The 41556-nt window shown below is 44.9% G+C and carries 32 protein-coding genes and 1 tRNA gene; 17 read left to right on the plus strand and 16 right to left on the minus strand.

Annotated features, from left to right (window positions below; translation table 11 throughout):
- Window positions 1-394: 394 nt before the first annotated feature.
- From cdaA to HQ39_RS08515, 3 genes are all read right to left on the minus strand, one after another.
- A complete protein-coding gene (gene cdaA, locus HQ39_RS08505) occupies window positions 395-1159 on the minus strand; it encodes a diadenylate cyclase CdaA (RefSeq protein ID WP_036790775.1) in 765 nt (254 codons plus the stop codon).
- Window positions 1160-1162: 3 nt separating this feature from the next.
- Window positions 1163-2032, minus strand: a complete 870-nt coding sequence (gene folP, locus HQ39_RS08510; protein ID WP_036865451.1) for a dihydropteroate synthase — start codon at window positions 2030-2032, stop codon at window positions 1163-1165.
- Window positions 2033-2202: 170 nt separating this feature from the next.
- Entirely contained in the window at window positions 2203-4539 is a 2337-nt protein-coding gene (locus HQ39_RS08515; RefSeq protein WP_036865453.1) for a carboxypeptidase regulatory-like domain-containing protein, read from the minus strand.
- Window positions 4540-5063: 524 nt separating this feature from the next.
- Here HQ39_RS08515 and HQ39_RS09630 point away from each other — a divergent pair.
- Window positions 5064-5240: a hypothetical protein gene (locus HQ39_RS09630; protein ID WP_160216122.1), complete on the plus strand. Its 177-nt coding sequence runs from the start codon at window positions 5064-5066 to the stop codon at window positions 5238-5240.
- A 63-nt stretch (window positions 5241-5303) separates the two neighbouring features.
- Here the strand turns inward: HQ39_RS09630 and HQ39_RS08520 are convergent, their stop codons facing one another.
- The 6 genes from HQ39_RS08520 to HQ39_RS08545 form a co-directional block, all read right to left on the minus strand.
- Window positions 5304-6563 (minus strand): phosphoglycerate kinase, encoded by a 1260-nt coding sequence (locus HQ39_RS08520; RefSeq protein ID WP_036849327.1) that lies wholly within the window; start codon window positions 6561-6563, stop codon window positions 5304-5306.
- A 144-nt stretch (window positions 6564-6707) separates the two neighbouring features.
- On the minus strand, window positions 6708-8900 hold the full coding sequence (locus tag HQ39_RS08525; RefSeq protein WP_036865455.1) for a RelA/SpoT family protein: 2193 nt from the start codon (window positions 8898-8900) through the stop codon (window positions 6708-6710).
- A gap of 6 nt (window positions 8901-8906) precedes the next feature.
- On the minus strand, window positions 8907-10670 hold the full coding sequence (locus tag HQ39_RS08530; RefSeq protein WP_036865457.1) for a bifunctional metallophosphatase/5'-nucleotidase: 1764 nt from the start codon (window positions 10668-10670) through the stop codon (window positions 8907-8909).
- A gap of 111 nt (window positions 10671-10781) precedes the next feature.
- Window positions 10782-12911 carry a S46 family peptidase gene (locus HQ39_RS08535; RefSeq protein WP_036865458.1) on the minus strand — a complete coding sequence of 710 codons (2130 nt, stop codon included), beginning with the start codon at window positions 12909-12911 and terminating at the stop codon, window positions 10782-10784.
- Window positions 12908-13453 (minus strand): CYTH domain-containing protein, encoded by a 546-nt coding sequence (locus HQ39_RS08540; RefSeq protein WP_052079565.1) that lies wholly within the window; start codon window positions 13451-13453, stop codon window positions 12908-12910. Before HQ39_RS08540 ends, HQ39_RS08535 begins: the two co-directional genes overlap by 4 nt.
- A gap of 1 nt (window position 13454) precedes the next feature.
- Window positions 13455-14531 (minus strand): DUF2027 domain-containing protein, encoded by a 1077-nt coding sequence (locus tag HQ39_RS08545; RefSeq protein WP_036790795.1) that lies wholly within the window; start codon window positions 14529-14531, stop codon window positions 13455-13457.
- Between the two features lie 66 nt (window positions 14532-14597).
- Between HQ39_RS08545 and HQ39_RS08550 the strand changes: the two genes are divergently transcribed.
- From HQ39_RS08550 to ybaK, 6 genes are all read left to right on the plus strand, one after another.
- Entirely contained in the window at window positions 14598-15836 is a 1239-nt protein-coding gene (locus HQ39_RS08550) for an S-adenosylmethionine:tRNA ribosyltransferase-isomerase (protein ID WP_036865460.1), read from the plus strand.
- Window positions 15799-17148, plus strand: a complete 1350-nt coding sequence (locus HQ39_RS08555) for an MATE family efflux transporter (protein ID WP_036865461.1) — start codon at window positions 15799-15801, stop codon at window positions 17146-17148. Before HQ39_RS08550 ends, HQ39_RS08555 begins: the two co-directional genes overlap by 38 nt.
- A 12-nt stretch (window positions 17149-17160) precedes the next feature.
- The gene (locus HQ39_RS08560) at window positions 17161-17583 is read left to right on the plus strand and encodes a 2-amino-4-hydroxy-6-hydroxymethyldihydropteridine diphosphokinase (protein ID WP_036865462.1); all 423 of its coding nucleotides are present in this window, start codon (window positions 17161-17163) and stop codon (window positions 17581-17583) included.
- 169 nt (window positions 17584-17752) lie between these two features.
- Window positions 17753-18145, plus strand: coding sequence for a hypothetical protein (locus HQ39_RS08565; RefSeq protein ID WP_036865464.1), 393 nt, complete (start codon window positions 17753-17755; stop codon window positions 18143-18145).
- 1322 nt (window positions 18146-19467) lie between these two features.
- The gene (metK, locus tag HQ39_RS08570) at window positions 19468-20760 is read left to right on the plus strand and encodes a methionine adenosyltransferase (protein ID WP_036865466.1); all 1293 of its coding nucleotides are present in this window, start codon (window positions 19468-19470) and stop codon (window positions 20758-20760) included.
- 22 nt (window positions 20761-20782) lie between these two features.
- The gene (ybaK, locus tag HQ39_RS08575) at window positions 20783-21274 is read left to right on the plus strand and encodes a Cys-tRNA(Pro) deacylase (protein WP_036865467.1); all 492 of its coding nucleotides are present in this window, start codon (window positions 20783-20785) and stop codon (window positions 21272-21274) included.
- Here ybaK and ispD read toward each other — a convergent pair.
- The 5 genes from ispD to menB are packed head-to-tail and all read right to left on the minus strand — an operon-like array spanning window position 21265 to window position 25469.
- Window positions 21265-21963, minus strand: coding sequence for a 2-C-methyl-D-erythritol 4-phosphate cytidylyltransferase (gene ispD, locus HQ39_RS08580; RefSeq protein WP_036865468.1), 699 nt, complete (start codon window positions 21961-21963; stop codon window positions 21265-21267). The genes ybaK and ispD overlap by 10 nt on opposite strands.
- Window positions 21960-22520: an RNA methyltransferase gene (locus HQ39_RS08585; protein WP_036865470.1), complete on the minus strand. Its 561-nt coding sequence runs from the start codon at window positions 22518-22520 to the stop codon at window positions 21960-21962. The genes ispD and HQ39_RS08585 overlap by 4 nt, the downstream gene beginning before the upstream one ends.
- Window positions 22513-23604: an AMP-binding protein gene (locus tag HQ39_RS08590; RefSeq protein WP_160216123.1), complete on the minus strand. Its 1092-nt coding sequence runs from the start codon at window positions 23602-23604 to the stop codon at window positions 22513-22515. The genes HQ39_RS08585 and HQ39_RS08590 overlap by 8 nt, the downstream gene beginning before the upstream one ends.
- A gap of 11 nt (window positions 23605-23615) precedes the next feature.
- Window positions 23616-24629 (minus strand): o-succinylbenzoate synthase, encoded by a 1014-nt coding sequence (locus HQ39_RS08595; RefSeq protein WP_036865472.1) that lies wholly within the window; start codon window positions 24627-24629, stop codon window positions 23616-23618.
- Window positions 24630-24644: 15 nt separating this feature from the next.
- Window positions 24645-25469, minus strand: a complete 825-nt coding sequence (menB, locus tag HQ39_RS08600) for a 1,4-dihydroxy-2-naphthoyl-CoA synthase (protein WP_036790822.1) — start codon at window positions 25467-25469, stop codon at window positions 24645-24647.
- 149 nt (window positions 25470-25618) lie between these two features.
- Here menB and HQ39_RS08605 point away from each other — a divergent pair.
- The 10 genes from HQ39_RS08605 to deoC all read left to right on the plus strand — a co-directional run bounded on the left by HQ39_RS08605 (window position 25619) and on the right by deoC (window position 37473).
- Window positions 25619-25689, plus strand: a tRNA-Gln gene (locus tag HQ39_RS08605).
- Between the two features lie 105 nt (window positions 25690-25794).
- Window positions 25795-26193: a hypothetical protein gene (locus tag HQ39_RS09310; protein ID WP_052079567.1), complete on the plus strand. Its 399-nt coding sequence runs from the start codon at window positions 25795-25797 to the stop codon at window positions 26191-26193.
- A gap of 7 nt (window positions 26194-26200) precedes the next feature.
- Complete coding sequence (locus HQ39_RS08615) at window positions 26201-28237, plus strand: Ig-like domain-containing protein (protein WP_052079568.1); 2037 nt, start codon at window positions 26201-26203, stop codon at window positions 28235-28237.
- Window positions 28238-28255: 18 nt separating this feature from the next.
- Complete coding sequence (locus tag HQ39_RS09315; RefSeq protein WP_052079569.1) at window positions 28256-29383, plus strand: phosphatase PAP2 family protein; 1128 nt, start codon at window positions 28256-28258, stop codon at window positions 29381-29383.
- A gap of 39 nt (window positions 29384-29422) precedes the next feature.
- Complete coding sequence (gene mutS / locus HQ39_RS08625; RefSeq protein WP_036865474.1) at window positions 29423-32053, plus strand: DNA mismatch repair protein MutS; 2631 nt, start codon at window positions 29423-29425, stop codon at window positions 32051-32053.
- The gene (gene mnmG, locus HQ39_RS08630) at window positions 32050-33942 is read left to right on the plus strand and encodes a tRNA uridine-5-carboxymethylaminomethyl(34) synthesis enzyme MnmG (protein WP_036865476.1); all 1893 of its coding nucleotides are present in this window, start codon (window positions 32050-32052) and stop codon (window positions 33940-33942) included. The genes mutS and mnmG overlap by 4 nt, the downstream gene beginning before the upstream one ends.
- A gap of 38 nt (window positions 33943-33980) precedes the next feature.
- Window positions 33981-35798, plus strand: coding sequence for an excinuclease ABC subunit UvrC (gene uvrC, locus HQ39_RS08635; RefSeq protein WP_036865478.1), 1818 nt, complete (start codon window positions 33981-33983; stop codon window positions 35796-35798).
- Between the two features lie 9 nt (window positions 35799-35807).
- Window positions 35808-36257 (plus strand): D-aminoacyl-tRNA deacylase, encoded by a 450-nt coding sequence (dtd, locus tag HQ39_RS08640; RefSeq protein WP_036865480.1) that lies wholly within the window; start codon window positions 35808-35810, stop codon window positions 36255-36257.
- Window positions 36258-36260: 3 nt separating this feature from the next.
- The gene (locus HQ39_RS08645) at window positions 36261-36614 is read left to right on the plus strand and encodes a nucleotide pyrophosphohydrolase (protein ID WP_036849290.1); all 354 of its coding nucleotides are present in this window, start codon (window positions 36261-36263) and stop codon (window positions 36612-36614) included.
- Window positions 36601-37473 carry a deoxyribose-phosphate aldolase gene (deoC, locus tag HQ39_RS08650; protein ID WP_036865481.1) on the plus strand — a complete coding sequence of 291 codons (873 nt, stop codon included), beginning with the start codon at window positions 36601-36603 and terminating at the stop codon, window positions 37471-37473. Before HQ39_RS08645 ends, deoC begins: the two co-directional genes overlap by 14 nt.
- 981 nt (window positions 37474-38454) lie before the next feature.
- Here the strand turns inward: deoC and HQ39_RS09755 are convergent.
- Window positions 38455-39468 carry a hypothetical protein gene (locus HQ39_RS09755; RefSeq protein ID WP_152565550.1) on the minus strand — a complete coding sequence of 338 codons (1014 nt, stop codon included), beginning with the start codon at window positions 39466-39468 and terminating at the stop codon, window positions 38455-38457.
- A gap of 990 nt (window positions 39469-40458) precedes the next feature.
- Window positions 40459-41556, minus strand: a 1098-nt coding sequence (locus HQ39_RS08665) for an Ig-like domain-containing protein (protein WP_200879173.1), incomplete at its 5' end; no start/stop codon positions are given.

The raw sequence follows: 41556 nt of genomic DNA on the forward strand, positions 1-41556 counted from the left end.
TCAAACTCTTCTTTGTCATTTTGTTTCTATTTATTCCTATGCTCAGTATCCTTACTCTATTTCCCAGGTAATAGTTGACGGGTAATGTCCTCTACTTAACATAGAGATATTTCCCTTGTACTACTTGTTGAAAATCTTGTATCCAATATATCTATGATCTCAGTTCAAAGACTCTCCTACATAAGGGAGTCCGGAGAGCAAAGTTACAACAACTTTTCTTATCTCAAAAATTTTTCTCAAAAATTTTTCTAACTCTCATTTCAACGAACGGACATCGCTGTCACCACAGCCTCTCATTCGTTTTGGGGATGCAAAGGTACAATATCTTTTTTAATAGCCAAACAAAAAGAGAAAAATATTTTTACTCTCTCAAAACTATTATTGAGAACAGCGCCTATTTCTGCTGTAAAAACTTCTGAAGATCTTCCGTAGAAATATTAGGAGTGAGCACTCCTTTGTGAGCAATGGATATCTTACCTCTCTCTTCAGAAATGATAATCACCTTGGCATCGGTAGCCGTTGCCATGCCGAGACCGGAGCGGTGTCTCAGTCCCATCTCCTTGGGTATTTCAGAAGAATGAGATACCGGAAGGATAGAGCCGGCAGATACAATTCTCTTACCGCTAATGATCATCGCCCCGTCATGCAGGGGACTGTTCTTGAAGAAAATATTTTCGATCAGACGGGCATTAACGGCTGCATCTATACGCTCACCCGTATGTTCATATTGCTCAAGACCATCTTTTTGTTTGATTACGATGAGCGCTCCGCTCTTTTTCCTACTCATATTGAGACAGGCGAGAGTGATGGCAGCGATCTCTGCAGTAACTTGCGTATTATTATCTGCCCCTTTAAGAAACACCTTAAACAGATGCGACCAGCGACCACGAGAGCCAAGCAGAGTCAGAAATCTCTTTATATCATCTTGAAAAAGAATTACGACAAGCACAACTCCTCCCGTTGAGACAAAATCCAAAATAGAGCCGAGAAGACGCATCTTAAGGAAAGAGACAACCATTGAGATCACTAAAAATGCCAGCAATCCGTAGAAAAGAGTCTTAGATCCGGAGGATCGCAGAGACTTTTGTACCTGATACATCAGGATCGTAACCAGAAGGATGTCAATAAAATCCTTTATGCCAAATTGAAACCAACTCATATATTATAGTCGTGATGTTAGGTTCGTAGGATCAACTATTGCTTGCACTATTCTCACCACCTCTTTAGCCGCTCTCACATCATGGACTCGGAGAATATGCGCACCATTGAGAAGAGCTGCGGTATTAAGTATGGTAGTACCATTAAGAGCATCTTCCGGAGAGATCTCAAGCAGTTCCCATATCATCTTTTTCCTTGATATTCCTACGAGTAAAGGAGCATTAAACACCTCAAACCATCTAAGATTGTGAAGCATCTCATAGTTTTGTGCAATATTCTTGCTGAATCCGAAACCGGGATCCATTATGATATCGGCTTGAAAACCGAGAGAGCGAAGCTGATGCCTTTTAGCCTCCAGATCTCTTATAACATCGAGAGTAACATCTTCGTATTGAGCAAGCGAAGACATCGTTGATGGAGTTCCTCTCATGTGCATCAAGATATAAGGCACTTGAAGTTTTGCCATCGTGTCGAACATATCATCATCCAATGTTCCACCCGAAACATCATTGATAATGGCTGCTCCATACTTTTCCACAGCCCTTCGAGCCACACCGGCTCTAAATGTATCCACAGACAGCGGAAGGGTCGGATACTCCCTTTCCAAAGCTTTCAGTGCCGGTTCTACACGCTTCCACTCTTCCTCTTCCGATATGGGAGAGGCTCCGGGACGGGTAGAGTAGCCTCCGATATCGAGAATCGAAGCCCCTTCTAAAATCATCTGTTCCGCTTTGGCAAGAATACTCTCTTCCCTTAAAGCTGTACGACTTCCCGAGTAGAAAGAGTCGGGAGTCGTGTTCATAATACCCATTACGATGGGCTCACTTGTCAGATTATAAAGTTTTCCCTTTAGATTCAGGGTTATTGGTATCATTTATATTACGGAGTGTTCGTTTCAACAAAGATAGTTGATATTTCTGATACCTTTTTACAGAATGTTATATATACCGGATTAACACATCTTTCGCTCGTTTTTGAGGTGTTCTTTCACTTCGGCACACCTGCTTAAAAAGCGGCTTTGAAGTTGTTTATATCTGATTTTATTTAGAATTCACCCCTGTCGAGATCTTCATTTTCAAGGGACTTACCACCTCTATACTCCTTACCGATAGAGAAATAATAAGTCAGTGCAATGCTTCCTTTCCAAAAGTTGTCTCTCTTTATGGAGCGTGTGGTCTCTTGTAAACGGAGAAAGGAGTGGTTTTCAGTGACAGAGAGTTCGGGGACAAACAGATTTTCCAATGCCAACCGGACATTCCATGAACCTTTTCTCCAGAAACCGGACAGCGAGCTATAAAAACCGGAAGATGAAATAAAGTAGCTGTACAGCCTCTTATAAGGCAGATCCAAATCTCCCTGCACTCCCCAACGATCTTTTTGATAGAGAAGACTAATGCCGGAAGGGATGGAGAAGAAAGAGAGTTGTTGATCTTTGGAAACAGAATAGTGCTGATATCGAGGCTGAGCATATAGACGTATTTGCAGCTGCTCATTGCCAAATGGCTTGATAGAAACCGATGTGCGTAAAGCTAAAGATTCGGAGTAGAGAGCATTGATCCGTTGTTGAACAACAGCCTCCTTACCATTGATCCTCTCTTTCAAAAATGTCGTAATCCAATCTCCGGAGGTGTGATTATAGACCAGCCGACCGGACAGATCCACATAGTCATTACCCCAATCGTAATAGAGACGCCCCGTTGAGAGATAACTGTTTTGGAGAAGAGGGTTATTTCTCACAAAAAATCCCTCTCGAACCTGCCGCGTTACTTCGGTTGTACTACCCAAATCCGGGATAAGATTGGCTGTTTCAACCTCCAATCTCAACCGATGACCATGAGGCAGATTATAGCCTGCTAAGGCTCTCGGATTGAAGTAAAAGCGAAGCCGATCCTCTTCAAGCCCTCTGTGGGCTGAAGCATAGTGCATCGAGACGGCAGGGACAATACGGTAAAAGAAACGCTTTCTGTTGCCCTCCCATGTCAGATAAAGTTGATCTCGGAACTGACGTTGCAGATCCACGCTCTCTCCCGTGCTTGTTCCCTTTATGGCAAAGGAGGCTTGGGAGTACATCATTTGAGTTCCGATGTACAATCTGCTGTTCTTAAACGGATGAGCATATTCCACCTGCCCTATCACGGAATGCTTGGAAGTGCCCCCTTCTATCCGTTCACGCAAAGCATCTGCATGGTTCGTTTCGTTCCGCTCACTCAGATCATAATCGGAGTGGAGCGTATTGTAGGTATATACGACATTGGAAAAGAGTCTGCGTCCTCCCGTCAATGTCCGGTCGTAATAGAGATCAATGACCGGCGTGAACACTTTGCCCAAGCTGTTGGTATATCCTTTACGCAACACCTCCTGCGCTCCTTTTCGGCTGTATGCATCATACTCCCGGTTGTCGCCCACCTTCTCCAGAGAAGAAGAGAGAGCAATCTCCAGATAGTGTTTATTGGGTTGGTTCAGAGAATAAGCCGTTTTGAACAGATAGTTTTCGAGACGTTTGTGTGAGATACCCTCTGTTCGGAAAGAGTATGGCTGATCTGCTTCGTACCGCGTGCTCTGTTCATCCTTCTCTCCCAATCTTGTATTCCTGTACAGTCCCTTGAGAAAGAGTTTAAGTCTGTGCATCCCTCTATTGTAGCTATAATAGCCGTTTGCAATGACATCCGTATATAGAGGAGAGGTCATCCCTTCTACTCCGGCTTGATGACCGTCATCAAGAGGTTTGGTAACAACATCTATCACACTTCCTCTCGTGTTGTATCTCTCAGGCGCTATGTCGAAATAGTCTATGCGGATTATCTTACCGGGAGGTATGGAGCGCAGCTCTTCGTGAGTGGCATGCCGACCATTGATAAGAACAACAGGTGCAACATCACCGGAAGCAGAGACAATTTCTCCCGTTCGGGCACTTGCTTTCACCTGAGGCAGCGTTAAAGCCAAATCCAACAGATTTTGTGCCAAAGCTATCTGATTAGGCTTGAAATAGTAGCTCTTCTTATCTATTCCCTCCTTAGCCTTTCCCAGCACGACCACTTCTCCCACTTCTCCCTCCGGAGATCCCAGCTCAAAATCTTGACGCAACAGGGGCGACTCCGGTTTTATCTGTATCTCTTTCCTCTCTTTTTTGTACCCCACATAGCGTGCCTCCACAATATATTTGTCAGAAGAGGGTATTGCCATCGAGTAGTAGCCTCTTTTATCGGTATAAGTGAACCGAAGAGGCTGTGAGGCATTCGGCGCATAAAGTGCAACCAAAGCAAATTCAAGCGGTTCTTTGGGTGTGAGTCGGACAAAACCCTCTACACGTAAAGATTGAGCCGTAGCCGAGATAAAAAAAAGAGTGCACAAGATAGCAAACAGGAGCTTGGTTCGTTTCATTTTAGCCGAGATTTAGAATAGTCCGGATTCATGACCTTATCAAAAGCATCAAACACCGGATTTCGGGGAGATAAAAGTCAGTAATCGGCTTGGTTCTGCTCCTTTCAAAGAGGTGAGTCGGATGCTTTCGGAGATCTGATATTTATTGGAGGCAAAGTTAAAAAAAGTGCCTAATTATACAAAACCATCCTTTATAAATCTCGGCAGCAACTCTATTGTGTCATCTGTCTGCTCTGTCCGGCAATCAAGATCACAGTATTTAGAATCTTCTCTTTTCTCCTTCGGAATGCCTGTAAAAGTTATAAGTTTTCAGTTTATATACGTTTGTAAATCTGCCTGATCGGGTTTAAGATTGGAAATCGTGGGTTGAAGTGAGGAAATCAAGGTTTGACTTTGAGAAGTCGGGGCTTGGTTTTTAGAAATCAAGCGTTGATGTACGAGAAGCAAGGTTTGGTTTGCAGATTCGGACAGGTTCGGAGAAAGATATGAACAGGTATAGAGAAAGATATTAAAGTGTTTGGGGAATGATGCGAAAAAGGGAGAGTCTTTTTCCATACGGAGCTGCACGCAAAAAGAGGGGAGTGGGTTGGTGCTCTCTACTTGCTCCGGGAGATCTTCGAGAGAGCAAAAGCGATGCCGGAGGGGTGTTCCGTCTGCTTACCAAGGGATTGAAAACGAGCAGTAGAAACGTGTCTCTGTGAATGGGACAATAAAAAAGCCTCCATCCATCAGGATAGAGGCTTTTTATCGTTGTACAAAGAGATTTACTTATTGATAGCCGCAATACCCGGAAGCTCTATTCCTTCGATTGCTTCCAAAAGAGCACCACCTCCGGTAGATACGTACGAGACTTGGTCTGCAAGGTCGAACTTATTGACGCAAGCCACAGAGTCTCCTCCGCCTATCAGTGAGAAAGCTCCTTTCTTGGTGGCTTCCACGATGGAGAGAGCCACTTCTCGTGATCCTTCTGCAAAGGTATCCATCTCGAAGACACCGCAAGGACCGTTCCAAAGAATGGTTTTGGACTCTTCGATAACCTTTCCGAACATTTTTCTTGTCTCGGGACCGATGTCCATTCCTTCCCAACCGGCAGGGATCTCATTGCTCTTTACGACCTGATGTTTAGCATCGTTGCTAAAATCGTCTGCCACGACAGAGTCCACAGGTAAAAGAAGATTCACACCCTTTGCTTTGGCTTTTTCCAAAATGGCAAGAGCTACATCGAGCTTGTCCAACTCTACTATGGAGTTGCCTATCTCGCCTCCTCTTGCTTTGGTAAAGGTGTTGGTCATACCACCGCATACGATAAGGTTGTCCACTTTATCGAGAAGATTTTCGATGATACCTATCTTGGAAGATACCTTGCTGCCTCCCATGATGGCTGTGAACGGGCGTTTAATGTTATCCAACACATTGCGAACGGCTTCTACTTCTTTTCCCATGAGGAAGCCGAACATCTTGTGATCTTTATCGAAGTGGTCTGCCATGAGTGCCGTAGAGGCATGTGCTCTGTGAGCAGTACCGAAAGCATCGTTGACATAAACGTCGGCAAGGTCGGCAAGAGCCTTTGCAAACTCTTTTTGCTTCGCCTTGATCTCTTTCTTAGCCGCGGCTTTCTCCTCATCGGTAGCATCTTCTTTCAGTCCGCGAGGCTTTCCCTCTTCTTCCGCATAGAAGCGAAGGTTTTCGAGCAACAGGATCTCTCCCTCTTTGAGTGCTTCCACTTCTGCCTCTACCGCCGAACCGACAGAGTCTTTGACAAACTTCACGGGGCGACCCAACAGCTTCGACAGATGCTCTACGATATGAGAAAGCGAGAGTGCATCGGATACACCTTTCGGGCGTCCAAGATGGGAGCCCACGATGAGTCTTCCTCCGTCGTTCAAGATTTTGTTCAGAGTGGGGAGGGCGGCACGCATACGAGTGTCGTCTGTAATGTTGAAGTGTTCGTCGAGAGGAACATTGAAGTCCACACGAACAAAGGTCTTCTTCCCTTTGAAGTTGAAGTTTTCTATTATTGCCATGCTTGTCTATTATAATAATTTACGGAACATACTTGTCCTGCAAAGTTACACAAAAGAAATGTCTTTGTATCCGAAAGATTATCAAGAGGTAAAGATTTTGATCCGTACTCGTTGTTTCTCTTTCTGCCTCCTTTAGGAGTAGGGCTATATGCGTTCAACGGACTTTACACCCTTGACCGCCATGACCCTTTTGGTAAGAGAGGTAAGGGCATTATAGTCTTTCAGATAGACCACAAACGTACCCACAAAGAGACCGTCATGCGACTCTATGTTGAAGCTGCGCAGGGTTACCTGTTCTATCTTGGATATATTCCCGGTGATGTTGGAGACTATGGATATATCGTCATTGCCCACCACACGGAGAGTAACCTCGTATCCGGCATTTCCTGCCCCTGCCCATTGGGCTTGAAGGATGCGGTATCCGAAGCGTTGGAAAAGATCGGGAGCGTTGGGGCAGTCCATACGATGCACCTTGATACCGTTGGTGGAGACATAGGCAAAGACTTTATCCCCGAAGATCGGCTTGCAACACTTCGCCAGATGGTACTCTATGCCGGTAAGGTTTTTGTCTATGACGAGGACATCCTGACCCTGTGCGATCTCTTCCGGAAGAGTGGTACGGACAAATGTTTCCGCACTGCGTTGGGTGCGGCTCTCTGCCGGGATGCTCTTTTCATCTATGATCTGCTTGTACTCGTCCACTACCTGATTGAGACTTATACTGCCTTCTGCAAGTGCAAGATAGAAGTCTGTAACGGTGCGGAAGCCTTTCTTTTTGATAAAACGGAAGAGTTCGGCATCGTCCAGCTCCACTTTTCTGTTCTTGAATCGACGTGCCAGCTCCTCCTTGGTAAACTCTATGGACTTTGCCGACTTCTCTCTAAGACTCTGCTTGATCTTGCTCCGCGCTTTGGCTGTCTGTACAAACTTGAGCCAGTCCGGCTTAGCCTCCTGCGTTCCGGAAGTGAGAATGCGGACACTGTCTCCGTTATTGAGTACATACTTAATGGTAACATTCTTGCCATTGACGTTACCTCCGACACATCTCAACCCCAGACCGGAGTGGATGGCAAAGGCAAAGTCGAGCACGGTGGCACCTTTGGGAAGATTGATAAGCTCGCCTTTGGGAGTAAAGACATAGATCTCCTTGTCGTAGATGTCCATCTTAAACTCTTTGATAAGGTCGGCACTCTGATGCTCTTTATCTTCTAAAAGCTGGCGAACACCTTTCATGAACTCATCCAAAGAGTCTTCCGACTTGATGCCTTTGTACCTCCAGTGGGCGGCAAGACCTTTTTCGGCAATCTCGTCCATACGTTCGGTACGGATCTGTACCTCGACCCATCTGTTCTCCGGACCCATCACGGTTATGTGCAGACTCTCGTAGCCGTTGCTCTTGGGCGCGGAAATCCAGTCTTTGAGCCTCTGCGGATTGGGTCTGTACATGTCCGTTACAACCGAGTAGGCTTGCCAACAGAGCGACTTTTCTCTCTGCACCGGAGCATCTATCACAATGCGTATGGCAAACAAATCGTAAATGTTCTCGAACTCGATCTGTTGCTTTTTGAGCTTATTCCGAATGGAGGATATGGATTTGGTTCTCCCTTTTATCTGGAATCGCAGTCCCTCTTTTTGCAGTCGCTCCTTGATAGGAGCTATAAATCTTGCAATGTAGGCGTCTCTATCTCTTTTCGTCTCGTTGAGCTTCTTTTTGATGAAGTCGAAAGTCTCTCTGTCCGTATATTTCAAGCAGAGATCCTCCATCTCGCTCTTGATAACATACAAGCCGAGCCTGTGTGCAAGAGGAGCATAAAGGAAAGAGACCTCCATGGCAAGAGCAATGCGAAAAGAGTCGTCCGGTATCTTGTTCACAAGACGAAGGAGTACCATACGATCGGCAAGCATGATGAGGATGACTCTGATATCTTCGGCAAAAGAGAGCAGAAGGTTGCGGAAGTTCTCGGAGTTTATTGCCGTGTTTCTGGCATAAAGCTCCGATGTCTTGAGCAACAGGGCTATCATGTGCGCTACCTTTTCTCCCACATTTTTGGAGATCTCTTGAAGCGAAAGTCCTCCCTTGTGTGCCGAACGATACAAGAGTATGGCAACGGCACAGTCTGCCCCAAGACCGATCTCTTCAAGAGCGAAAATAGCAGTGCGGAGATGCCTGTGAAGCCCCGATATACCGTTCTTGTCTCTATCGAGATGTCCCTCTTCGACACTTCTCTTTATGGTATCGAGGATCCATTTTCGACTGGGATGCCCGGAGATTTCCTTGTGAGAAAGAAGCTCTCTGGCAAGGGTGATGAGTTGCGCTTGTTCGTTCGACGTAAACATGGTGTGTTATGATTCCGGAGTGAAAAGTAAAAGACTGTCTTTTGCAGCCGCAGTGCGTGCCATATTTTCCGGGACAAACTTCCATGTGGAAGAGGGTCGGGGCGTCAAAGGATTGTGCGTCTGCAAATATTGCATCAGGAGATAGCGAAGATCTTTTTCGGATGTTCTCAGGATGCGACCATTGAGCTGCTCTTTGCTTAAAGAGATACCCTTTGTGAGCATACCGCCTCCACCGCTTCCACGATAGGAGTTGACAACGACTTTGTACTGATTATCCATCTTGAACGGTGTGCCGTCTTCGAGAGAAAGTATCGTTACACGCTCTCCTACCGGCTTGGTAATGTCCACCGTGTAGCGTATGCCGTGAGCGGAGTCGAAGTTGTAGTACGGCTCTTGGAGCTTGGTCATCTTGTGCCCTGTCTCTTTCTGCTTAAAGAGCAAAAAGCTCTCTTCTCCCGGCTTGGCGGTACGAATCCAGGAAGCGTAGGAGTATTCGAGCGCAGATCTGACCTCTTCTCCCGAAAGAGAAAGGAGGTAGGTGGTGTTCTCATACTTGTACAGCTTGAAAAGATCTCGCATCAAAATCTCTCCCTGTCTGACCTCTGTGTTCATGGTAAGGGGTGAAGAGAAAGAGATATCCGCATCTTCAAACTGAGAGAGCTGTACCCGATGGATGAGATCCACGAAGGCACTCGGTCCGAAGAATGCCGGTCGGGAAGAGATCGGTTCGGTAGTGAAACCGACCGGAGAAGAGATAAACTTCTTCACGGCATCGTATTCACTCTTGAACTTTTCTATAAACTCTTCGGACGGCTTGGTATTATCAAGAGGAACGAGAGATGGCGCTATCCGAATGCCGTTAGGGGTAAACGTTACTTTGGTTTGTGAGATAAAAGATCCTCCGGCAGCAGGATTGATGACATAAGTATGCTTTTGGTGCTGAGGATGTGCCACGGAATCTATATAGGAAGCGTGATCGTGCCCACAGCATACAAGGTCTATCTCCGGCACGAGAGTGGCGAGAGCATAGCCTGCATCCTCTAACAGAGGTTCCTCAAGATTGGATTTTTTCCCTCTTCCTGCGTGCAGCAGTGCAACTATCATATCCGGAGACTCCTTTTCTTTTATCTCTCGGATGTATGTTTGAGCCGTTGTTACAACATCTTCAAAGCGCATACCTTTCCACAGAGACTCGGGAAGAAAGTTCGGTACAGATGGTGTAGTGAGACCGAGTATAACTATCCTTTTGCCATCTTTCTCTATTGTGGTATAGGGGCGGAAGTAAGGGTTTCCTGTGGCTGTATCCGTAACATTGGCAGCCAAAAACGGCATCTTCAAATCCTTTTCGAATCTGTCATAGACGGGATGCCCTGTCTCTATGTCGTGATTTCCCACTGTTACGGCATCGTATTTCAGATAGTTGAGCACGTCTGCCATAAGATGAGAAGAGAGCGTATCTATAAAGTTATAGTAGTAAGCCGTTGGTTGACCTTGGAGAATGTCTCCGGCATCAAGAAGAATCATGTTCTTGTCTGCCTTCCTGACGGAATCTACATAAGTGGATATACGGGAGTAGCTCCCTTTCATCGGCTCATCCTGAATGAAGTTGTACGGAAAAACATTGCCATGCAGGTCGGTAGTGTGCAGGATGGTCAGGGTTACATCCTCTTTCTTCGTGCTATCGCACCGAGAGAAGAGAGGTAAAGTAAAAAGGAGAAGAAGAGTACCCAAGACTCTCTTCCAGTCATAGAATTGTTTTTTGTTTTGCATCTTGTATTTGTTGTTTCGGAACAGAAAAAGACTACTCTTGTACTCACCCAGGAGACAAGATGTAGTCTTTTCGTAAATAGTCTGTTAAAAGCAGGTTGTGTACGAGTACCGTTACCTTCTTATCTTCATCTCCTTGATGAGTCTGTCTGCTCCAAGGTAATCATTTAGGATAAAAAGGACATAATCCACATCGCAAATGATGCTTCTCTGATAGTTGGGCAGATATTGTATATCCCCTCCAACGCCTTCCCAGTTTCTATCAAAGTTAAGACCGATAAGTCTTCCATAAGCATCTATAACGGGACTTCCGGAATTTCCTCCCGTAGTATGCGTTGTAGCACAGAAGTTCACACGCTTCTTTCTATTCTCAGGCTTTTCTGCCAGAGCCTTTATATCGGGAAGAAGAGCGTACTCGGGGTTATTGGGATCATATTTTTCCAGCACACCTTCCATTGTTGTAGAGTGTCCGTAAAACACATTATCCTTCGGAGAGTAACCCTCTACTTTACCAAAAGTATATCTAAGAGTGGAGTTGGCATCGGGCCAAAGATTCAGCTCTCCCTCCATTTCCAACAATCCTTTGACATATATCTTTCTTGCTTCTGCAAAAGACTTGTCTTCCTGAGCAAGTGCTTCTTTCAGTCCGTTGTATCTGTTGCGCACAGAAGTAACAAGACGCACCAAAGGATCTTTCAGGTAAACCTCAGGAGAGAAGTTGAATAAAAACTCGCGATAACTCTCTCTGCTGCGATAGATGGTAGTGTTCCACAGATCCTCCACATACTTCTCTACATTTTTTACATCCTTTAAAGCACCCGGAAGATCGTTTACATCTGTTTCTACCATGTAAGCTCTGATCATCGCTTTCATGACTTTAACGTCCAGCATTCTGCTGTAATCTTTGTTGAAGAAATCGTCATAAGCTTTCAGAGCTTTCTCTACATTCGGCTTGGTTATCTCCTCTTTGGGAATGATCGGAACGGATATAGCCTCCACAGCTCTCAGCAACGCTTCGTCTATCAACCACATCTGCTTGCGGACATGTGCTCTGTTCTTGACCATTCTTTCTATGGTTGCCACTGCGGCTTTGTACTCCGGCTTATTGTTCTTTTCGGCATATCGGATAAGTTTGTCGGTCTGTGCCTGTTTCACTTTCTCCAGCTGCATCTTATTTATAGCCCAATTACTTCCTATGGCATTCTTATAAGCATTGGTGCTGTACGCATACTTGGAAGCATACATGATATTCAGAGCTTCATCCTTGCGCATCTCTTCAAGGAGATTGTTCTGTCTTATCTCACGCATTCTTATGCGTATGTCATTATCTATGTCTCTTCTTTCTACCACTTCGCTTGTAGTGTAGAAATGATTGGTGCGTCCCGGGAATCCTATAACCATTGCAAACTCTCCTTTTGCCACGGGCTTACTTGCAACTTGAAGATATCTCCTTGGTTTCAAAGGAATATTGTCGGGATCGTACTTTGCCGGATTGCCATTCTTGTCGGTATAAACACGGAAAACGCTGAAGTCGCCGGAGTGTCTCGGCCAAACCCAATTGTCTGTATCTTCACCATATTTACCTACACAAGAAGGCGGAGCCGCGACAAGACGTATATCGTGATACACTTTCTGTACAAAGAGATAGTGTTTGTTCCCTTCATAGAACGGACGAAGAGAAACCTGTGTACCGAACGGCATTTCTCCGCCAATGATCTCCTTGTACCATGTTTCCCCTATCAGCTTGAGTGTTTCCGCTTCCGTTGCTTTAGGAGAAAGGTTCTTGTGTTTATCAAAAAAGGTATCGACATACTTTGTAACATCTTCTATACGTTCCGTAAATGTTACTGTGGTTCCCGGATTTGGAAGCTCATCCTTCATGCTGTTAGCATAAAAACCATCTCTCAAATAGTTTTGATCCACGGTGGAATGCGCACGTATCTGATCGTATCCGCAGTGATGATTGGTGAATACAAGTCCTTTGTCCGACACAATACTGCCTGTACAACCTCTGTCGAAGATCACTATCGCATCCTTTATGGATGTTCCATTGGGGTTGTATATATCGGTAGCTCTGAGCTTCAATCCCTTTTTTACCATCTTATTGTAGTTCTGTTTACTCATAAGAGGTAATAGCCACATACCCTCGTCGGCTCGAACAGAAGTATAACCACCGGAACAAACCAGCAATATTACCGCTGCAATCAATCCTTTCAGACCTTTTGAGATCATCGTTTTCTTCATTTTTCCTTTATAGTATTATGTTGTTCTTGAATGCTTGTATAGTGGGACTTTCTTTTACTGTCCCATTGTTTGAACGGAAGACGAGAGAGAGCACTGTTATAATATCTTCCTTTTCCCGTAACCTCGGCACATATCCATTCCGGCAGATTTACGGGAGGATCCTGTCCCGGAGACAGCTCTACCTCTGCCGTGATAAGTCCTTCATTCTCTCCCAGAAATCTGTCTACTTCAAAGGTGTATCCTTCCCAGGGTATCCAGTATCTTATCTTATGTATTGGCGGATAGAGAGACATTTTAAGCATCTCCTTTGCATCCGTTAGCGGAATCTCGTATTCGTATTCGTTTCTGGAAGCAAGATCTTCCTCCAACGGCATACCTTTTATGGTCAGATAGGCTTTATCTCCTGCCACACGAACACGAAGAGTGAGATTTAATCCTTGATGATGCGAGCATAGATAACCCTGAATCATCTCCTGTTTCCTTATGGCTAAAGGTTCAAATCCTTCTTTCGCAATGTATTTCAGCTCTTTCTCTATCGCCATTTTACTTCTGCTTGCGCTGTTCTTTCCTTATGGTGATTTGAGTGGCACCGAATCCGTATTCCTGAAAAGAGGCATCCTGCATGGAGCAGAAGTCATACCTGCTCTTCATGATCTTCTCTACCTCTTTTCTCAATACGCCATCCCCTTTCCCGTGAATAAAGATGATCTTTTTACCCGGAAACTTAAGATTGGCTTCCATAGTCTCTATCACGGTTCGTTTTTGATACTCCAGTATATCTTTAGGTTCCATCCCCACAGTGGTATCGAGCAGTTCATGATGATGCAGATCCACTACCAGCGGAGCATTGGGGTCTATCACCGGCTTGGCTTTTGCTTTTATCTTCTGATCCTGCCTGATCTTTTCGTCCATCTTACTCTGTATATCTTCCGAACGGATCTCAAATCGAGGAGCCTCCTTATCATCATTCATCAAAACGAATGTAATGGCACCCTCATCAAAGTAAGGATTGGGAGCAAAAGCATGACGCTTGAAAAATCTTTGCGGCTCCAGCTTTACCACTGCATCTATACAGGGTTTGGCTCCATATTTGGTATCGCTTTTATAAGGAATGATCTGGCATGCAATGCGTCTTCTATCCGAAAGATCTTCCACGGCAAAAGACTCTATGTACTCGACCGAATCGTATGGAATATTACCGCTGAAGAGCATTTTTCTCTCTCCCGTATCTCTATCCTCGGTGCTGTAAATGAGATAAAGGTCATAGTTGCTCTCGTTTACGATGTACGCCTCATAGCCACACTTTCCGAGTTCATTTATTTCATCGGGCAGATATGCCAGTACAATATTGAGTTTTTCTCCTGCTTTTGAAGTGGGTCTTGGGTGAACAGGTTTTGGTTTATGCTCCACCCGAACCTCCTCTTTAACCGGAAGTTTCAACTCTGCTTTAGGAACCAACGTGCTGCCGGGCGTTATCACTACCACCTCGTTTTCGTAAACGGGAACGTCGAAACCATCTTCGGTCTCTACCATAACCACATTTCCGGAGCAGAAAGCCTTAACGACTCCTCCTCCTACACTGTCTAAAAATCTTACTGTATCTCCTATTTTTATTTTCATTCACGTCTCTATTTTTTCACTCTTTCAAAGTTCACTATTTTTGCCTACAAATACAAATAATAGGGTATGCAACGACAGCAGATAGAGTCAATAGAGATAAAATCTTTCAACTACGATTTACCTGAAGAGAGGATAGCCAAATATCCCTTGAAAGAGAGGGATAGTTCCAAACTGCTTCTGTTTAATGAAAACAGAGAGATGGAGGACAGATCTTTTTATCAACTGCCCGAACTCCTTCCGGAAAACTCTCTTTTGGTTTTCAACAACACGAAAGTAATCCATGCTCGGCTCCATTTCCGGAAAGAGACAGGGGCTCAAATAGAGATTTTCTGCCTTGAACCGCTTTATCCCGAATCTTATGAGATCAACCTCTCCACACAGCAAGAAGTAACATGGATATGCCTGGTCGGAAATGCCAAAAAGTGGAAACCGGGCACCTCCGTCTCTCTTACCCTGAAAGATGAAAAAGGAAAAGAGATAACGGTATATGCCAGATACACTCCATCCACCACTCCGGACAGCAGGAATGTTACTTTTACATGGGATGCCCCGGTATCTTTTTCGGAAATACTGGAGTTGGCAGGCGAACTTCCCATACCGCCTTATCTCAACAGAAAGACAGAAGAGTGCGACTCCGAAACCTACCAAACCGTCTACGCCAAATGGGATGGAAGTGTAGCTGCACCAACGGCAGGACTCCACTTTACACCCGATGTATTGGAAGCCATAAGGCAAAAAGGGATAAAAACAACCCCCGTGACGCTTCACGTCGGAGCAGGAACATTCAAACCGGTAAAGAGTGAACTGATCTCTCAACACGAAATGCACAGAGAGATGATAGTGGTACAGAGAGCCACCATCGACTCTCTGCTTGCTCATTTGGGCAGTATAACGGCAGTGGGAACCACTTCCACACGCACACTCGAAAGCCTTTATTACATCGGTGTTCATCTGATAGAAAACAGCTCCGAACCTCTTTTCGTGGCGCAGTTCGAGCCTTATCAAAAGCTCTATTCTCACACTGTGCAAGCTGCTTTGGAAGCTATCTTGAAATATATGGATGCCAACGGCTTGGATCAGATAGAAGGACACACCGAAATCATGATAGCTCCCGGTTTTGAGTTCAGGCTTATAGACCGGTTGATCACCAACTTTCACCAGCCGCAAAGCACTCTTCTTCTGCTTATCTCTGCCTTTATAGGAGGTGGAGACGAATGGTGTAAAATCTATGACCATGCCCTAAAAAACGACTACAGATTTCTCAGTTATGGAGACAGCTCGCTACTCTACCGCAGCCGCTCATAAATGGATACTGAAACTTGCCATTCCCAATATCCTCAGCAATATCACCGTACCGCTGCTGGGGATATTCGATCTCGGCATGTCCGGAAGACTCCAATACGTTCACGAGATAGGTGCCGTGGCTCTTGCCGCTACGCTTTTCAATATGCTGTACTGGACTTTCGGCTTTCTCCGTATGGGTACTACCGGACTCACTGCTCAGGCTTGCGGAAAAGGAGATAAGAGAGAGATGGGAAGAATACTCCAACAATCTCTTCTCATAGGTGGTCTCATAGGACTTCTGCTTCTTATTTTTGGAAAACAGCTGGCAGATTTTCTACTCGATTTCGTAACGTTTGAGTCCCAAAACAACGGCGAACTGATAGGCACCACAACAGACTATTTCCTCATAGTGATATGGGGTGCTCCGGCAGTGTTATGCAATTTTGCTCTCAACGGATGGATTATAGGCATGCAGAACAGCTGGTATCCGATGGCTATCGCTATCTTCACAAACACTACCAATATCCTGCTCTCTGCTCTGTTTACATTCCAAATGGATATGGGCATAACAGGCATAGCACTTGGAACAGCCATAGCTCATTGGTTGGGTCTTATCCTTCTTCTCTTTGGCGTTTGGTGGCTGTTCATACGAGGAAAAAAGGTCTCTTTCTCATGGAAAACAGATGAACTTAAACAGGGAATAGGAAAGTTTTTTCATACCAATCTCTTTATCTTCCTGCGTACCTTGCTATTGGTCATCACCAACACCTATTTTACTTATTACGGAGCATCGGAAGGTGAAATAGCTCTATCTGCCAATGCCATACTATTGCAGTTTCTATCCCTGTTTTCCTACTTTATAGATGGTTTTGCTTATGCCGCAGAGGCTATCATAGGACACCTTTTTGGAGCAGAGAGAAGAGTGGAGATACAAAAATTCATCTACCGTCTGCTGGGATATGGACTATTATTGTCCCTTATCGCTTCCGGCATATACTTCTTATCCGGAGAGCATATACTCCGACTCTTCACGGACAAAACGGAAGTGCTGGAATACGCCGATCATTACCTTGTATGGATTTGGATTGTTCCCATTGCCGGATTTACTGCTTTTGTTTGGGACGGTGTATTCATAGGATTGACCCTCACAAAAGATATGTTCATATCGATGCTCGTAGCGGTCTCCATCTATTTTACGATTATATATATCGAACCATCCCAAGATCCCAACTCCACTCTCTGGATAGCGATGCTGCTCTATCTTGCCATAAGAGGAGTAATGCTCAATCTTATATACAGCAAAAGAAAGCATACTCTGCTTCTTCACGCTTAGAACCATTGTTTTATGACACACATCTATTACATATACGTAGGATCTACCACACGCTCTCCGGAGGAGATGCAAGAAGTTACGAAAGAGATCCGAAACACCTACTTCCCAAATCTTATATCCTCCTCTTTTTTTCTCTCTCCCGGATACGGATCAGGAACCGGTAAGGTCTACACCAATGGAGTTTACAAGATAGAGATCTCTTTAGACCTTGATGCGCTTTCTCTTCTTCTGAAAACAATAGAAACGATATTCGGAAGAGATAAAAAAAAGAGTAATGGAGAGATAGCTCTTGACCTGGATATAGTGGAAACAGATAACGTGGTAGTAAGAGAAAAAGAGCTCAATCAGTATCCTTACAAACAGGGAAAAAATGAACTTGACGAGATAACCAAAACAAATAAAACATCTGTTTTTTCTTCGTTCCGCAAGACTTAAACAAACATTTGATAGATAATATTTCCTCTCCTAATTTTTTATGTATCAAAATATTAGTTATATTTCTACCACAACGAAGCAACTATTTTTCCAAACCAAAATCTAAAATCGGTTGAAGTACTTAAAGAGAAATTAGTAAGATTATATCTACCCAAAAAGGATCAAATTCATGAAAAGTTCAGTAAGTACGATCTATAAGATTTTCCTTATATCTGCTTTTGTCATTTTGATGTCCGGTATTAAATGTGAACCTGAAGCACGTCCCTTAAAATTCAAGGAAGTATTCAGAACAAACGAAAGTGAGATTTACATGATTAGATTTAGTTCTAATTTTAAAGACCACAAGAAAGTAATTTACTTTAAAAACGAAAGTCTACACCAAAGATTAAATTCTCTAAGATATATTTATTATCTTTCCAAAGAGCAAGTAATACATGACTTGGAAAAAATTCCTCCTTTTGGTATTGAGATTGATTCAGTAGGAGTTTACAGTAAGACAAGTGATGAAGTATTGGCAATGTTTTACTCCAAGAAGTTCCAAGATAAAGGTAAAGTATATTGAGCCATTTGGAAACTCGCTTATCCGAAAATCCACTCCTTCTCCCTTGTATTTTTATATAAAAATGAACCCCTGACTTTCTACTCCTATAACCTTAAATCCAACCTGTCAAATTAGAGAATAATAGAAGTATATCATTATAAATATCTTATATTCAATTTGATATGAAAAATATCAAATTCGCGAAAAAATTTTTCTCAGTCCATTTCATGGGGCTTTTTCGCGTTAATTGGTGTGAATTTTAATACTCTTCTCTGTAAACGTTTCCTAATAAAGAAATTTGCCTTTTCAAGAGCATTTTAGGGCAAAAACAGGTAGATAATTGATTATTAACATTTTAGCTATTTTGGCTAAACACTTTAATCGAATCCGGTAAACGTATTAAATGAAATGGGTAAACGTGTTCATTGAAAAATTAAACACGTTAAGCCGAAACAATATGCTCGTTTACCGTTTTTGCTTAACAGGTATCGAAATTTGTGTTAATAAAACAGGCTGATTTAACAAATCCGGTACCCCTCTGAAAACGATCCCTCCGATCAAAATAGAATGAGAAAAAATGACCCGGATTTTAGCCGTTCACACCTGTATGGAATATATAAAAATGGTCTTCTGAAATTGTGGATAACTCTGTTCAAAAGCTGTTGAAAACTTTAGAGAAACTATTGGGCTTAAAATTTGGATTTCTAATAGATCATCCTGTATATAATAGTAAACAATATATCCAAACAGAAGAGAGAAAAGTTTCTAAAAAGTTTCACAGGGGTTTTCAACACAAAAAGTTTTCAACATAGAGCCATGTAAGATATTCACACTGTCTTGATAACCCTATTTTCCATACTGATATATAGCATTTTATAAAGAAACCGGATTGTTGATAAAATGTTGATAACTGTTGGTAACTAAAATGCTTCAAAGTTCTCCACAATACCAACAGGCATTATTATCATAGTATATGAGAGTATGTTTTTATCTTCTTTATTTCTTTTCTTCAACTTCAATTCTATCAATACAACAGATGTATATGAAGAGTGTTGAAAATGTGGAAAACTAAAGAAGAGAGGCAAAAGCCGCCTCCCTAAAAGAGGGTATATATAAGGGTAAATTTTCTTTATTGAAAGAATATATCTACCTTTGTGGAACAATAAAACAGAGCGGTGGATAGATTTGATTGCTTGCAACCACCTACAAAAAAATGCTAAAACATAGGCTTATCTCATAAGGTAAGATTTTATAGGTTCTATTTTGTAGGTCTGTCCCTGTGTAATGTTTTACAGAGACGGACTTATTTTTTATACCATAACAACATCAAAAACAGATATAATATGAACTATTTATTTACATCGGAGTCTGTATCGGAAGGGCATCCCGATAAGGTGGCAGATCAGATATCGGATGCCATTTTGGATCACTTCTTATCGCAAGATTCTTCTTCCAAGGTAGCATGTGAGACACTCGTTACTACCGGACAGGTGGTAGTGGCAGGAGAGGTAAGCTCGGATGCTTATGTGGATGTTCAAGAAGTGGTGCGCGAAGTGATAGCAGAGATAGGATACACGAAGAGCGAGTATAGATTTGAAAGCGAATCTTGCGGCGTACTCTCTGCCATACATGAACAGAGTTCGGATATCAACAGAGGCGTCGTAAGAGAGCAGGTAGAAGATCAGGGAGCAGGGGATCAGGGTATGATGTTTGGCTATGCAAGCAATGAGACCGCCATGTATATGCCTATCTCTCTTGAGTTTTCCCATGCACTTCTGAAAGAGCTTGCCCATATAAGAAAAGAGGAGCTGCATTTGATGCCTTACCTCAGACCGGACTCCAAAAGTCAGGTTACCGTAGAGTATGGTCAGGATAGAAAACCTGTTCGTATCCATACGATAGTGGTGAGTACACAGCACGATGAGTTTATACAACCGGAAGAGAATACTCCCGAAGCTCATCTTGAGGCAGACTTAAAGATGCAGAAGAAGATAGAGGAAGATGTCAGAAACATACTCATACCACGTACAAAGGCACTTTTTCCCGAGTCGGTACAAGCGTTGTTGGACGATAACTATATTCTTCATGTCAATCCTACGGGTAAGTTTGTCATAGGCGGTCCTCACGGAGATACCGGTCTTACCGGACGAAAGATAATAGTGGATACCTACGGCGGAAGGGCTTCTCACGGTGGTGGAGCATTTAGCGGTAAAGATCCGAGCAAGGTAGACCGTTCGGCTGCTTATGCTTGCAGACACATCGCTAAGAATCTTGTGGCAGCCGGTGTGGCGGATGAAGTGCTTGTTCAAGTATCTTACGCCATAGGAGTGGCGCGTCCTACAAGTATCTATGTCAATACTTATGGCAGAAGTAAAGTAAGTCTGTCAGATGCGGAGATCGCACAAAAGATAGAGAAGATATTCGATATGCGTCCTTATGCAATAGAGAATCGTCTTCAGCTTCGTCATCCTATATACAGCGAAACAGCAAGGTATGGACACATGGGACGTACACCTAAAAAGGTAATCAAACACTTCCATTCCAGATACAATGGCACCATCTCCAAAGAGGTAGAGCTGTTCACATGGGAGAAGTTGGACTATGTGGATAAGGTAAAAGCCGAGTTCGGTCTCTGATAAGTGCTTCTATTACTCTCGCATGGGTAGCAAAAACAGAGATTGTAAGACCAATGTTTCGCGACTTTTGGATAGCGGAAAAGTTTCCTATACGCTTCATACGTATGAAGTAGATGAAGAGAATCTTTCCGCTATTCATCTGGCAGAAACGCTGGGTATAGATCCCGGAAAGATTTATAAGACTATTGTACTGGAGACTTCGGAGAGGAGTTTTGTGGTGGCAATGGTTTCGGCAGGAAGCGAAATAGATTTGAAGAAAGTGGCTTCCGCTCATGGTGTGAAGTCTGTAAAGCCTCTTCCCATGAAAGATCTTCTTGCCGTTACAGGATATATACGCGGAGGTTGCTCTCCCATAGGTCTCAAAAAGGCTTTTCCAGTCTATATCGACTCGGATGTACTGCTTTGCGATACCATCCTTATCAGTGCCGGAAAACGCGGTGTACAGGTGGAACTTTCGCCCAAAGACCTTATCTCTTATGTGGGAGCCGTGGTTGCAGATATCTCTCAGGATTGAGAGAGAAGTTTTGAAATCAGTTCTATATCTATCGGCCTTGTTATCTTGATATTCTCACTCTCTCCTTCCACAAGAAGGGGAGACTTTTTGTAGTACCATTGAAACAGGGATGCGTCATCTGTGAAAGGCAGATCGCTTTTGAGGGCTTTATTGTAAGCCCTTTTTATTTGATCTGCCTGGAAGAGTTGTGGAGTCTGTACCTCTATAATGGTAGAACGGTCTACGGGCAGGGTTTCTCCCTTTTCGGAAATGATTTGTCTAAGGGAATTGGTGCTTTCCACTACCGGAATGACGCAGGCATTACTGTTTTGTTCTGATGTTGTGAAAAGTCTGTCCAGCAGTTTTGGAGATATATTCGGTCTTACACCATCATGTATCGCCACTATCGTATCTTCTTTTTGCGGTATGGATAGAAGTCCGGACATGACACTCTGCGTGCGTGTGGCTCCTCCATTGACCAAAGTAACGGGTATATCGAAGCGGTATTTTTCGGTTAAAGAGAGAAAAGTATTTCGATGTGCTTCGGGTATGACCACCACTATATCAATAGCAGGATCGTAAGTGTGAAACGCTTTTATGGTATGAAAGATGACAGGTGAGCCGTTCACCTCCATAAACTGTTTTGGAAGAGTATTCTGCATCCGCTGTCCGGAACCTCCTGCCACTATTACCGCTATTCTCTTTTTCATACGCTCCTGTTCATATAATATTTGGCTATTTCCCAGATACTCATTCCGGCGGCTACACTTACGTTGAGAGAGTGTTTCGTTCCGAACTGAGGTATCTCTATGGCTCCATCGCACATATTTACTATTTCCTGATCCACGCCTTTCACTTCGTGTCCGATAACGAGGGCAAGAGGCTGCTCTTTCAGCTCTTTCAGTTTTTTCTCTATCTCCTGAAGAGGAATGCTGTTTTGGGTCTGTTCGAGAGCAAGAAGATGGTAACCCTGCTCTTTAAGATGGGCGACAGCATCCGATGTGGACTCGAAGTAGTGCCACAGAACACTGTCTTCCGCTCCGAGTGCCGTCTTTCTTATATCCCGATGAGGGGGTGTGGCTGTGATGCCACACAGGTATAGAGCATCGACCAAAAAGGCATCGGCAGTGCGGAACACGGAACCGATGTTGTTCATGCTCCTTACATTATCCAGCACTATAACCAAGGGAATCTTCTTTTGCTGCTTGAACTCCTCCTGTGTCAGGCGGTTCATCTCTACGACGGATAGTTTAATATTGTCATTCATAACTCAAAGGAGTAAGTGCAGAGAGGTCTTCGCAAGCTCTTCTTACTACTTTTCCACTCTCTGTTTTGGGTAGGGAAGATACAAGCTGAAAGTATTTGGGTCTCTCTTTGGTTTCAAGTCTTTTGGCGATGTTACGGCTTAGAACATCGGGTGTTATCTCTCTTTCAAGAAGGATGACAAGAGCTTCGCCCCAGAGAGGATGCGAGACGGATGTCAGAAGAAAAGGAACAGGTATGACAGGAGAAAGCTTCTGTTCGAGCTCTTCGGGTTGAAGTTTGATGCCGGCACTGTTGATAACATTGTCGAGTCTTCCCAATATCCGAAAAGTACCATCCGGAAAAAGTACTCCTTTATCGTTCGTGATTATCGGAGTATCGCAAAGATGAGGAGCGTTTATCGTGATGGCATCATTTGCCGAGAGAGATATGGAGATATTTTTGAGGGGGGTAAACGAGAGAGAACGCTCTGTACCATTGATTCTCCGGATGGCTATATGAGAAAATGTCTCTGTCATTCCGTATGTGGCATAGATCCTGCCGGGGAGTTGCATGAGCTGCTCTTCAAGCTCGGAATAGATGCTTGCACCTCCTATGATAAGGGTTTTGATATTAGAAAGTCGCTCTTTTTCCAAACGGTTTTCCATACTTTTTTCTACCTGCAGAGGTACCATTGCCGCAAAATCCATATCGGGAAGAGCATCCATTGCAAGCGGATGTGCGGAGGCGGGGGAGAGAATAAGTTTGAGAGATCCCTCTATGGCTCTTAAAACCATCATCTTGGCTGCTATGTAAGATAGCGACATGGCACAAAAAGCAGTAGAACCGGAAGATAGAGCAAATGTTTCCAGCGTGAGTCGTGCGCTTCGTCTCATCTTCTCTTTCTCCGCAAGAATTGTTTTGGGTGTACCGGTAGAACCCGAAGTGTGAAGAGCTATCAGAGGAGAAGGGCTATACCATTCGTCCAGAAAAGCATCCAGCTCCCCTTTCAGCTTTTTCTCTTCTTCCGAATTTCTGCATAGGACAGATATGTCGGCGGAAGCAGTGTCTCTGTCCGGCTTTATGTTCTCTGCGTCTGTTCCTCTCATTTTCCGGTTTATCATGAACGGTGATACCATATTTCCGCTCCTTTTCTATATATGGGAGTAGAGATATTGTTGGTAAAAAGCTCTCCTGTTCCCAAACCTTGCGGACGTTCCACGCCGTGAGAGGAAACCCAATGCGCTATGGCATTCAAACCGATGTTGGATTCCAATGCAGATGTTGCCCACCAAAGGATACCGATTCGTTCAGCCAACTCTATCCATTCGTCACACCCATAAAAAGAGCCATGGAGTGTGGGTTTAAGTATGATGTAGTGCGGACGAATGGTTTCCAAAAGAGATTGCTTCTCCTCTGTTTCGTAAACTCCTATCAGCTCTTCGTCCAAAGCAACAGGAATGGGAGTATCTCTGACAATCTTCGACATCTTCTCCGGCTCCCCTGCGGCTATGGGTTGCTCGATGGAGTGGATCTCGTATCGGGATAGAGTTTCCAATTTTCCGAGTGCTTCAGAAAAAGAGAAGGCGCCGTTAGCATCCAATCTTATCTCCAGATCTTCGGCTGAAAACCTGCTACGAATGCGATGAAGCAGGTCTATTTCGGAATCGAAAGCAATAGCTCCGATCTTTAGTTTAAGGCATCGAAAACCATCATGAAGCTTCTCTTCTATTCTTCTTAGCATCTCATCATGAGATCCCATCCATATAAGACCATTGATGGGAATACCTTTTTCTCCTCTCGAAAATGGGGTGTCTGTATGCGCCAATCCTCCAGCCTTTATATGTCTGAGAGCTGTTTCTATACCAAACAGAATAGATGGATATTGTTTCCAACTTGGAGTGGGAGACCAGGAATCATTCTCGATTTGATGTAATAGATCGGATAGCTTACTGTGATACTCCTGTGAGAAGTCGAGACTAAGATCTTCCAATGGAGCACACTCTCCGATAATCTCCTTCCCTTGCGGTGTGTCTCTCTCTATGTAAAAGACACTTTTTGTGAGATATACCCCTCTGGAAGTTTTTGCCGGCTGTTTGAATATCAGCTTCTCTTTACGGATGGCCAGCTCCATAATACAATGGAAAGATTACGGGAGTTTTGGAAACTTAGACCAGTCCGGCTTTCTCTTTTCTAAAAAGGCTGTTTTACCCTCTTGTGCCTCATCGGTAAGATAATAAAGCATTGTAGCATCACCGGCCAACTCTTGAATACCTGCCTGACCATCCAACTCTGCATTCAGACCGGCTTTGATCATTCGCAATGCAAGCGGACTGAGAGACATCATCTCTTCGGACCATTTGACATACTCGTCTTCGAGCTGTTCCAGAGGTACAACGGTATTTACCAAGCCCATATCCAATGCTTCTTGTGCATTGTACTGACGGCATAAAAACCAAATCTCTCTGGCTTTCTTTTGTCCCACAACACGAGCAAGATAAGAAGATCCAAATCCGGCATCAAAACTACCTACTCTCGGTCCGGTCTGTCCGAATCTTGCGTTTTCCGAAGCAATACTCAAGTCGCAAACGACATGAAGGACATGACCTCCGCCGATGGCAAATCCATTCACCGCGGCAATGACAGGTTTTGGGATGGAACGAATCTGTTTTTGTACATCCAATACGCTTAGTCTTGGAACACCATCCTTTCCGATGTAGCCGCCACGACCTTTTACATTCTGATCTCCTCCGGCACAGAAAGCAACGTCTCCTGCTCCGGTAATCACAACAACACAAATATCTGCTTCTTCTCTGCAAATACGGAGAGCATCACTCATCTCTGCCGTTGTCTGTGGAGTGAAAGCGTTTCTGTATCGTTCCCGATTGATTGTAATTCGTGCAATTCCGTTGTAAAAATCGAAGAGAATCTCTTCGTATTCCTTAATCGTTCTCCATTCTCTATTGGTACTCATTATACTTTCTGTTTTATTTTGAATTGGTTTGTTTTAAGGGTAAAGGTACTCATTTTTCACTCCTTGTACCGATTAAGAGGCAAATCTTTTGCTGATTATTTGGTGGTTCGGAATTTCCTTTGTAATTTTGCATCACAAAAACAAGGTATTGACCCATGGTGTAATGGTAGCACTACAGGTTTTGGTTCTGTCTGTCGAGGTTCGAATCCTCGTGGGTCAACATAGAGGAGGCTTCTAATTTATGGTTAGATAGCCTCCTTTTCTTTTTATAAGGTCTATTTATTGCTAATTTTGTACAGTACTAAACAAAAATCATAGAGCTACTATGGATAAGCATAAAAATAGCAAGGAACAAGATAAACTTGATATCATCTATACCACAGAGGAACAAGCAATGGATATTGGCTTCGATGATGACGAACTTCCTGAAGTGGAGGGCATGACTCTCGTAGATGCTTACTATGTAGAGAACCACATGGTGGAGTATTATGTGGAGAAGAGAGAGCATTTTGCGAAAGAGATAGCTCGCGCCTATGTTAAGGCAGGGTATAATGCGGAACGCAGAGATGCCGGAAATGATGAGGGAGAAGCTGTGATGGCTATAGATCATACAGGAAAGGTTGTGGGAATGATCCTGCTGAATCCGTATGAAACCGATAACCTTATTGCTGCTGAGGCAGAAGGTAAACTTAACGAAGCGATTTTAGGATCTTTGAATAGCTGACCTGACCATGAAAAAAAGCAAAAACAACAGACTGAATAGCTTCGGCATGAGTCGTGGAATGAAGGTGTTGATCTTTATTTTTTCGGCTGTAACAATGCTTTCTTGTGCGAGTAAACTCGGCCCGGGAGGAGGTCCGTATGATGATGCTCCGCCTGTATTGCTGAAATCTGTACCGGCTTCGGGAGCACTCAATGTAAATACGAAGAAGTTTGTCTTCTATTTTGACGAGTACATCACAGTAAAAGATGCAAGCAAAAAGGTGATTATATCTCCTCCGCAGCAACAAAATCCTAAGATACAAGCCATAGGAAAGCGTGTGGAGGTGATATTGGAAGATTCTCTCATTTCCAATACGACCTATACTATCGACTTTACGAACTCGATAGAGGACAACAACGAGAGAAATGCTCTCGAAAATTTTTCCCACGCATTCAGTACCGGTAATGAGATAGATACAATGGAGATAGCCGGCGTGGTTCTCAATGCAAGAGATCTTGAGCCTGTGTCTGATGTTGTAGTCGGAATTCATGCCGAGTCCAGACGGGAAGCATTTAGAGATACCACTTTTCTAAGAATGTCGAGAACATCGGATCGGGCGCGATTTGTTATTCGTAACATGAAGTCCGGATCTTATAGTCTTTTTGCTCTTAAGGATAATGATAACAACTATCGCTATAATTCTCCTATGGAAGCAGTGGCTTTCTTCCCCGAAAGAGTTACTACAAGTTCCGAGCCTGCGGTAAGACAAGATACTATATTTAAGACAGTCAAGGGAAAACCTGTTGTAGACTCCACTTATCTTGTCGAGTACACAAGATACCTTCCTGATGATGTAGTATTGCGCTTTTTTCAATCGGACAAACAGCGAAACTATATCGTTAAACGAGAAAGACGAGACTCCGCTACGATAGAACTTGAATTTAATCTGCCTTTTTTAGAGGAAAAGGATATTCCTTCCATTAGAGCTTTAGGATTAGATAGTGCCGGTATGGATCCGAAGATTAAAATCTTTACGGACGCTGACCTTTACACGAAAAAGGCAACCTATCTGCTTACAGACTCTCTCTATTATTCGAGAGATACATTCATTGTGAATTACCCTTCGATAGACTCGTTGAATAATATTATTGTAGTATCGGATACTATAGCTCTTCGCACACCTCCTAAGAAGCAGGTTAAGGAGAAGAAAGAGGATTCCGATACTCCTAAGGACTCCACAGATATTGAAAAGCCTAAGCCAACCTGGACTTTGAGCATGGAGACAAAAGGAGATGGAGGTATTTCGGATTCAATCTTGATCTCTTCGACATATCCCGTTGATACGGAAATGCTCAGAAAGGCATTGAGGCTTGTTTATAAAAAAGATACGATAGAGGTAGATGCAAAGATAGATACACTGATGCCGATACCGGGACGCTCCAGACTATGGCTGCTCAAAGCACCATTAAGCTACAGGCAAAGCTATACACTCTATGCGGATAGTGCTTCTGTAAACGATATTTTGGGTCGTCCTTTGTTGGAACCACTCAAGAAGAGCTTCGAGACAAAGGCAAAGTCTGAGTTTTCTTCGCTCTTGGTACAAGTACTCGGATATGGACAGACACCGATGATAGGGGAACTTCTCAATGAAAGTGATAAAATTTTGGGTGTGGCATATTCCAATAAAAATTTGGGAGAAATAGTCTTTTCAGATCTTAAACCGGGGAATTATTATCTGCGTGTTATAATTGATCGTAACGGAAATGGAAGATGGGATCCGGGAGACTATGATAAGAACTTACAACCGGAGGAAGTCTTCTATCTGAATAAAAAGATGGAGCTTCTGAAAAACTGGACTGTCAAAGAGAACTTTGATCCTAAAAGCATACCTCTGGATAAGCAAAAACCATTAGAGCTTGTACGCAATAAACCTAAGGAGGTCGAGAAGAGGGATAAAAATAAGGAAAGGGAAGAGGAGATGAAGAGACGCCGTTCAGGAATGGGATCGTCCGGCGGTGGTTTTGATCTTGGAGGCGGTATGGGAGGACTCCGCCAGAGCTTCTAACTTCAATATATTGTTTCTATGGCTATCAAAAGAGCACTGAATATCTTTCTATATGTCTTTTTGTCGGGAATATTGTTTGTTTCAATAGACTTTGCTCCCACAATAAAGGCAGAAACGGCTGTGCCTTCTGATAGCATAAGTAAAGCTAAATATCAATGGGCAAGAGCGTTACCATTGACCATATTTGCAGTCTCCACTCCAAGTTTGGATCAGACGGTTTATGATTGGAGATCTACTCACTTCAGCTCATTCAGGACTTATGTGGACGACTATTCAAGTCTCATCCCCGTGGCAACTTCTTGGGGTTTATACTTTGGAGGAGTAAAGCCGAAGTATAGTAACAGTGCCGGAGAGATGTTTTTGCTTCAAGGTGGTGCTATTTTACTTTCGACAGCAATAACTCATGCAGGAAAAAGAGGATTTGGCAGAATGAGGCCGGATCAGAACAACTATAAATCGTTTCCATCGGGTCATACCTCTTTCTCTTTTGTCTGTGCGACTCTTTTGGTGGAAGAGTATGGGGAGCGTTATCCTTGGTTGGCAGCATTCTCCTACACATCTGCATCTCTCACAGCTACTGCCAGAATCCTTAATAACAGGCATTGGGTTAGCGATCTTGCAGGAGGTGCTGTAGTGGGTATATTATCTGCCAAACTGACCTATGCTTTAGCGTCTGTTTTAACCGGAAAACCCTATAATCTTTATTCATATCGGGATGAGCCTCTGAAAGGATACAGTGTCTCTTTTCGTAGAGGATGGACTCTTTTTTCGGAGAACATATTCAACCATTTTGGAGCTGCTGTCAGAGTACCATTCTATAAAGAGTGGGGAGCTGTAGCCCAAATGGCATGGAGTGCAATGGGATCTGAAAAGTCTGATTTTTCTCGTTTCATAGGAGGGGGAGTCAGTTATCGAAGAGAGCTTCCCTTGAATGGTTTTTTCTTTGATGGAGCTCTTTCTTTGAATCACTATTCTCACTTTGGTGAGTCTCGTGATGGTTGGAATCTTCGTCCGGAGTTGGGTTTGATTTTTAGAACAGGCAATGTCTCACTGCTAAAAGGATACACGGCATTTTCTTCCGCCCCTTGGAAAAATAACCAACCGGGTACTTGGGAGTTTGGAATGGCTGTGGAATGGGGTTGGTAAAGCTTTCTTGTAAGAGTAAACGGATTAAAGATATTATATATGTCAACAAAAGTGGCAGAGACTCCGATGATGTCTCAGTACAATAAGATAAAAAGAGAACATCCCGATGCTATATTACTGTTTAGGGTTGGGGACTTTTATGAGACTTTTTGTGAAGACGCCATAACGGTTTCATCTCTGCTCGGCATAACATTGACGAAGCGTGCTAATGGCTCTGCCAGCCATATAGAACTTGCCGGTTTTCCACATCATGCGTTGGATACTTATCTGCCTAAATTGGTAGGATTTGGGAAAAGGGTAGCAATCTGTGATCAGATAGAAGATCCCAAGACCACCAAAAAGTTGGTTAGAAGAGCTGTTACAGAGCTTGTTACGCCGGGACTTACTATGAATGACACGGTGCTTCATGCCAAACAAAACAACTTCTTGGCATCTGTTGTATTTGGAAGTGGAAAGATAGGACTGGCATTCTTGGATCTGTCCACAGGGGAGTTTCTAACAGCTGAGACATATCCTCAGGATGCCGACAAACTGTTGGCAAACTTTGCTCCTAAAGAAGTGCTTCTGCAAAGAGGATTGGAGCGTATGTTCAGGGAGGAGTTTGGAGATAAACTGAATCTCTATCCGCTTGAAGACTTTATCTATACTGAGATGTATGGACGAGACAAGATTTCGGAAGTCTTTGGCGTAAAGAATCTTAAGGGTTTTGGCATAGAGGAAAACAAGCTTTCGATCATGGCGTGTGGTGCCATTCTTTATTATCTGCATGCCACTTGTCATGTTGAATTAGGGCATATTACTTCAATTAGAAAAATGGAAGAAGACAGATATGTCCGGTTGGATAAGTTTACACTTAGAAATCTTGAGATCCTGAAGCCTATGAGTGAAGATGGAGTGGCTCTTGTGGATGTCTTGGACAGAACTTTAACGCCTATGGGTGGGCGTCTCTTAAAAAGATGGATGATATTTCCTCTTCTTGATGTCAAAGAGATCGAGTTTAGGCAAAATGCCGTAGAAGTCTTCATGAAGCAGGGTGAAGCTACGGGAAAGCTCAGAACCCACATGGCTAAGATTGGAGACTTGGAGAGATTGGTCTCCAAGATAGCTGTTGGGCGGATCAATCCTCGTGAACTGTTGCAACTGGCGGAAGCAGTGGGCGAGTTCAATCCAATTAGAACCATCTTAAAGTCTCTTGGCTGCGATACCACGACTCATTTGGCTGAAATGATGACAGACTCTTCCGAAGTGCGTCGAGCCATTGTACAAACAATAGATCCCGAAGCTCCGGCTCTTATGAACAGAGGTGGTCGTGTGATACGTGAGGGGGTACATCCGGAGCTCGATGAACTGCGACGTATTGCCGGAGGAGGAAAAGAGTATCTTATCGAAATCCGAAATAGAGAAGCAGAGCGTACAGGCATTCCAAGTCTGAAAATAGCATTCAACAATGTTTTTGGCTACTACATAGAAGTACGTAATACGCATAAAGAGAGAGTGCCGGACGACTGGATCCGGAAGCAGACTCTTGTGAATGCTGAGAGGTATATCACTCAAGAGCTTAAAGAGTATGAGCAGAAGATTTTAGGAGCAGAGGAGAAGATTGCCATCTTGGAAACAGAGATCTTCACTCGTCTTATATCAAATCTCTCACAGCATATCAAAGAGATACAGAATAATGCAGTAAGAATATCGGAAGTGGATGTGCTTCAGTCTTTTGCGGATGTCTCTACTGCTTATCAATATGCGAAACCGGATGTTAATAATGGACAGGTTATTGAAATAAAAGATGGACGCCACCCCGTCATAGAGCGTCTTCTTCCGACCGGAGAGGCATACATTGCAAATGATCTCTACTTAGACGATAAAAATCAGCAGATCATCATTGTTACGGGACCTAATATGTCCGGTAAGAGTGCTCTGCTACGTCAGACCGCTATCATCTGTCTTATGGCTCAGATGGGTAGCTTCATTCCTGCAAGATCTGCATCTATCGGTCTGGTAGACAGGATTTTTACAAGAGTGGGAGCCAGTGATAATATCTCCAGAGGGGAGTCTACTTTTATGGTTGAAATGACCGAATCGGCAGCCATCTTGAACAGTTTGACCAATAGAAGTCTTGTTCTGATAGATGAACTGGGTAGAGGAACTTCTACCTACGATGGTATCTCCATTGCGAGAGCTATTGTAGAGTATATACATGAATATCCTCACGGCAAAGCAAAAACACTTTTTGCAACGCACTATCACGAACTGAATGAGTTGGAAGCGGAGTACGACAGGATAAAGAACTTTAATGTTTCTGTCAAGGAGGTCGATGGTAAAGTGATTTTTCTCAGAAAACTTCAGCCGGGAGGAAGTGAACATAGTTTTGGTATCAATGTTGCCAAGCTTGCAGGTCTTCCATCAACGATTGTAGAAAGAGCCGGTGATATTCTGCATCAGCTGGAGAAGGGCGATAGAGGAGCGATCCCATCTTTTAATCATAGCGGTTCGAGTAGAGAGGTTGTAGGAAACACTCCTTATCAAATCAGTTTTTTCCAATTAGATGATCCTGTACTCGGTCAAGTTCGGAAAGAAATCATAGGAGTAGATATCAACCATCTGACACCTATCGAAGCATTGAACAAGTTAAGTGAAATAAAAAAAGTAATTACAGGTAAGAACGAATGAAGTTTAGATATGATATAATAGTCGTAGGAGCGGGGCACGCAGGCTGTGAAGCTGCACGGGCTTCGGCGGTAATGGGTTGCTCTGTTTTGCTCATTACGATGGATATGGGTAAGATTGCCCAAATGAGTTGCAATCCGGCTATTGGCGGTATTGCGAAAGGGCAGATTGTTCGCGAGATAGATGCCTTAGGTGGTGCTACGGCGATTGTTACGGATTCCACATCAATTCAGTTTCGGATGCTCAATAGAAGTAAAGGACCTGCCATGTGGAGTCCGAGAGCGCAGAGCGACAGACAGCAATTCTCCATGGCATGGAGACGCATTTTGGAAAATACGGAGAACCTCTATATGTGGCAGGATACCGTAACTCGCTTGCTTTTTTCAGAGGAAGATGGTAGAGTGGAAGGTGTGGAAACCGCTCAGAAGATCTCTTTTTATGCTTCTAAGGTAATACTCACTAATGGCACGTTCTTAAATGGACTTATGCATGTTGGATCTCATCAATGGAAAGGAGGGCGTATTTCGGAACTGGCATCTTACGGCATCACCGAGCAGCTTATCTCAAAAGGGTTTCGTACGGATAGGATGAAGACCGGAACGCCTGCACGGGTAGATGCAAGGAGTATTCGCTTTGACCTCTGTGAGGCTCAGTATGGAGATGAGGATTTCCACCGCTTTTCTTTCTTGCCCGACTCTCGTTTGAAGAATCGTCTCAAGCAGCGTCCTTGCCATATCACTTACACGAATGAGGCAAGTCATACGGAGTTGAGAAATCACCTGGAAGACTCTCCGCTCTACAACGGACAGATTGTAAGTATCGGGCCTCGCTACTGCCCAAGCATCGAGACCAAGATTGTAACTTTTGCGGACAAGAGTCAGCACCAGCTCTTTTTGGAGCCGGAGGGTGAAGATACCACAGAATACTACATCAATGGGTTCTCGTCATCTCTTCCTTTTCAGGTGCAGCTTGATGCTTTGAAAAAGATTCCTGCTTTGGAGCAGGTACATCTTTTAAGACCGGGATATGCCATAGAGTATGATTTCTTTGATCCTACCCAGCTCTATCATACTTTGGAGACAAAACTGATTCCTGGTCTCTATTTTGCCGGTCAGATCAATGGTACCACAGGTTATGAAGAAGCCGCCGGTCAAGGAATTGTCGCCGGAATAAATGCCGCACTGAAAATAAAGAACCTGCCGGAGTTTACACTTGGCAGAGATGAAGCATACATTGGAGTGCTCATAGATGATCTTGTTACAAAAGGGGTGGATGAACCCTATCGGATGTTTACCAGTAGGGCAGAGTATCGCATATTGTTGAGACAAGACAATGCAGACCAGCGACTCACTCCCAGAGGTAGAGAGATCGGATTGGTAGAGGATGAAAGATGGCACGCCTATGAAGCCAAAATGGAATGGATTGGCAGAGTGGATGCTTGCTTGCGCTCTTTGGGTGTTCGTCCTTCTGAGGTAAACGAGCAGCTTCAAGCCTATAACACTACACCTCTAAAGCAGGGTTGTAAGGCGATGGATCTGCTCCTTCGTCCCAATATCCATATTGAACATATGGTTGCAATGCTCCCGGAACTTGCAGAAATCTCTGCTTCTGTCCCTTCGGAATTAAGAGATGAGGTTCTTGAAGCGGTGGAGATTGAGGCAAAATATTCGGGTTATATATTGCGCGAAAAAGAGTTGGCGGATAGAGCAAAGCGTTTGGAGCATATTACGCTTAAAGGTCGTTTCAATTATATGGAAATCTCTTCGCTCTCTACGGAAGCTCGTCAAAAACTTTCTGCCATAGATCCGGAGAATATAGGTCAGGCATCTCGTATTCCGGGTATTTCTCCAAGCGATATAAATATTCTTCTTGTTCTTTGTGGCCGAGTCTGAAAACAAGAAATGTTTCACGTGAAACATAAATATAGATAATGCTGATACCTAAAAAGGACATTCTTGAGACATTGAGCAGCATTCCGGAGCTCCCGGGGTGTTATCGTTATTTGGACAAAAATGAGGATGTCATTTACATAGGTAAGGCAAAGTCGTTGCGCAGAAGGATCGCTTCTTATTTCCAAAAGGAGCATTCGGATGCCAAGACACGTGCTCTGGTAAACACCTTGCAGTGGTTGGAATATTTTGTTGTCGATACGGAGCATGACGCTCTTTTGTTGGAGTATAATCTTATCAAAGAGTATCGTCCTCGCTACAACATCATGCTCAAGAATGGCAACTTTTATCCTTACATCTGCGTCAAGAGAGAGCCTTTCCCAAGAGTTTTTATCACTCACAAGCCGGTTCGTGATGGCTCGGAATATTTTGGCCCATATCCGGCAGGCAAGATGGCGCACACTCTCGTCGGTGTCATTAAGAAAGTCTTTCTTCCTCGCACTTGCAGTCTGAATCTTACACAAGAGAATATTGCGTTGGGACGATTCCGAGTCTGCCTCAACTATCATATTCATCGCTGCCTTGCTCCTTGCGTTGGCAAGCAGAGCGAAGCAGATTACGATGAGAATATCCGTCAGATCAGAGAGGTTTTGAAAGGCAATATCTCGTCCGTAAAGCAAGAACTGTCTGATAGGATGATGCTGTACGCCTCGGAGCTGAAGTTTGAAGAGGCACAAGCCATAAAGCATTCCATCTCCATTTTAGAGAGTTATCAAGCCGCTTCTGCTGTTATTTCTCGCAGTGTGGGAGATGCTTTGGTCTGCTCTTTCTCCGAAGATCTCGGTTCCATCTACCTCAACTATCTGGAGGTGCGGAGTGGCAATATCGTTTCCGGAGAGACGTTGGAGTACAAGAAGAGCCTGTCTGAAGAGCCGGAGGAGTGGCTTTCCACTCTTGTTCAAGAGAGTCTGAATGCTTTGAGACCAGGTATTAAAGAGCTTATTCTTCCTCTTCCCATTGCTTACGTGCCGGAGGGTATTACCGTTACCATTCCTCAAAGAGGCGATAAAAAAAGACTCTTGGAACTTTCGCAGAAGAATGTGGAGCAGTACAAGACCGATAGAGACCGTCAAGCCGAAAAGCTCAACCCCGAACAGCGCAATATGCAGCTCCTTCAAGAGTTGCAGAACATTCTCGGACTGCCGGGGCTTCCATACCACATGGAGTGCTTTGACAACTCCAATATCCAGGGTTCTTCTCCCGTTGCAGCCTGCGTTGCTTTTATTGGAGGCAGGCCGGCAAAAGAGTTGTACAGGCACTATCACATACGATCCGTGCAGGGGCAGGACGACTATGCCTCCATGGCAGAGGCGGTGCAGAGACGCTATACCGCCTTTATCGAAGAGGATAGAGAGCTGCCGGATCTCATTATTGCCGATGGGGGTAAAGGGCACATGGAGACCATCAGAAAGACATTGGAGGATATGGGGCTGGCTATTCCCATTCTCGGGCTTGCTAAAGACCGGAAGCACAAGACCGCAAATATCCTCTACGGAAATCCTCCTGAGGTTGTCGGCATCATGCAGCGTTCGCCGGTGTTTCTGCTTTTGGAGCGTGTGCAGAACGAAGTCCATCGCTTTGCCATCAAGTTTCACCGGGAAGTTCGTAGCAAGTCGCAGACACATTCGGAGCTGGACACCATCCACGGCATAGGATCTGCTTCCAAAGCGAAGCTCTTGAAGCATTTCAAGAGTGTCAAGAAGATCCGTGAGGCGTCGCTTGAAGACATAGAGATTATTTTGGGCAGAGCCAAGGCGCGGCTCGTCCATGAATATTTCCATACAAAAAGTAATGAGTAAATTTGGGCTATGAAAGTAGTGGTACAGAGAGTCCGGTCTTCCCGGCTCACCGTTGACGACAAAGAGATCTCCCGAATAGGGGAGGGACTGCTTATCCTTATCGGCATCGCTTGTGATGATGACGATAAAGACATCGACTATATCGTCCGCAAGTGTGTCCGCCTTCGCATCTTCGACGATGCAGATGGCGTCATGAACAGGAGCGTGCTTGATGTTGGCGGAGAGGTGATGCTTGTCTCGCAGTTTACCCTCATGGCATCCACGCAGAAGGGCAACCGTCCCTCTTACATACACGCTGCTCCCGGAGAGATCTCCGAGCCTTTGTACGAGAAAGCCGTGCAGGCATTCGAGCAGGCGCTGGAAAAGCCGGTGGCACGCGGCGTATTCGGGGCGGATATGCAGATTACACTGACCAACAACGGACCTGTTACCATCATTATCGACTCAAAAAACGCATAAGACATGAAGCAGGAGCTTACCCTTTCCGAGCTGCAAGAGCAGGTCGATGGCTGGATCAGGCGTTACGGCGTGCGCTATTTCGATCCTCTCACCAACATGGCTGTTCTCACCGAAGAGGTGGGCGAAGTGGCACGCATCATGGCTCGTTTGTACGGGGAGCAGCAGGCAAAGGAGGGAGAGAAGCTCGATCTGGAAGACGAGCTGGCGGATCTTCTTTGGGTCGTTGCCTGTATTGCGAACCAGACCGGCTGCGATCTTACCGCCGCCATCCGAAAGAACTTCCTCAAGAAGACCGAAAGAGACAAAACAAGACACATCAATAATCCTAAACTCAACAATCAACATGAACAGCAGTAACAGATATACGGACGCGTTTGCAAAGTTTCGTCCGGCGCTGACAGAAGAAGAGACAACACTTGAAGTCGAAAAGATCCTCTCCAAGTATGGCAATACGCTCCACACCGTGGACAACATCAAGTTTCTCCACAGCGTGGTAGACCTCACCTCGCTATCCGCAACGGATCATGACGTGCAGATCATGCAGTTTGTCGAGCAGGTCAATGCCCTCGACAGCAACAGACCCGACATCCCTCACGTCGCAGCCATCTGCGTCTATCCCAACTTCGTCTCCACCGTCAAGAACGCCCTTTCCGCCCGGGGCGTCAATATCGCAGCCGTCTCCGGGGGCTTCCCATCCTCCCAGACTTTTCCGGAGGTAAAAGTGGTCGAGACCGGTCTTGCCGTCGAAGATGGAGCCGATGAGATAGACATCGTACTGCACGTCGGCAACTTCCTTTCCGAAAACTACGAAGAAGTCGCAGACGAAATCTTGGAGCTGAGAGAGGTAACGAAGGGCAGGCACCTCAAGGTGATCTTGGAGACCGGAGCGTTGAAGAGCACCGAAAACATACGCAGGGCTTCCATCCTATCCCTCTTCTGCGATGCCGACTTCATCAAGACCTCCACCGGCAAAGAGTATCCCGGCGCAACCCTCAACGCGGCCTACACCATGGCGACCGTCTTGAAGCAGTATGCCGAGCTCTTCGGAGAAAAGCGCGGACTCAAAGTATCCGGAGGAGTGCGCACCACAGAGGATGCCCTCCGCTACCTTGCCATTGTCAAAGAAGTGCTTGGGGACGAATGGCTTACCCCCGACCTTTTCCGCATAGGTGCGAGCAGCCTTGTGGCAGACTTGCAGAAAGAGATCGGAGAATAACGCAGGGGATCTTCCCAGCATCCCAATCGGAGCCATCCCGGAAAGAGCAAAATCTTTCCGGGATGGCTTCTTTATAGCCCCCATCTGCCCCCCGCCATGCCACATTCTATATTTAGCTTGTTCTGTATATTGCTGAAAATCAATCTATTCATTTTTTTTCTTCTCCTCCCGAAGGCACTAAAAATTTCGGGCAAAAGCCACATAGGCGGATCCGATTCCGAAAGAGGTAAAATTTCTGTCCGCATGAAAATCCTTTTTTATTCGCACAAAAATCCCCTCCCATTCGCACAAAAATCTCCTCCTCTTCGCACAAAAATCTCCTCCCATTCGCACGAAAATATATTTTTGTGCGCAGATAAAAATATGTCCGCAAGCATAAAAAATATTTCCAATTCGTATAAAAATATATTTTCCTGCCTATGAAAATATATTTTTATGCCCGGATCGCCACAACTCTTATGCTAAAGAAAATACTTTTTCTGCGCATGCAGATATTTTTTCGTCCGCATGAAAATTTATTTTCTTGGCCACGGAAATTTTTTTCTATGCCCATGAAAATTTATTTTCTTGGCCACGAAAATTTATTTTCTTGGCCACAAAAATTTTTTTTCTTGGCCACAGAAATTTTTTTTCTTACCTACGGAAATATTTTTTCTTACCTACGAAAATATTTTTTCTTACCTACGAAAATATTTTTTCTTACCTACGGAAATTTATTTTCTTACCTACGAAAATATTTTTTTGTACGTACGAAATTTTCATGCTCTCCGAAACCGACCTTTTCTCTTTTCCCGATCCCGGTTTTCCGTCTCGGCACAAAAAAAGCAGTGCCGGCACTTATCGCACCGGCACTGCCCGAATTTGTCTACAATATTTTACGCCCCNACAAAAAAAGCAGTGCCGGCACTTATCGCACCGGCACTGCCCGAATTTGTCTACAATATTTTACGCCCCGCCACTTCGGGGTGAGGGGAGTTTTCCCTATTCTTCAATATCTACCGTCCACCCTTTGTCTGTGGCTATCTTCTTGTTGCACGCCGCCGTACCCGGATTGTCTGCTATCCAGATCTTCTTCGCGCCTTCTGTCTGCCCTTTTACATCGGGAAGTGTGCGGAATATCTCGTTCAGCGTCTCCGCGCTCAGCTTACAGTTACGGATATATAACGCATCATTTATGCTGCGCGAGATCNCTTTTACATCGGGAAGTGTGCGGAATATCTCGTTCAGCGTCTCCGCGCTCAGCTTACAGTTACGGATATATAACGCATCATTTATGCTGCGCGAGATCTTCAAGGAGCTAAGATTCGGGGTATCCTCGCAGTCCAACCGTGTCAAAGCCGTGTTCTTGCTCACATCCAGCGAGGTGAGGGAGTTACTGTGACAGTACAACTCTTTCAACGCGGTGTTCTTGCTCACATCCAGCGAGGCGAGGGAGTTTGAGTGGCAGTTCAACCGTGTCAAAGTGGTGTTCTTGCTCACATCCAGCGAGGTGAGGGAGTTAGAGAAGCAGACCAACTCTGTCAAAGCGGTGTTCTTGCTCACATCCAGCGAGGTGAGGGAGTTATCGGAGCAGCCCAACACTTTCAAATCGGTGTTCTTGCTCACATCCAACGTGGTGAGGCTGTTAAAGCTACAATGAAAACTGTATATCTTTCCATATACCGTAATGGTCTGAGCTCCGAGTATGTACTCTTGATCGGTGTCGAATGTGGTTACACTCTCGCCTGCATCTTTGACCTTGTTGTTGTTCAGGTCTATCCAGACATCCGGACGATCTTCGGCTTCTGCATCTATATCAAGCGTTATCGTCTCGCCCACCTTTTTCTCTGTCGTCAAGGTGATGGAAGGAAGATCCTCTTCCACGTCTTCGCCCAAGATCGTCAGGCGGTTATCTTTCCACTCTGCCCGTACACGATACGCCTTGCCCGGAGTCATGGAGAATGCTTTGGCTATCTTCTTGTTCTTGGAGAGCTGAGTCCCGTTGTCTGTCTGCACCGATATGCCGAACTCCGGAATGCTGTTGCCTGTCGGACGATGCCACNGCTTTGGCTATCTTCTTGTTCTTGGAGAGCTGAGTCCCGTTGTCTGTCTGCACCGATATGCCGAACTCCGGAATGCTGTTGCCTGTCGGACGATGCCACACCGCAAACGTGTGTGTCGCTCCCGGTGCCACCGAGACTGCCGAACCGGACTCTTCCAACGGGTTGGGTTTGTCGCCGTCTGCCTCCATCACTTCGTCCGTCATCGGTTTGTAGAGATGGTATTTGCCGTTGCGGGGCAGGTATCTCCACTCTTCCGCTGCCGGATCGACGGCATAAAGGTGGCAGTTGTTAACCCGGAGTGTGGTGGAGGAGCCGTTCTTGAGATCCACGTACTCTATCGAGCCAAGATAGTCGAACGGCAGAGCCATTTCCTCTTCTCCCTCCGGAGATATATCCCTCTTGGCAATCACCGGAACGGCAATATCCTCCAAGCGGTTGGCTCTCAACGGCAGGATGTCCAAAAGGATCTCTCCCCTCTCTACGCTCACGCCTGTTCCCGGTACTCCGCAGAAGGCGTGGATGGTGTACTCTTCCGAAGTGTCTATGCTTTCGGGCACTTCGATATGCAGCTTCGCACGCTTGCCGTTGTTTTCGATTCTGCCTATGGCTGCTTCCACGGGGTCTGTCAGAACATCGCCCTGCTCGAAGACGAACGTTACCATGTCTCCCGATTTCCATTTGGCTATAAGCGTGCTGTTGTCTGCCGACTTCTTCAGCTCCACGCGCATTCCGCCTCCATCCTGAGGCATGGATGCCGTAAGGGTGAGCTGTCTGCTTCTTTTTCCCGTAGGCAGATCTTCCCGTTCGTTCCGGCAGCCGGTTGCCAGCAGAACCAGCAGCAGCGTCAGCGCGCATACTGCTTTGGTGTATATATTACATGTAAGTCTCATCTGATTCTGTATTTATGGTTTATGGTTTATGTTCTTTTCGCTTTTGTCGGTCATCATAGATCCACGATTTCAAGGTCGGAAAGATCTCCTTTTCCCTCTTTCGCTGCTTTATCCAGCTTCTGTTTGTAGGTCTCCGCCTCGCTCTGAAGCTCAGCAATGCCGGAGAGCAGGCTCTCTTTCTTCTCTTTCAGTTCGTTGTACTCGCTTTCGTGAAGCAGATCTTTCTTCGCTTCTATCTCATCGCTCAAGCTGTCGATCTCACTCTTGATGCCGTTGATCTTCTTTAGAAGGGCTTCCATGAGCTTGATCTTTTCGTTGATGCTCTTGTCGGAAGACTTGATGCCGGCGAGCTCTTTCTCGCCATTGTCTATCTTTTCTTCAAGTTCTTCGGCTTTCTTCTTGAGAGCCTTGTACTCTTCGGTGATCTTGCTCTTTACCGTAACTTCGCAACCGGCTGTCTTGCCGCCATCCTCCGTTGTGGCGGTGATGGTCGCTTTACCCGGTTTGTGGGTCGTTACTTTGCCTTGATTGTCCACCGTGGCAATGTCCGATGCGGAGCTGCTCCAGCGTACCGCCTTGTTGTCTGCATCGGCAGGCTGTACGGTGGCGGTGATCGTAAAGCTTTCACCTTCGATAACGCTCTTCTCTGTCGGGGAGACGGTGATGCCCGTTACCTTGACCTCTTTCTTGGTGACGGTTACTTGGCANGTGATCGTAAAGCTTTCACCTTCGATAACGCTCTTCTCTGTCGGGGAGACGGTGATGCCCGTTACCTTGACCTCTTTCTTGGTGACGGTTACTTGGCAAGTGGCTGTCTTACCGCCGTCTGCCGTTGTGGCAGTGATGGTCGCACGCCCCGGCTTGTGTGTGGTAACACGACCATTGTCATTAACGGAAGCGATGTACGAAGCCGAACTGCTCCACGTTACCGTCTTGTTGTCCGCATCGGCAGGAAGCACTGTGGCGGTGATGGTAAAGCTTTCACCTTCTACTACGCTCTTCTCTGTCGGAGATACGGTGATACCGGTTACCTTGATCTCTTTCCTCTTCACCGTTACCCGGCAGGTGGCTGTCTTACCGCCATCCACGGATGTAGCAGTAATGGTGGCACTGCCTTCCTTATGCGTGGTTACCTCTCCGTTGCTGTCAAC

Origin of the sequence: Porphyromonas sp. COT-108 OH2963, from assembly GCF_000768895.1 — a bacterium.
GTDB classification, from domain to species: Bacteria; Bacteroidota; Bacteroidia; order Bacteroidales; family Porphyromonadaceae; genus Porphyromonas_A; species Porphyromonas_A canoris.

Bases quoted from the DNA above. Each gene is read 5' to 3' on its own strand.
- cdaA (WP_036790775.1), bottom strand. From the start codon at position 1,159: ATGAGTTGGTTTCAATTTGGCATAAAGGATTTTATTGACATCCTTCTG.
- folP (WP_036865451.1), bottom strand. From the start codon at position 2,032: ATGATACCAATAACCCTGAATCTAAAGGGAAAACTTTATAATCTGACA.
- HQ39_RS08515 (WP_036865453.1), bottom strand. From the start codon at position 4,539: ATGAAACGAACCAAGCTCCTGTTTGCTATCTTGTGCACTCTTTTTTTT.
- HQ39_RS09630 (WP_160216122.1), top strand. From the start codon at position 5,064: ATGATGCGAAAAAGGGAGAGTCTTTTTCCATACGGAGCTGCACGCAAA.
- HQ39_RS08520 (WP_036849327.1), bottom strand. From the start codon at position 6,563: ATGGCAATAATAGAAAACTTCAACTTCAAAGGGAAGAAGACCTTTGTT.
- HQ39_RS08525 (WP_036865455.1), bottom strand. From the start codon at position 8,900: ATGTTTACGTCGAACGAACAAGCGCAACTCATCACCCTTGCCAGAGAG.
- HQ39_RS08530 (WP_036865457.1), bottom strand. From the start codon at position 10,670: ATGCAAAACAAAAAACAATTCTATGACTGGAAGAGAGTCTTGGGTACT.
- HQ39_RS08535 (WP_036865458.1), bottom strand. From the start codon at position 12,911: ATGAAGAAAACGATGATCTCAAAAGGTCTGAAAGGATTGATTGCAGCG.
- HQ39_RS08540 (WP_052079565.1), bottom strand. From the start codon at position 13,453: ATGGCGATAGAGAAAGAGCTGAAATACATTGCGAAAGAAGGATTTGAA.
- HQ39_RS08545 (WP_036790795.1), bottom strand. From the start codon at position 14,531: ATGAAAATAAAAATAGGAGATACAGTAAGATTTTTAGACAGTGTAGGA.
- HQ39_RS08550 (WP_036865460.1), top strand. From the start codon at position 14,598: ATGCAACGACAGCAGATAGAGTCAATAGAGATAAAATCTTTCAACTAC.
- HQ39_RS08555 (WP_036865461.1), top strand. From the start codon at position 15,799: ATGGAGACAGCTCGCTACTCTACCGCAGCCGCTCATAAATGGATACTG.
- HQ39_RS08560 (WP_036865462.1), top strand. From the start codon at position 17,161: ATGACACACATCTATTACATATACGTAGGATCTACCACACGCTCTCCG.
- HQ39_RS08565 (WP_036865464.1), top strand. From the start codon at position 17,753: ATGAAAAGTTCAGTAAGTACGATCTATAAGATTTTCCTTATATCTGCT.
- metK (WP_036865466.1), top strand. From the start codon at position 19,468: ATGAACTATTTATTTACATCGGAGTCTGTATCGGAAGGGCATCCCGAT.
- ybaK (WP_036865467.1), top strand. From the start codon at position 20,783: ATGGGTAGCAAAAACAGAGATTGTAAGACCAATGTTTCGCGACTTTTG.
- ispD (WP_036865468.1), bottom strand. From the start codon at position 21,963: ATGAAAAAGAGAATAGCGGTAATAGTGGCAGGAGGTTCCGGACAGCGG.
- HQ39_RS08585 (WP_036865470.1), bottom strand. From the start codon at position 22,520: ATGAATGACAATATTAAACTATCCGTCGTAGAGATGAACCGCCTGACA.
- HQ39_RS08590 (WP_160216123.1), bottom strand. From the start codon at position 23,604: ATGAGAGGAACAGACGCAGAGAACATAAAGCCGGACAGAGACACTGCT.
- HQ39_RS08595 (WP_036865472.1), bottom strand. From the start codon at position 24,629: ATGGAGCTGGCCATCCGTAAAGAGAAGCTGATATTCAAACAGCCGGCA.
- menB (WP_036790822.1), bottom strand. From the start codon at position 25,469: ATGAGTACCAATAGAGAATGGAGAACGATTAAGGAATACGAAGAGATT.
- HQ39_RS09310 (WP_052079567.1), top strand. From the start codon at position 25,795: ATGGATAAGCATAAAAATAGCAAGGAACAAGATAAACTTGATATCATC.
- HQ39_RS08615 (WP_052079568.1), top strand. From the start codon at position 26,201: ATGAAAAAAAGCAAAAACAACAGACTGAATAGCTTCGGCATGAGTCGT.
- HQ39_RS09315 (WP_052079569.1), top strand. From the start codon at position 28,256: ATGGCTATCAAAAGAGCACTGAATATCTTTCTATATGTCTTTTTGTCG.
- mutS (WP_036865474.1), top strand. From the start codon at position 29,423: ATGTCAACAAAAGTGGCAGAGACTCCGATGATGTCTCAGTACAATAAG.
- mnmG (WP_036865476.1), top strand. From the start codon at position 32,050: ATGAAGTTTAGATATGATATAATAGTCGTAGGAGCGGGGCACGCAGGC.
- uvrC (WP_036865478.1), top strand. From the start codon at position 33,981: ATGCTGATACCTAAAAAGGACATTCTTGAGACATTGAGCAGCATTCCG.
- dtd (WP_036865480.1), top strand. From the start codon at position 35,808: ATGAAAGTAGTGGTACAGAGAGTCCGGTCTTCCCGGCTCACCGTTGAC.
- HQ39_RS08645 (WP_036849290.1), top strand. From the start codon at position 36,261: ATGAAGCAGGAGCTTACCCTTTCCGAGCTGCAAGAGCAGGTCGATGGC.
- deoC (WP_036865481.1), top strand. From the start codon at position 36,601: ATGAACAGCAGTAACAGATATACGGACGCGTTTGCAAAGTTTCGTCCG.